Source organism: Mesorhizobium sp. M0437, assembly GCF_040321335.1.
Lineage (GTDB): Bacteria > Pseudomonadota > Alphaproteobacteria > Rhizobiales > Rhizobiaceae > Mesorhizobium.
The window spans coordinates 1-54,078 of record NZ_JAMYRK010000021.1; the positions used below are offsets into that span (position 1 = coordinate 1).

The window sequence follows — 54,078 nt, forward strand, 5'->3', positions numbered from 1 at the left end:
AGCACTGTTCGCGATGTCCTCGCACACCTGTTCGCGATGTCTCCGGTCCAAACACCCCCTTGAGGGGGAGATGGCCGGCAGGCCAGAGGGGGTCGCCGCGCGTGAAGCACCAAGTTTGGTCCCACAGGGGGGTCGCGCCAGCCGAGGCGACCCCCTCTGTCGCCTTCGGCGACATCTCCCCCTCAAGGGGGGAGATCACGATCCGGCAATAGCCAGCGGGTTGCTTTCCAGTGCTGCGCGATCCGGCGTGTCGATCGACGGCCGGTTGGTGAAGGCGGCGAACAGCCGCCGGACATAGTCTTCGGGCATGTCGAGCGTGATCAGCACCAGCCTGGTGCCGCGCTGGCTGTCCGGCCAGGCCGGCAGTTGCACCGGCGGATGCAGGATCTTCTGCACGCCATGGATAACCAGCGGCCGCGACGGGTCTTCTGCAAGCTCGATGACGCCTTTCATCCGCAAAAGGCGCTCGCCATGCGCCGAGCGCAACAGATCGAGAAACATCTCGATTGCCGAAAACGGCACCGGCCCGTCATGAACCAGCGAATACGAACGCACGCGGGAATCGTGCCTGTGGTCATGGTGATCATGGTCGGCATGGTCATGCCCGTCGTGATCATGCCCGCCGTGGTCATGCCCGCCGTGGTCATGGTCGTGGCCGGCTTGTTCGCCGAGCCAACGCTGCACATCGACGGATTTGGTGGCCGGATTGTAGAGGCCGCTATCGAACAGGGTCGCGGTGCTTGCCTCGCCCACGTCGAGCACCACGGCGCCCGGGTTGAGCTGCCTGAGCCGCGCCCGCAACGCCTCGACATCGCCTGCATCCGTGGTCAGGTCGGCCTTGCTGAGCACCATGCGATCGGCGACGGCCACCTGCTTCACCGCCTCGACATGCGCATCGAGCGTCGCATTGCCGTTGACGGCATCGATCAGGGTGATGACGCCGTCGAGCCGGAAGGCCTGGACCAGGGCCGGGTGTGCCATGATCGACTGCAGTACGGGGGCGGGATCGGCGAGCCCGGTGGTTTCGACGATGACGCGGGCAAGCCGGTCGATGCGGCCGGTCTGCAGCCGGTCGACGAGGTCGGCCAGCGTGTCGACCAGCTCGCCGCGCACCGTGCAGCAGAGGCAGCCGTCGGAGAGCTGGATGATGCCGTCGGAGGCCTGCTCGACCAGGAGATGGTCGATCGCCACCTCGCCGAACTCGTTGATGATGACGGCGGTGTCGGCGAGCGCCGGATCCCGGAGCAGCCGGTTGAGCAGCGTCGTCTTGCCGGCACCGAGAAAGCCGGTGAGCACCGAAACGGGGATCGGGAAGCCGGCCATGCGGCTAGTTCAGCGCCTTGGCCGGCTGCTGGACCTGCGCGGCGGTGGCGGATCCGGCCACAACTGGCTCGGCGCCGGCCGGCGGCGCCCGGTCCGGCCGCCATGTCGGCAGCGGCACGTCGGCATATTCCTGCCCGGAGGCGTCGAGCATCGCCTTCGGCTTCGGTCCCGTGGCGCCGCCGAGGCCGACGGCGATCAGCGTCGGTACATGGTCGAGCTTTTCCTGATAGGGCGATTTCGGCACGTCCTTGCCCTTGTCGCCGACGGCGGGTGCGGTTTCCGATTGCTCCTCGACCGGCTTCTTCTTGCAGATTTCGTCGTTCATGTCGTTGGCCGACATGGTGTCGCCATAGGCGGGCAGCGCCGCGACCGTCAGCCAGCTCGGCGCCGGGGTTGCAAAACCCTGGTCGAGCAGTTTCGCCGCCGCCTCGGCGCGGGTGACTGCCGATCGTTCGCCGAGCACCACGGCGACCAGGGTGCGGCCGTTGCGGGTCGCCGAGCCGATCATGTTGAAACCGGACGAGCAGACGAAACCCGTCTTCATGCCGTCGGCACCCGGATAGCGGCCGATCAGCAGGTTGTAGTTGGAGATCGCCTTCTTGCCGACGGCAAGGCCTTCGATCGAGAACCAGGGGGCATATTGCGGAAATTCCTTGCGAATCGCCATCACCAGCAAAGCGAGATCGCGCGCTGTCGTATACTGGTCCGGCGAATAGAGCCCGTTCGGATTGACGAAATGGGACCCGCTCATGCCGAGCCTCTGCGCTTCGGCATTCATGCGTTCGGCGAAAGCCGCTTGCGAACCGCCGATATTCTCGCCGACCGCCATGGCGATATCGTTGGCCGATTTGACCAGCATCATCTTCAGCGCATTGTCCAACCGCATCACCGAGCCCGGCTTGAAGCCCATCTTGCTCGGCGGCTCGCCGGCAGAATGTTTCGTTACCTTGACCGGCGAATCGAGCTGGACCTCGCCCGCGGCAATCGCCCGAAACGCCACATAGGCGGTCATCAGCTTGGTCAGCGACGCCGGGTACCAGCGCCTGAACGCCTCCTGGTGCTGCAGGATCTTGCCGCTGTTCAGGTCGAACAGGATTGTCGGATTGGCCAAGGCAGGCCCGGCCAGCGACGCAAGCACCACCGTGCCCGCCACCAACAGTCTGAGGAAATGCCTGTAGCGCATCATGAAAACCGAAATAGCCTCTTGCCGCAGTCGCACCTGGCTCCGTAAGATTTCGTTACACGATCGCCAGGATAATGGTCCGGCCCTCTGTTCCCGGACCACAGTCGCGGTGCTATTTACTCTATGTGACGTCAACATGGCAAAGTGCTGCCGATCACAATGTGGAAGCAGCAGCACAATGCAAAGCAGCGTGCATGGTTGCAAGGCAGCAGGCACAATTGCAAAGCAGCAGGCCAAGACCGCCTGCTCCAACAGCGAAATGGAACCATCATGCCGATCCTGAACCGAGCCGCCGAAATGCAGGACGAGGTGGCCGGCTGGCGCCGCCATTTGCACCAGACGCCGGAGCTGAATTTCGACGTCTTCAAGACCGCCGCTTTCGTCACCGAGAAGCTGAAGGCTTTCGGCTGCGACGATATCGTGACGGGTTTGGGCAAGACCGGCGTCGTCGGCATCATCCGCGGCCGCCACGGCGAAGGCTCGACCATCGGCCTGCGCGCCGACATGGATGCCCTGCCGCTCAACGAGATCACCGGCAAATCCTATGCCTCGACCGTCCCCGGCAAGATGCACGCCTGCGGCCATGACGGCCACACCGCTATGTTGTTGGGTGCCGCCAAATACCTCGCCGAAACGCGCAATTTCGCAGGCTCCGTCGCGGTCATCTTCCAGCCGGCCGAAGAGGGCGGCGGCGGCGGCAACGAGATGGTCAAGGACGGTATGATGGAGCGCTTCGCTATCTCCAAGGTTTTCGGCATGCACAACATGCCGGGCCTGCCGGTCGGCCAGTTCGCCATCAGGCCCGGCCCGATCATGGCGGCGACCGCCGAATTCACCATCACCGTCAAGGGCCGGGGCGGCCACGCGGCGATGCCGCACGGCACCATCGATCCGATCGTCATCACCAGCCAACTCGTCGGCGCATTGCAGACGATCGCCTCGCGCAGCACAGATCCGGTCGAGGCGGTGGTCGTCTCGGTGACGAAATTCCACGCCGGCGACGCCTATAACGTCATTCCCGAGACTGCCGAGATCGCCGGCACCGTACGCACGCTGAAGAAGGAAGTCGCCAAGAAGGCCGAAGAGCGCATCCGCGCACTTTGCCAAGGCCTGGGCGCTGCCTTCGGCGCGACAATCGAGGTTGATTACAATGCCAATTACCCCGTCACCTTCAACCATCCGGAAGAGACGGTCTTTGCCAGCGACATCGCGGCCGACGTCGCCGGCGACAGCCATGTGCACCGCGCCATCCAGCCGGTGATGGGCGGCGAGGATTTCTCCTACATGCTTGAAGCGCGGCCGGGCGCCTTCATCTTCATCGGCAATGGCGATACCGCCGGCCTGCACAACCCAGCCTACGACTTCAACGACGAGGTCATCCCGCACGGCATGAGCTATTGGGTGAAGCTGGCGGAAACAGCGCTGGCGGCGTAGCCATTCGGCATCGGCGGTGCGGCAACCGCCGCACCTCTGGGCGGCAAAACTGGGCAGGACATGTTCGGCTGGTCACTTCCGGCCGGACGACTTCCGGGCAAGGCCGAAGGCAATGCCCAGAGCGATACCTATACCAATGCCCGTAACAATGTTGTCCAACACGACGCCGATAGCCACGCCGATCACGACGCCGAGTGTGAGGTGTTTGGCATCCATCATGCCCGGTCATGTAGCGTGGAAGGGAAGAGCCGCAACCGCTACGGTCCGCTCTTCGGATCCTCGACCTCCAGCGCCTCCATGACCGGCGCCAGCTCATTGTCATCGGCAGCCTGCGGCTCTTCGCCTGTCCTCGCCTTCGTCAGGGCTGCCTCGATCGCCTCCTGGATATTGCCGAGTTCGTCTTCGCGAACCTCGTGGCCATAGCCGGCAGCATCGGCATCCTGCTCGAATTGCTGCGCCAGGACAGCGACGCTCACCTCGCTCTCGGCCGGCAGATTGCCGACATTCTCCTGCAGCCAGGTCTCAAAGAACTCTTTGGTGGCGCTCATGCGGTCTCTCCTCGGGACACTAAAGCGCGTCGGCATCCCGAAAGTTCCGCTCTCTGAGCCGTCTTTGCGCCCGTTGCCGGCTGCCCCGCAACTCAGCGCGGCCCGGCGGCGGTGGCGCCGCCCGGCGCGGCTGCTTACTGGCTGGCAGCAGTCGTCGGTTCGCACGACACGTTCGGGTTCATGTCCGCGAACGCGCCGGTCGGGTTGCCCTTCCAGGCCCAGACATGCAGCTCGTAGAACGGGCCGAGGCCATAGCGGTTGGGCGCGCTGTTGAAGTTGAACAGATGCCCATCGAGCGAGGCCGGGCCTTTCGAGGTGATGTATTCGACAGCGATCAGTTTTAGCGTGCCGTCGGCCATCGGCTCGTACATCACCGCTTCCGGCTTGGCGACATCGACAGCGTCGTCCTTGAGGTAGCCCGGATTGACGTAGTGGATGCCCATGGCGCCGCCGGTGATGCCGCTGGCGCAGGGGATTGGCGCATAGCCCTCGGCGGTCGCCGCCGCCACATTCTCGAAGCGGCTGTTGGCCGCGCGTACCTTGTCGGCCAGCGGATTGGGACCGGACGCGGGCGCTGCCTGATGCGCCTGCGCCAACGCAGTGCAGGCCGACAGCAGCGCCGCGGCAGCGAGAACTCTATTGCGAAAGTTGATTGTCATAGTCATTCCATTCTTCTTGAAAAGCACAGCCCGGCCGGCCGCCGGAGGTAAGGAGGTCCGGCAGGTGGGCGCTGTGGCTGTTGTTGCTGGGAGATCCCTGTCCCGATGCGACGAATGCAGGGGAAGATCATCCCTTCGGCAGATACGGGATGGTTCCGGCCAGATCGGAGTTGTCGATCAGCTGGAAACGGCTGTCGCTGCCGCCCTGACGGGCCGAAACGAACGGCGCGTAGGCAGGATCGTCGGTGAAGGCGCGCGCCGCGGCCTCGGTCGGGAACGCCATCAAGGCAATCAGCGTGGTGTCGAGCGGCTTGCCTTCGAGCGTCTTCACATTGCCGCTGCGGGACAGATATCTGCCGCCGTGCTTGTGAACGAGGTCGTGGACCGACGCGGCATAGGCCGGCATCCACTTCGGGTCCCTCACCTTGATGTCTGCGATAACGTAAGCGGTCATGGGTCATGTCTCCTGGTCGTGCACAGGGGTATCCCGTGCAGCGGCCAAGGGGTCGCATGGCAGGGCCGGCGCCAGCCAGTCCGCGATCTGTACTGGTGTGGCGAATCCGAAATTCGCATTCACTTTGGAGCAACGCAGCGAGCGAATTTCGGATTCAAAAGCCACACCAGCAAGTGCTTGGATTTCCAGTGTGGTTTTGGATTTGAAGTTCCTAATGCTGATGCCACCCAGAAAGCAGGAACTTCGAATCCACCGCACTGGGCCGGTACAGTTTCTGTACTCGCCGCGTCGCCGGGAAAGGCCTATGGTTCCGGCGGAGTTTGAGGGAAGGCAACATCGTGACCCAGTCCGGATACAAACAGTTCTGCCCGTTATCGATGGCCGCCGAGGTGCTGTGCACCCGCTGGACCATGGTTCTGCTTCGCGAATTGGTGGCGGGATCGACCCGTTTCAACGATTTGCGCCGCGGCGTCCCCAAAATGTCGCCGACCCTTCTGTCGCAACGCCTCAAGGAGCTCGAGCTGGCCGGGATCGTCGAGCGCAAGGAGGTGCGCGGCGAGAAAGGCATCTTCGAATACCGGATGACCGAGGCAGGCAGGGATCTGCGTTCCGTCGTCGAGGCGATGGGTTTTTGGGGCCAGAAATGGGTCGAGTCCCGGTTGTCGCTGAAGAACCTCGATCCATCGCTGCTGATGTGGGACATGCGGCGCAATCTCAACGCGTCGCCGCTGCCCGACGGGCGCACAGTAATACAATTTCTGTATCAGGAGCTCCCCGCCTCCAAGCGGTCATGGTGGCTGATCGTCGAGAAGCACGGCGAGGTCGACCTCTGCTGGTACGATCCGGGCTTCGATGTCGATCTCTACGTCTCGACCGACCTGCACACCATGACCGAAATCTGGATGGGGCTGATCACCGTCGAGAAGGCCGGGCCGAAAGTCATCTTGACGGGCGACCAGGACATCGCGCGCAAAATGCAGACCTGGCTCGGCCTGAGCCCGTTCGCGGTCGAACCCAAGCGAGCGGCCTAGCTGCCTCTTGGCGAAACGTCCCGAAGCGGTTATGTGTCGGGCCGCGTGGTCCCGTAGCTCAGTAGGATAGAGCGGCAGATTCCTAATCTGTAGGTCACAGGTTCGATTCCTGTCGGGATCACCACGCTTTCAACTGGTTACCTGACGGTCGCGTCGGTGCTCGGCTGTGAACGCGTGCGAGGAAGTCGCGCACCAACGCAAGCGCCTCATCGAAATGGGTTTCCAGTAGCCAGTGGCCGGCGCCATTGAGGAGATGGAGCTCTGCTTGCGGCAAGTCGCGCTTGTAGGCGCGGGCCGATGCGGCCGGCATATAGCCATCCTCGGGACCCCAGACGATCAGTGTCGGTGGTTGCCGTTCGCGCAGATAAGCCTGGTATTTCGGGAACCAGTTGAGGTTCGCCTCCAGCTTCTCCATCAGGCCGACCGCAAGCCGCCGACGGGGCGGCGTGTCCATCAGAGGCCAATGGAGTTTCCACAGATCCGGTGGCACGCGCTCGGCCACGGCCTCGCCAACCTCACCGATGAACTCGTGCCGGAAGCCCTCCTCGCTCACCGCTTCTTCCAGCGGGCGATGCTTGTCGGGCGTCTTGTCGTTCCAATACGCCTTGATGGCTGCGTATTTCGGGCCGAGCACGTCTTCGTAGATGTCGCCGTTTTGGATGATAAGCGCGGCAACGCGCTCCGGATAGGCGATGGCGTGGCGCAATCCGATCTGCGAGCCGTAATCGTGCAGCCAGAGCGCATAGTGAGATAGGCCGAGCGCGTCCGCGAAAGCCGCCAAAAACCCGGCATAGGTCTCGAAATCGTAGCCGAATGCAGCCATGTCGGGCGTAGCGCTGTAGCCGAAGCCAGGAAAATCCGGGGCGAACGTGTGCCAGCGATCAGCCAGTCCGGGCATCAGCCTTCGAAACTGATAGGACGAACAGGGATAGCCGTGCGGCAGCAGAAGCACGGGAGCGTCGGCCGGGCCTTCCTCGCGAAAGAAGACAGTAGTTCCGTCAACTCTGATTTGGCGGTGTCGCAACTTTGCCTCCTCGATCGAAAGGCTCCGAAAATGACTGGTAACCCCCGCATCCCGTTGTGAGCGCCTGGATCCGAAACTCATGATCAGGTCGAGGGTTCCCGGTCGCGCCGGTGACAGCGGCCAAGGAACCTGCCGCCGATCAGATCGTTTCGCGGTATCTGGCTAAGGCCAATCGGAGCGGAGGCAGACATGCCGCATGCTCACAATCGCGGGACACCGAACACGGGCCGGCTCTGCCAGTTCGGGGCTTGGCGCGATGCTGCGTGACGATGCTGCGTGACGTCGACTATGTCCTGCAAAAACTCGACTGGATGCGCGCCGAAGGCATCTGGCCCAACGGCTGGCGTTATCTCTGGACCGATGCCTTTGGGGTCGTGCTCTACGTCTCGCTTTATGCGGAAACTGGCGAAGAGCGCTGGCTGGGCGAAGCCGCGCGGCTGGTGGCCGATGTCGAGCGTGTGCTCGGCCGCCGGCGCGGACTGAGGATCGGCGAAGCGGCCGATCGCGACGGCCAGTATTTCCACTATCTGGCGATGTGGCTGTTCGCCCTGGCGCGTCTCGGCGATCTGAAGCCGGAATACCGCAAGCGCGGCATTGCGCTGGCGCGGGACATTCACCCGGCATTTGTGGTCCCTGGCCGCGGCGTGATCTGGAAGATGCAGGAGGATCTGAGCAGCCCATATCCCGGCTACCGTCTCGGCAGCATGGATGCCTATGACGGCGACGTGGCGAAGCGGTTTGACGAACTGGAAAAATGGGCGAGAAAGAACCTTCCGGTCGGCGACGTCGTGGGGCGCTGGTGCAATGAGGATTATGATACGGCCGACAGGATTCCATATGCCGGCGAGCCCGATCCAAAAATGGGCTCGAGCGCGACCCGGCGATCGTAATCATTGCCGCGATCATGCGCGGCGCCGACCCTCCCGCCACGAAGCCAGCAGCCGCATGACAAATTGGGGGGCAGATCACAAGGAGAAATCCCATGCATGCAAAACTCGTGACCGGAGCAATGCTGATCGCGATGTCGGCGCTGCTCCAACCGGCATCGGCGGCACCCGATTGGCAAACAATCGCTAAGGCGCTCGGCAAATCCGGAACCGAGACGCCTGATGGCGTCTACCGGGTCGGGCTGCCGCGAACGGACCTGAAGGTTTCGCTCGACGGCGTGGCCCTGAAACCCGGATTTGCGCTTGGAGGCTGGATTGCGTTCGAACCCATGGGAGATCAGGCAATGGTTATGGGCGACATCGTTCTGACGCAGGACGAGGTGAACCCGGTCATGAAGAAGCTTGAAGAAAGCGGGATCGAGATCACTGCGGTACACAACCACTTGCTGCGCGCGGAGCCAATGACACTCTACATGCACGTCTTCGGCCAGGGCGACCCGGTTACGCTCGCCACAGCGCTTCATGCCGGATTGGCGCTGAGCAAAACACCGATGGGAGGCGGCGCCCAGCCGCAAGCCGCACCACAGATCGAGTTCGACACGGCCGGTGTCGACCAAACCATCGGTTATAAGGGTAAGGCCAATGGCGCGGTCTACCAGTTCACGATCTCGCGCGCTGAGCCGGTCGAGGAAAATGGAATGGAAGTGCCGGCGGCCATGGGCTCGGCAATAGCGATTAACTTCCAATCGACAGGTGGCGGCAAGGCGGCGATCACGGGTGATTTTGTGCTGACAGCAAAGGAGGTCAATCCGGTTATCAAAGCCATGCTGGATAACGGCATCGAGATCACCGCGTTGCATAGCCACATGCTCGATGAGCAACCGCGGCTCTTCTTCATGCATTTCTGGGCGTACGACGATGCGCAGAAGCTGGCGAAAGGACTGCGCGCAGCCCTCGACAAGGTCGCCGTCAAAAAGAGCTAGATTGGGCGTCCGCGCGCGCGTCCAACGGCGGAGTTCGGCCGACTCGGAGCGATCGTCGGCCTTCTTCCCGCCGCCTCGGGAATGGTTCTCTGGCACGGCGTCTCTCCGCCACCAGCATTGCGCCTGAGATCACCTTTCCATCGCACACGAGACTCAAGGGGCGGGCCGGGCTTTTGCGAACTAACGCGTTCGGAACGATCAAAGGTCCGCTTCGTTCTGATCGGATGGACTGGATTAGACTAGGCCTCCTGGCGTTGGCGGGGTTCCTCACCTGGACACTGAACACCCTCTCGGCCGGAGGCGGAGGTCTATTGCTGATCCCCGCCGTGACTTTCATCACAGGGAGCGCGGCTGTTGCGCCGGTCATCACCTTGACCGAGCTCATCGGCAATCCCATCCGCGCCCTGGCCTTCCGGCGCGACATCGATTGGAGCCTGGTCCGTTGGTACCTGCCCGGCGCCATCGCCGGTGCCGCTGCGGGCTCCTGGCTCTTCGCCAACAGTCGGGCGGAATGGCTCCAGATACTCATAGGGATCTATCTGATCAGTGCAGTCTGGGAATTTCGCGGCGGCGCGCGCGAGCGGAGCTACCGAGCCCGCCGCTGGTGGTTCCTCCCGGCCGGCCTGATCGTCGCGCTGTTGTCGGCGCTGATGGGCACGGTGGGACCCGTCTTGAATTCGCTCTATCTGAACTACGGTTCGGAGAAGGAGACGTTGGTCGCCACGAAATCGGTGAACTCGTTTGTGACCGATGTCGTCAAGATCGCGGTATTCACCGGACTCGGCGCGCTCGGTGGTCAGGCGGTCATGTACGGCGCAGCCGCGGGTTTGGGCGCTGCGCTTGCCAATCTGCTGGCCAAGCGCTGGCTCGAACGCCTAAGTGGACGACAGTTCCGCGGCCTTGTGGTCGCGCTCATGGCTGTGAGTGGAGCGCTGATGATCTGGAACCAGCACAGCTTCGTTGTGCAGGCCTGGCGCGCGGCCACAGGAATGTCTTAACAATGTCGATGTTGGCTGGAGCGCTGCGCCGTAGCTTGGTTGACCGGTCGCGCGATACGCAGAAGCTGGCAAAAGGCCTGCGCGCAGCCCTCGACAAGGTCGCCGTCAAAAAGAGCTAGCGCTTCCCGTCCGCGCGCATCATACAGGGCTCTTCGAACCAGCCGACCTAACCAGCTCAGCTTCGAGAAGCTTCGTGAGATTAGATCACGCTCAGGGTCACGGCGGCAAGAACCAGATAGCGGCCGACCTTGGCGGCAGTGACCAGCAAAAGGAAAACCCGAAAAGGCTCGCGCAGGACGCCCGCGACGACGGTTAGCGGATCACCGACAACGGCAGCCAACTCTGCAGGAGCGACCACTTTCCATAGCGGCGATACCACACTTGCGCGCGGTCCAGTTGCGCTTGGTTCATCGGAAACCACCGTTGGCCCCGAAAGCGCTCGATGCCTCGCCCGAGCCGCCAGTTGATCACCGATCCAAGCACGTTGCCGACGCTCGCGACTCCGATGAACAGCCAGGGCGAGTAATCCGCAAGCACGAGTTCGACCAGCACTGCTTCCGATTGCATCGGCAGGATCGTAGCGGCGAGCAAGGCCGCCAGGTACAGACCAGCACAGGCCGCGAGATCGGTCATTGAACCGCATATCCGCCAGTCGACCTAATGATGGTGACCTTCGGGTTCGACCATCTTGAACGGCAGCACCTGTTCGCGATCTTTCGCGGTCAGCACCAGACCTGCCTGGAACTCATGCGGTTCGGCAGGGGCGACGGTGCTCTCAAGGCGGTGATGGTTGTCGCCGACAGGTTTCGAGGCGAAGCGTCTCCGGCCCGCCGGGCCGGTCGATGATCACCGTCGCTGCCAGATCGTCGGCCTGGCGATCGATGGTCAGCCGCGTCCGCTCGCCGGCCGGTGTGTCGACGATTTCCAACGTCCCCGCAGCCAGGCGACCTTAAAGGGCTCCGGCGCAGCGTCAGTTGCGATACCGGTCCGTGGCCAGCGCAGCGCATCATAATTCTGCTGTTCCTTCAGCCTGCAAAGTCTCCGCGAGAATCGTGAGGGTCGCGCCGGTGAAAGCGGCCAAGGAACCTGCCGCCGATCAGATCGTTTCGGGTATCTGGCTAAGGCCAACCGGAGCGGAGGCAGATATGCCGTATGCCCGCAATCGCATGGAACCGAACATCGGCAAAGTCTGCCGTGGATTCGGGCCTTGGCGCGATGCTGCGTGACGTCGATTATGTCCTGCAAAAACTCGACTGGATGCGCGCCGAAGGCATCTGGCCCAACGGCTTGCGGTATCTGTGGACCGACGCATTCGGGGTCGTGCTCTACGTCTCGCTTTGCACAGAAACTGGCGAACAGCGCTGGCTGGACGCGGCCGAGCGGCTGGTCGTGGATGTCGAGCGTGTGCTCGGCCGCCGGCGCGGACTGAGGATCGGCGAAGCGGCCGATCGCGACGGCCAGTACTTCCACTATCTGGCGATGTGGCTGTTTGCTTTGGCGCGTCTCGGCGATCTGAGGCCGGAATACCGCGAGCGCGGCATTGCGCTGGCGCGGGACATTCACCCGGCGTTTGTGGTCCCTGGCCGCGGCGTGATCTGGAAGATGCAGGAGGATTTGAGCGGTCCTTACCCCGGCTACGGCCTCGGCAGCATGGATGCCTATGACGGCTACGTCTCTTACCGAATGCTCGACGACGAGGAACTGGCGCCCGAGATCGCGCAGATGCGTGCCCTGATGGAGCGCGACTGGCGCAGGCTCGACATCGAGCAGGACCTCGGCCTCGGCATGATGCTGTGGCTCGCCCATTTCTTTCCCGACGAGCCGTGGGCCGAGGCCCAGACGAGGCGTTCGCAGCGAACCCTGGAAACGATGTGGGTCGACCCGCCCGGTTATTTCAGCCGCGCGCCATGGCTGCGCGATACCAAGTTCGCCTTCACCAATTACGGCGTTTCGCTCGGCCTGCAGGCCGCCGGTATCTGGCCGGGGCGTGTCGATAGGCTGAACGCCTTCTTCGAGGACTGGCGCTCCGGCGACGAATACGACCGCGAGGCGATCACCTGGGTGATGGCCTGCACCTCGCACCTTCCCGGCGCTTTTCTGACCCGGGGTGGCGAGACAATGATTGAAAGCGACCAAGCTCGGGAACGTTCCTCCGCCGGCGCGGTTGTCGATGGAAGTGCATGGAGACGCAAGGGGCGCGGTTGAAATGGCCATTCTCTTGGGAAAACCGGGAAGCTGTTGGGTGGCGGCAGCCGCCTCCACGAACTATCCCCAGCTCGAAGGGTCGATCCGTGCGGACGCCGTTGTCGTGGGTGCTGGAATTGTCGGGCTGACGACGGCGCTTCGGCTTTGCGAGGCGGGCCGGTCGGTGGTCGTCCTCGAAGGCCTGCGCACAGGCGGCCAGGTGACCGGCCGCTCGACGGCCAAGATCACCACGCAGCATGCGCTGATCTATCGTCATCTCATCGACAGCGTTGGCCGGGACCTGGCGCAGACCTATGCCGATGCGAATTCCGCCGGCGCGCGCCAAATCCGCGATTGGGTTAACAACTGCGCCATCGCCTGCGATTTCGAGAGCAAGGACGCCTATACCTACACCTGCAGTGAAAGCCGCTGCGCGGAGATTGCGGCCGAGGCGGAGGCCGCGCGCCAGGTCGGGCTGGAGGCCGAGATCCTCGACCGCGCGCCGCTGCCTTTCGTAACGGCCGCCGCGCTACGGTTCCCCGACCAGGCGCAGTTCAATCCGGCGATGTATCTGGTTGGCCTGGCGGAAGCGGTGACGGCCCGTGGCGGTCGGATCTTCGAAAACAGCCGCGCCACCTCGATCGACGAGGCAAGCCGCTGGCGCGTCGTCACCGATGGCGGCGCCGTTGATGCCGGGCACGTCGTCGTCGCCACCAACATGACGGTGAAGAGCCCCGTCGGCATGGCGAACCGGACGCAACCGCGCTGCCACACCGCCATGGCCTTTCGGATCGACGATCCCCTCCCTGTCGACGGCATGTTCATCGGCATCGACGACCCGACGCATTCCATCCGCACGGGCCGTGATGCCGAAGGGCCACTGCTGGTCACGCTCGGCCCCAAGTTCAACACCGGCTGGGACGGCGACGTGGCCAAGCGGTTTGTCGAACTGGAAAACTGGGCAAGAAAGAACCTTCCGGTCGGCGACGTCGCCTGGCGCTGGTGCAATGAGGACTATGATACGGCCGACAGGATCCCATATGCCGGCGAACCCGATCCCGCCAAGGCCGCCGGCTTCCACATTGCCACGGGCTTCAACGCCTGGGGCATCACCAACGGGACGGCCGTGGGCGCGATGATCGCCGACCTGATCTGCGGCCGCCCGAGCCCATGGCAACAACTCTACGATCCGGCCCGGCCCTATCCTGAGGACTTCCACAAGAACGGCCGCAGTCAATCGATCGTCTCGAGCACCCACGACATTGCGCCTGGTATGGGCGGCGTGATCGTCAGGGGAGACGAAAAGATTGCGGCGTGGAGAGACACCGAAGGCGCACTCCAGGCGGTTTCGGCGATTTGCACCCACAAGGGCTGCACCGTAACCTGGAACAATGCGGACCACACCTGGGATTGTCCCTGCCACGGCTCGATCTTCGCCGCCGACGGTTCGGTCATCCACGGCCCTGCCCGAAAACCGCTTGCCCAGATTACATTGTGAAGGCGGCGACCGACACGGCCCGCGTCACGCCGGCCGTTCGTAGGTTCCGACCAGCTCCGTCTCCTCCAATGCGTGTTTCTGGGCTTGCTTCCAGACCTGATGCACGCCCGCCTGTCCTGGTACGCTGAGGCTCGGCACATCGAGCGCGGCCAGCAGGAAGTGGTAATGGTGGACGCCGTGCCCTGCAGGCGGCTGCGGACCATCGTAATACGCATTGCCGAAATCGTTGGTGCCTTGCCTGAGTGCCGACGGGCCGGGCTTGCCGTCTTCGGCCTCGGCTAGTCCCCCGGCATCCGGCGGGATGTTGAACACCGCCCAGTGCCCGAAAATCCCGCTTGGTGCATCGGGATCCCGCACGACAAGAACAAGGCTCTTGGTACCATCCGGGACACGGACCACTTCAGCGGCGGCGAGACGTTCTGGCCGTCACGCGCATATTTTTCGGGAATTCTTCCGCCTGCCCGGAACGCCGGGCTGATAAGGGTGAGTGGCATTGCTATTTCCCCAAGGAGGTTGCGACCGAGAAGCCCGCGCCTGCGCCGTTCACGCCGCTTGCTGAGCTTCGGCGACGCGTCTTATCTCGCCCGGCAGGGATTCCCAGACCTTGTGCATCTGTCCTTCTCCGACGTGATGGGCGAGTACCTTGGACACGACCCTGAATGCATCCTTGGAATCGACCGGGCGGGTAAATTCCAGCTCCGCCTTGATCTTGGCCAGAAACTCGTCGAGCGACCGCATCTTCTCGGGAGCTTTGGAAGGCTGATATTGGTCATAGAAGGCGCCGCGCACCAGGATCGGCAGCTGCGAGCCGAGGTGGGCTGCAAGATCCGGCTGCATACGGTCGCGCAGGGCGTGCAGCACCGCTCCGAGAACGTGCCAGGCGACCTGCCGATCCGGTCCAATCTCGTCCATGATCTCGTCGAGCCAGATGTTCGTGGTCTGCAGTGTCTTGTCGAATACGTCGAGTCCGGTGGCATTCATCGAAATCCTCCTTCCGTTCAAATCCGACTAGGTGATGTGACCAAACAGCCGTACCTGCCCGTTGTTCCCCCATGCGCATGTCCTGATGCGCATTTATTGTCGGAGGTCCCGTCTGTTGTCGGAGGTCCCGTCATGAGGGAATTCGGGCCGGCTTTTTTGCCGCTGTTTTTCGACCACCTTTCTTGGCCGGCACCGGAACATCCTCATGGGTGGACGAGTTTTGTTTGCCGTCGCCGATCACATGGCGACGAGTGATGCAGACACAAAAAACAGGAGAAGAACCATGGCACATCACGAGTTGGCGCCCCGGACGCCATCGCGCAGCCTCTACCCATCCGCGCGCGACCCGCTCACGTCATTCCACCGGCAGATTGACCGCCTGTTCGACGACTTCTTCGCGCCGATGGCCGAAGCGACTACGGCCGGCGATCTTTGGCCGAGCGTCGACGTACATGAAACAGACCAAGCCTATAAGGTCACCGCCGAATTGCCGGGGCTCGAGCAGAAGGACGTTGAGCTCAAGCTGCGCGAAAACACCCTCTTTATTACGGGCGAGAAGCGTTCGGAGCACAAGGAAGGCGAAGGCGGCCGCACCTACAGCGAACGCAGTTATGGCCGGTTTCAGCGGACCATCCCGCTGGAAGCGGAGATCGATGCCGACAAGGTGCAGGCCACTTTCAGAAACGGCATTTTGGCTGTCGAGCTTCCGAAGAACCCCGCTGCAAAGGACAAGACACGCCGCATAGAAGTGAAAGCGCGATAGTTGCCAAACTGAAGGCTGCCTGAGCAGGCGGCGTTCAGCCCAGATGGAGAAGAACGGCGAGCACGGCGGCAACCGCCCAGCGAGCGTCTAGCGCCGGGGATCGTCCGTTGCCTCGGAAACGCCTTCGAGAGCGATTTTGGCGGCTTCCTTATCGGTCCGCCCGAGGTCGGCCAGGGCAATGACGCCGACGAGGCGCTTGTCGTGATTGATCACCGGAAGACGACGCACCTGATGCTTGGCCATGATCTTCGCCGCATCGGTGATATCGGCGTCATCGAAGCACCAATAGACATGCTCGGACATGACCTCGCGAACGGTCGTGTTGCCGGCTGAGCGCTCCTCGGCGACGCCGCGCATCACGATGTCGCGGTCCGTCACCATGCCGACCAGCCTGTCATTCTCGCCGACCGGAAGGGCGCCGAGATTGTCGGCACGCATTTTCCGGGCGGCATCCCTCATTGTCGTGTTCGGGCCGACCAGTTCGGTCCGACGGCTCATGATCTCCTGAACTTGCATGGGATATTCCTTTCCCTGATTGCTGAGGCAACAAGTCGCCAGACGGCCCTGTTGCCACGCATCGCTAGATTGCCAGCTGGCCGGACGAGGCATGTACGGATCACTATCTTCGATCTTCCCGATCCGCGCTGAGGCGCGTGCCGGTGCCGGCACCTCGCGATCGAAACTATTCTTGGAACGTCCAGGCAGCGAGCGAGTTCCAAAATGGTACCGGTGCCGCAGCCATCCCACGGAATGTGGACGCAGGCTGGTGAAAAAACATCCACCGGGAAAACAGATGCACGCGGATTGAAGGTCATGGCTATCATCTTTTCAGATCGCCGCGAGGCCGGGCGGCAACTCGCCGGGGAACTCGTTCGCTTTGCCGGCCGCGACGATGTGATCGTATTGGCGCTGCCCCGAGGCGGCGTGCCGGTCGGCTACGAGGTCGCGCAGGCACTCAAGGCACCGCTCGACGTCTTCGTCGTGCGCAAGCTCGGCGTCCCCGGCCACGAGGAACTGGCCATGGGGGCGATCGCGCCCTCAGGCGTACGTGTCCTGAACGACGAAATCGTCAACGGTCTCGCGATCCCGCCACATGTCATCGACGCGGTCGCTGCAAGGGAGGAAAAAGAGCTTCTGCGCCGCGAGCACCTCTATAGGGACGGGCGACCCCCACCGCAGTTGAATGGACGAACCATTATCCTCGTGGATGACGGGCTTGCGACCGGATCGACCATGCGGGCCGGGATCAAGGCGCTGCGAAAAAACCACGCCGCCCATATTGTCGCGGCCGTTCCCGTCGGTAGCCCCGACACTTGCGACGCGATGCGGGCGGACGCCGACGAGGTCGTTTGCGCGACGACACCAGAGCCGTTGCTGGGTGTCGGGCGCTGGTACGTGGATTTCTCGCAGACGAGCGATGAAGAGGTCCGCGCGCTCCTCGCCAGGTCCGGGCCCAAGCCCGCCGCTTCCGAAGAGGAATTGGCTGGGCGCGCGGGCGCGGGTCCGGCGCCTGGCACCAGATCGACATAGCGGAGATGGATATGGACCGGGATAGCGAGCACGTCGTGCATGTTCCCGCGGGACCTGTCACGCTTGAGGGCAATCTTTCGTTGCCCTCGGATGCTCGTGGCCTTGTGCTCTTTGCCCATGGCAGCGGAAGCAGCCGCCACAGCCCGCGCAACCGCTACGTGGCAGGAAGGCTGAACGAGGCGAACCTCGCCGCCTTCCTCATCGACCTGTTAACGGCCGAAGAGGAGCGGATCGACCAGGTCACGGCCGAGTTGCGCTTCAATATCGGACTGCTCGCCGACCGGCTGGTCGGCGTCACGGATTGGCTCGGCGCCTCGCCGGAAACATCGGGGTTGCGTCTTGGCTATTTCGGCGCGAGCACGGGCGCCGGTGCCGCCCTGGTGGCGGCGGCCGAGCGGCCCGACCAGGCCGCGGCCGTGGTTTCGCGTGGTGGCCGGCCCGATCTTGCAGCGCACGCCCTGCCGCGCGTCCGGGCGCCGACCTTGCTCGTCGTCGGAGGCGCGGACAAGCAGGTGATCGCGCTCAACCGCTCGGCGCTGGCGGCGCTCCACTGCGAGAAGGAGCTCGCCATCGTCCCTGGCGCGACGCACCTGTTCGAGGAACCCGGCGCCCTGGACGAAGTCGCGGGCCTGGCGAGCCGATGGTTCTTGCGCCATCTGATTTCGGACAGATCGGCGTCGACGTCCTGACAGCTGGGGCTTGGATCACCAGTCCCGGGATCATTTGCGTCCTCAACGCGTTATGATCCTCATAAGACCGCGCGCAGCTGCAACCCGAATGGCTGTCGCAACCCGTATGAGGGAGAAAGACAATGCCGGACAAGAAAACCATCGAGAAGGCCCGAAAGGACAAGCGCGAGGGCAAATCGCCGAGCACACAGGCCGGCGAGTTCGTGCACGAGGAGATCGATAAAATCCGCCGCGGCGAGCACGGCGCGCGCTCGACGCAGCAGGCCATCGCCATCGGGCTTTCCGAGGCAAGACGCGCAGGCGTAGACCTGCCCCCGCCCAAAAAGGGCAAGGTGAAGGAGAGCACGCGCAAAAGCGCCGAATACGCCTATGAGGCCGGCCAGGGTCAACGCACGCCGAAACGCCGCCCGCGGGTGTCGAAAGCCGTCTCCAAGGTGCTCGAGCACGAGCCGAGGAGTACGGCGTCGCACGAGGCGCTGGCGCAGCAGGCCAAGCGTGCGGCCTCGCGCCGGACGGCTGAGGAGCGCTCGGCCGCTGCCAAGAAGGCCGCCGAGACGAAAGGCGCCAGCGGAAGGAAGGCGGCGGCGCAGAAGGCCGCCAGAACGCGCGCGCACCACGCATAGTTCAAAGACGGCAGTTCGCCTCCTGGAAATCCGATATGGCCCAAGCGACCGGTATCGAGATCTGCCCCGGCAGCGCGGGACAACGCCGCTGCCCAAGGCGAGCCTGCATCCGCGGGACAACATCGACTTCGAAATCACCGCTGACGAAACGGTGGCGCTGAACGAGCAATACTCGTCGCTCGCGATGCTGCCTGACGCGTGACACCGACCGGAGGTACACGGCGGCAAGGGCAGCGGGAGACCGGTCAGGAAAGCGCAGCCTGTTTCTTGAGCATGATGCGTATCGCCCATAACGCGGAGAACTCTGATCATGACCTCAGCTGCCAGCACGACAATGCCGCGAGACACCACTCAGACGAGACATATCGCTTTGCTCGGCGCGCCCTCTAATCTTGGGCTGATGCCGCAGGAGGGTGAGCCGGAGCCCGGCGTGTGGAAGGCGCCGGAGACACTTCAATCGCTTGGTCTCGCCGACCGTTTAGGCGCCGGTCCGTTGCGCTCGGTTCGGGCTCCGCCTTATCGGCCTGAGGTGGATCCTGCGACGGGCGTGCGCAATGCCCAGGCCCTGCGCCAGTATTCCAAGACGCTTGCCGAAGCGGTCGACGAGGAGCTGAACTCGGGAGGGTTCCTGCTCATGCTCGGCGGCGATTGCAGTGTGTTGCTTGGCCCTGCGCTCGCGCTACGGCGTCGTGGCCGCTACGGCCTTATCTTCTTCGATGGGCACACCGATTTCAAATTGCCGGATACCTCGCCGTCAAAGGGAGCCGCGGGCATGGATTTGGCCTTCGTGACCGGCCATGGCCCGACGCTCCTGACCGATTTCGGCGAGCACACTCCTTTGGTCCGTGAGGCCGACGTAGTCGCGTTTGGCTATCGCGATGTGCAGGACCCCGCGACTTACACGTCCAAGGCCGTCTTCGACACCGATGTTCACCGGATGGATTTGGCTGAAGTGCGGCGGCGCGGCTTCGCCGATGCGGCACGCATAGCGCTTGACGCGATCGCAGGGCAGGACATCGAGGGTGTATTCGTTCACTTCGATGTCAACGTGCTGGACAGCGAGATCATGTCGGCTGTCGATACGCCGGAGGCCGGCGGTGTCTTGCCCGACGAAGCTGTCGAAGCCCTTCGCACATGGTGCAACGATCCACGCGTGATTGGGATGGAGGTGACGATCTATGATCCCGACCGCGATCCGGATCGTCGCTGTGGCGAGCTGCTGATCGACATTCTGGTCGCTTCCCTTCGCGGCCGGTAGACCAATGGGAGTCCTGCACTTGTGCACAAATGCAATCCGCCGGCACGAATGGCCGTCGGTCTGACGGATCGCCGCGCGCACCCATTCTGTGGTGCTACCTCATCGGGAACCGTTCTCAACGAACATGGTTCGGAGTGTGCGACCGAAGCATTCGGCTTCTTCTACCCGGCTATCGCCAAGGAGATTCGCCATGACCGGCAAAACCCGTCCCACCGTCCTGATCACAGGCAGCAGCGGGTTTCTGGGCCAGGCCATCGCTCGCGGCTTGATGGAGCGCTACGACATCATCGGCCTTGATGTTGCCCGACGATCTTTGCCCGGCGTCGAGACGATCGAGATCGACCTTACCTCGGACGCGAGCGTGGCGAAGGCACTGGCCGAGGTACGCGAGCGGAGCGGCGGCCGCGTTGCCTCGGTGATCCATCTCGCGGCTTATTACGACACGACCGGCGAGGATAATCCGAAATACGGCGCGGTGACCGTCGAGGGAACGCGCCGGCTGCTGAACGCGCTGAGGGGGTTCGAGACGGAGCAGTTCGTGTTGTCGAGCACGCTGCTGGTGCATGCGCCGAGCCCGGCAAAGGGCGCCAGGATCGACGAGCGATCGCCGATCGATCCGGCCTGGGCCTATCCGAGATCGAAGGCCGAGACCGAGACGCTGATCCAGAAGGAGCACGGCGACATCAAGGTTGCGATCCTGCGACTGGCGGGTGTCTATGACGAGGATTGTCACGCGGCCTTCATCGCCCAGCAGATCGCCCGCATTTTCGAGCGCATGCCGACCGCCTATCTTTTCACCGGCGACATCACCACCGGCCGGCCCTACCTGCATCTGGACGATCTCGTCGACGCCGTGGTGCGCACCGTCGACCGGCGTAGCGCGCTTCCCAACGAGACCGTACTGCTGATCGGCGAAGAAGAGACGCCGTCCTACGACGAGATGCAGAAGCAGATCGGGCAGCTCCTGCATGGCGAAACCTGGCGGACCCTGTCCCTGCCAAAAGAGGTGACGAAGCTCGGCGCCTGGATGCAGGAGAAGGTTCTCGACCAGGAGTCCGACATCAAACCATGGATGATCGAGAACGCCGACGATCACTACGAGATCGACATCTCCCGCGCCAGGCGCCTGCTTGGCTGGAACCCGCGGCACAGCCTGACCGCTACCTTGCCGGAAATGATCCGGCGGCTGAAGGCGGATCCTACCGACTGGTATAAGAAGAACAAGCTTGAACCGTCGGCGGCCGCCGCTTCCGCGCCCGAGCTCGACCAGGCCGCCGAACGGCTGCAGCGCCCGCTCGAGCGCTCGGACGACGAGGTCGAGGCGGAAACCGAACGCCGCCGGGCCGCAACGCTCTGGGCGCCGCTGACCAACGTTGCGATCGGGCTGTGGCTCGTGGCGTCGCCCTTCACGCTCGGCCTGTTCGATCCCGCTTCAGCACCGATTCCGCCGGCGCTCGGACATGAGATCGCCTCGCCGGAGACGCGCGACGGCAGGCTCGGCATCAGTGAGATTGTATCCGGCCTCGCCATCCTGTCGCTGGCGCTCGTCGGCATGCGCCGGCGCTGGCACGGGCTGCAATGGATCACCGCCTCGATCGGGGTTTGGGTGATGTTCGCGCCGCTGCTGTTCTGGACCACCAGCGCCGGAGCCTACGCGACCGACACGTTGGCCGGCATGCTGATCGTCGCGTTCGCGGTGATGATCCCGCCGACGCCGGGTATCAGCCGGCGTGCCCTTGCCGCCGATGACGACCGCCCGCTCGGCTGGAGCTATTCGCCCTCCCTCTTCACCCAGCGCATTCCCATAATCGGCCTCGCCTTTGTCGGCCTGTTCGTCTCGCGCTATCTCGCTGCCTATCAGCTAGGGCACATCGACAGTCTTTGGGATCCGTTCTTCGGCCCGGGCGAAACGCCGGCCGGCAATGGCAGCGAGGCGGTGGTCACCTCCTGGGTCTCCAAGGGTTTTCCGATCGCCGATGCCGGGCTGGGCGCCTTCGCCTATGCGCTGGATATCCTCGCGGGCGCGATCGGCGACCGCCGCCGCTGGCGCACCATGCCATGGATGGTGCTGCTGTTCGGCTTGCTGGTCATCCCGCTCGGCGTGGTCAGCGTCGGCTTCATCATCATCCAGCCGCCGCTCATCGGGGCGCTGTGCACGCTCTGCATCGTCCAGGCTGCCGTCACGGTCGTGCTCATCCCCTATTCGGTCGACGAGGTGCTGGCGAGCTGCCAGTATCTTTGGCGTGCGAAACAGGCGGGAGAGCCGTTCTGGCGCACATTCTGGTGCGGCGGCCCGGCGCTTTCGGAGGACCAGACGCCGACGCCGGATCTCGACCGGCCGCTATCGGCAGTGGCGCGGGACTTCGTCACTGGCGGTGTGAATTTCCCCCGGACCCTTGTCGCCAGCACACTCGCCGGCGCCCTGCTGATGATCACGCCGCTTGTCTTCGGCACCAGCCCGCCGCTCTACTTCAGTGACCATGTCACCGGCTGCCTGGTCATCATGATCGCCGTTACGGCGATGGCCGAGGTGGCGCGCGCCGTCCGCTTTGTGAACATAGCGCTTGGAGCCTGGATCGCCCTCTCTCCGTTCATGCTCCCCGGCGGCGCGGCGGCGAGCCTCGCCAATCTGGCGATCGGAGCGCTGCTGGTCGGGCTCAGCCTGCCGCGCGGCACGCGCAGCGCTGCGCATTATGGCGGCTGGGACCGGGCCATCGTCTGAGAATGTTCGGCGGCGCAGGACGGTCGGCCAGGTGGCTGCAAAGATTGATCCGCATCAACCTGTCGAACACATCGAGCGGGAAGTCGGCGAAAGGCGCAAAGGCGGCCGTACCCTTCCAACTTGAATTTTCCGCGTATCTGCATTTCATAAGTCGGCAAATAAATTAGGGAGGAATTTCAACATGATAAAAGGGCAATTCTCTGCGCCGGCATCCTCGCCGCCGGTATGTGGGCCGCGTCGTCATCGGCGTCCGCCGAAAGCCTGACCATGTCTTGCGGCGTTGACGAGGTCTGGTGCCAGCAGACGGCGCGGGCGTTCGAGGAGAAGACCGGCATCACCGTCAATATGACCCGCAAGAGCGCTGGCGAATTCTATGCGCAATTGCGCGCCGAGGCCGCCAACCCAAAGGGAGACATCTGGTGGGGCGGAGCCGGCGATCCGCATCTGCAGGCAGCCGAGGAGGGCCTGACAGTGGAATACAAATCGCCGCTGCTCATGCGGGCCGGTTCTGATCAAAGCTTGAAGGATTGCACGCAGAGCTGGCGGACCTGGGCGAACACGCCGCTGCCGGCGCAAATCACCAGCGCGCCGTTTGCCAGCACCGTCTTTGGGTCGGGCTTGACTATAGTGCCGCCGGCTTCTTCCACCAGCAGCATGCCTGCCAGGCAATCCCAGGCGTTCATATGCTCTTCGACATAGCCGAGCAGCCTGCCGGCGGCCGCATAGGCGAGCATCAACGCGCCGGATGCGTTACGGAAAAACACGCCGCCCTGTGAAAACAGCAAACCGATGAGCGTTGCGACGTTCTGCATTTCGGCGCGGTTGGAAAAGCCGGTGCCCAACGAGCCGTCGGTCAGGCTGGTGGCCGCGCTTGCCCTGATCGGCTTGCCGTTGAGAAAAGCGCCGCCGCCCTTACGGCAATGGAACGTTTCGCCGGTAGAGGGCTCGTGGATGACACCCACGACAGTGTCGCCGTCCTTGGCGCAGGCGATGACCACACACCAGGCCGGAATGCCCCGCACGAAATTCGCGGTGCCGTCGATCGGATCTATCACCCAGACATGCCCGCTAGATCCGGTGACCGAGGCATGCTCCTCGCCGACAATTCCATCGGTCGGGTAAGCGGCTTTCATTGCCGCACGGATGAACAGCTCGACCTCGCGGTCAGCCTGCGAGACCATGTCCTGATGACCTTTGTTCTCGATGGCGAGGCTGTCGAGGTCGCGAAAATACTTCAGGCCGAGCGCGCCGGCGCGCCGCGCGAGATCGATGGCGAACTGTTCGCGCGTTGCTGTGTCGGGTGTCATGAGATCCTTGGGATGGCGAATGTGATCTGAGGAAAATACCCCAGCCAAAGAAGCTTAGCGGTGAAGATAAGAGCGTGCAAATGACGAGCCCTGCCTTTTGCAGGGCGGCCCCGAGGCCGACCGGTCTTCCATGCGCCCGACAGCGACAGTCGCGCTCATACGGGTCCGGGTCATGTCGCCTTCGATATAGATGATCTGGCCGGTCATGAAGCTCGACGCGTCGGAAACCAGGAAGATCGCAGCACCGCCCAGTTCATCGACCTCGCCCACCTTGCCAGCGGCCGACCAATGCCACGGCTTGCCGGCGATAAACGCCTATCCCCGCCAGACATCTTCGCGGCGCAGATCGTCCATCGCGCGCGAAATGCCTTCGCGCAGGATCGACACCATATCGTCGATCTACTGGCGCTTGATGATTAATGGCGGCGACATCACGCACATGTTGATCAGTAGCCGGACCAACAGGCCGAGCTCGTGGCAATGCGCGTCGATGCCGGTCGGCACCTCGATCCGCCTCGCTTATGACCCTGAGGCTCTGCTGGCGATAACCTGAATAATTTTTTGCGCAGCAGTGCGACCGGCGACGATCGCGCCCTCGACATAGCCCGGAAATGACGGCGACAGCTCCGACGAGGCAAAATGCACCGGCGGGGCGCCCGCCCGGATAATGCATTCGGCATCCGTTGCCGCCGCATCGACGATCGAATCGCTGTAACCGCCGCCGCTCCAGTGATCCCCGGTCCAGTCGCGATGGCTGAGATCGGTGACGCCGGCCGCCTCGATACCGAGCGCATCTTGCAGCTTTGATGTCACCGTTGCGCGTAGCGCCGCGCTGTCCATATCCCGCCAGCGCTGCGCCAGCGGCCCGCCGATGAAGACGACAAGTGCTGCATGATCCTCGTCCTTGCTGGCATCGCAGGCAAAAAGTCCGTGCGGCTCCCGCCACATCACCATGCCGCTCAAGCCCCTGTCGCGCCAGAAAGCCTTGGGATAGCGCACCAGCATTTTGATCACCGCGCCGCTTTGCCAGACGCCGAGGGCTCTCTCCAGCGCAGCCGGCAGCGGCGGCACGAAATCCACTCTCGAGGCCATCATCGGCGGTAGCGCGACCAGTACCGCTCGTGCCTCGGTCACGCCGGCAGGCGAAACGACGCGAACCCCTCCCGGCCCGTGCTCAATGGCCTTGACAGCTATATTCAGCCGCAGTCGATCGCCGAGATCCCGCGCAAGATCATCCGCCAGCGAATGCATGGTTTCGCCCACGAAATACTGCAATTCCGACACCTCATTGGTGATGCGGCGATCATTGTCGATCAAGTACCAAAGCGGCAGCGTTTCCATTGCCAGGCACCACAGGCCCTCGATCATCGACCGAAAGGCGGCCTTGGCATCGTCGGGATCGTTCTGGCGATCGAGCCATGCCGCGACTGTCAAGCCGGCGATGGCCGGGTCGGTCGGTGCGATCGCGTTCATCCGCTCGCGCATTCGCATCGCGGTGCCGTAAGTGCGCCCGGCTTGCGCCTCGCTCATTCGCGGCTGTGTGACGAATTCGCCTGCGACATGGGTCTCGACCAATGTCTTGCCGCGCGCTCGCACCAGCGCCATTAATTCCGGCATGTCTTCGCACAAGAACTGGCCGCCGCTGTCGATCCGCTCGCCGAGCCCGTTCTGCACGGCTTCGACGCGGCCGCCGACACGGTCGCGGGCTTCGAGCAGCACGACATCGATGCCGGCGTGGTTCAATTCACGCGCGGCCGACAGGCCGGTGAAGCCGGCGCCGACGATGGCCACATCGGCTCGTTCGATCTTGAACTTCATTGGCCGGCCTTGATCTTCTCGAATGTCAGGCGCCGGATCATTGTCTTCATTGCTGGTCCACCCTCTTTTTGATGGTTCATGCCGGCCTGGCACCGCGGGCTGCTGAGTTCGGATAGTGCTTGGGGAATGCCGCAGACAGGAACTCGTTCGCGGCCTGCAGCGCCGTCTCGCGTGTGGCGTCCTCGGTGCCCATCATCAAATGCAGCCACAGACCATCCAGCATGGCGCTGAGCGCCAGCGCCATGACTTGCGGCTCATAGGCATAGAAGCCGCTCTGCTTGAGCGCCGCGCAAAGATCGACGAATATGTTCTGGTAGACGGCATCACGTGCGCTGCTCAGCGCCTGATATTTCGGTCGCGATTTGGCCTCGCCCCAGAAGGCACACCAAGCAGCCAGCTTGCGCTTGTTGCAGATCGAGCGGTTGAAATCGGCTGCCACCAATGCCTGCAGCTGGCGGGCGGGATCATCGCCGGCCCTTTGCAAGGCGCTGCGCCAATGCGCCGAATACTCGTCATGCATGTATTGCAAAGTGGCGACGAGCAGCTTCTCCTTGCTCTCGAAATGGAAATTGACGATGCCGCGCGACAGGCCGGCGCCGTCGGCGACGTCGGCCATAGTCGTTTCCGAATAACCGCGCTTGGCCAATGAATCGATAGTCGCTTCGATCAGTTGAACCTGCCTTGTCTCTTTCGACGCTTTGCGGCCGCGCTTTTCGGAATCGCTTTTTCGCGCCGGTTCGAGGAGGGCTTCGCGCGCCTCTGTTGTCTTCATCGGGGTGATGGTCTCCAGCATCGCCGGCTAGCCGACCGGCATCGGCCGCGAAGATCAGTGGGACGGTGTTTGCCACTGTCAAGCACCTTCTGCATGGCTGCCCATATTCGAATGTTCTCGTCGAGATTGCATCCTTGGATAAAACGTCGTCGAAGGCATCCGTCGGCGAAAGGCAGCGATCCCGGCGATGGAGACCAGATCAGCGCCGCCGAGCCCGCCTGCAGCGGACCTTGGGTCGAGATCTACGCCGGGCGCGAGCTGCAATATCAAAAGCTGCTGAAGCGTGCCAAACTGGTGCCGCGGCTGGTCGTCAGGCTCGGCCGCCGCACTGCCAATCCGCCTGCGGATTTCTAAATATGGCCGACGACACCGACAGTCCCAAACTCGCCGCCGAAGCCGCCGAACAGTGGCAGCTGATCAACACACCGCTCGGCGAAAAATGGTCGGGCCGCACCCGCTATGCTGCGGCCATGTTCTTCTACAAACGCGGTGAGATGAGCGCTGAAACGCTGGAGGCCTACCGTATTTGTGCCAGGCTGGATTCGACCGATCCGCTGCCGATCATCCGCGACCGCGGCATTGGCCAGGACTGGCTTAAACGCATGGGTTTCGAATAGTCGGCCTCCAAATCGCATTCCGGTCAAGCCGGCATCACCCGCTTAGCCGATGGTCTTTTCCAGCATGCCGAGCCAGTTGCGATAGGCGATCTTCTCGATCAGCGCGCGCCCGAAGCCGCGAGCCGCGAAAGCGTCGAGCAATCTTGGCAGGCCGGCAACGTCGCCTATCACGGCCGGGATCATGGCGCCGTCGAAATCCGAGCCCAGGCCGACGCCGTCTTCGCCCAGCGCCTGCAGCAGCGAATCGACATGGCGCACCATGATGTCGAGACTGGTGTCGGCGTTCATCCTGCCGTCCTCACGCAGGAACCCGGTGGCGAAATTCAGCCCGACCATGCCGCCGGAGTCGCGGATCGCGCCGAGCTGCCATTCGGTGAGGTTGCGCGAATGGCCGCAGATCGCGTGCACGTTGGAATGGGTCGCGACCAGCGGTGCGTCGCTGATCTCGACGACGTCGCGGAAACCTTTTTCGTTGAGATGCGAAAGATCGATCATGATCTTCAGCTGGTTGCAGGCTTTCACCAGCGCCTTGCCGGCATCGGTCAGCCCCGGCCCTGTATCGGGCGACGACGGGAAACGGAACGGCACGCCGTGGCCGAAGGCATTGGGACGGCTCCAGACGATACCGAGCGAGCGCAGGCCGGCTGCGTGGAGGACATCGAGCAGGGTGAGCTCAGGGTCGATCGCCTCGACCCCTTCGATGTGGAAGACCGCCGCGATCGAGCCTTGCGCCATCGCCTTCCTCACATCGCCGGCGGTGCGGCAGACAGTGAGCGCCGAAGCCCGCTCCAGCCTGAACAGGATCGAGGCCATCGCTATGGTGGAGTTGAGCGCATCGGCGCGCGGAACCTCGGGCGGCATGGGCTCGCTGTCGCTCGGCGCCAGCGGCACCGCGCCGCGCTTGGATTTCTCGACAGGCGGCGGGAAGATCGCGAACATGCCGCCGGCAAATCCGCCTTTCTTCGCGCGCGGCAGGTCGATGTGGCCACTCGGCGTCCCCTCGACGAACAGCTTTTCGACGTCCGCATCCTTCGACTGGTAGAGCCTGAGCAGCGTGTCGTTGTGGCCGTCGAAGACGGGAATGAGATCGGATTCGGTCATGGAGGGCCATTCGGTTGAAGTGGTCGGGCCGCGGAGGGCGAGCCGGTTGTTGCCAATACTTAGGCAAGGCGAGCGCTCTGCGCAAATCCCGCATGTTTGCCTTATGTTTGTACGCCGCCAATGGTCGAAGCGGCACGCGGTAAAGCCGCGCACCCTTTGTCCTGTCATTCATCGAGGGGCAGTCTCTTACCGCTTCAGCACGTCCGCCCATTCCGGATGGCGGCGGAACTGAGCATTGGCGAACGGGCAAAGCGGGATGATCGTCTTGCCCGCCGCACGTGCATCCTCGACGGCACGGGTGACGAGGCGAAGTCCCGCGCCCTGGCCGCGAAATGCATCCGGCACTTCGGTATGGTCGATGATGATCTGGTGCTCGCCGACCTTGGTGAAGGTCATCTCCGCCTCGGCGCCGCTCGGCCCACGCAGGAAGTAGCGGCCCTTCGAGCCGCGGTCCTCCAGCTCGATCTCCGGCAATAGGTCAGACATGGCTTGCGGTCCTTTCATCCGGCGCTACGGCGAACAACTGCCGCGCCGCCTCGATCTCGCTCGGCCGCACCTCATGGCCGCCGTCATGCCACTCGACTGTGACATCGGCACCATCGGCGCGCAAATAGGCTTCAAGCCGCGCCGTCAAATCAGGCGGACAGATCGGGTCTCGCCTGCCGGCGGTGACCAGGATGCGGCTGCCGTCAAGGCTGCCCTTGACCTCCGGCTCGAACGGGATCAGCGGATGCATCAGCACCGTTGAGTCGAACAGCGAGGGTTCGGCAAACAGCACCGAGGCCAGGATGTTGGCGCCGTTGGAATAACCGAGGCCTAGCACCAAAGATGGCTTTGCCGCCTCGACATGTGCCTTGACGAAGCCGGCCATCTTGTCCGTCGCTCGCGTGAGATCGCCCATGTCGTAAACGCCCTCGCCGGTACGGCGAAAGAAGCGTGCGGCGCCTTGTTCCGAGACATCGCCGCGCGGGCCGACGATCGTCGCTTGCGGCGCAAGATCGCGCCCAAGCGACAGAAGCTGATCCTCGTCACCGCCAGTGCCATGGAAGACGAAGAGCAACGGTCCGCCCAGCGAACCGGGCAGCACCTTGTGAATATACGAATCCTTGCTCATAACCCTGCCCTCAGTCTTCCAGTTTCTGCAGATGCTGCTCGAGATAGGGCCGCAAATGCTGGTGTTGCGACGGCAGTTTCAGCGCCTCGCCGAGATGGGCGGTATCCTCGTCGCGGTCGAAGCCCGGCTCGTTGGTGGCGACTTCGAACAGCACGCCCCCCGGTGTGCGGAAGTAGATCGCCCAGAAATAATCGCGGTCGATCACCGGCGTCACCTGATAACCTGTATCGAGGAGTGCCTTGCGCACTTCGATCTGCTTGACGCGGTTCTCGACGGCGAAAGCAACATGGTGGACCGAGCCGGCGCCGAGATTGGCGAAGCCGGCCCCTGGCAGCGATTCGATATGGACGACGTCGGCGCCGTTGCCGTTCTTCACCGCCAGCCGCCTGATGTTGCCGGACTTGTCGACCTCCTCATAACCCATGAATTTCAGCAGCTCTTCGGTGGCGCCGCCATCTTTCAGCCTGAGCGACACCGAGTGAAAGCCGCGGATCGCCACGTCGGTGGGAATGCCACCCTTGGCCCATGGCGCACGGTTGTCCGCTCTGTCTTCGACCAGCGCAAACCCGTCGCCGTCGGGACCGGCGAACGCAAGACGCTTCTCGCCGAACGTCTCCTCATGGGACAGCCCGGTGACGCCTTGGTCGGCAAACCGTTTCTCCCAATAGCCGAGCGTGCCCTCAGGCACCGAGTAAGCGGTGGTGCCGACCTCGCCAACGCCATGGCGGCCCTTGCCGATGTTTGGAAACGGGAAATAGGTCATCACCGAGCCGGGTGTGCCGACCTCGTCGCCGTAATAGAGGTGGTAGACATCGGGTGCGTCGAAATTGACGGTTTTCTTGACCCGCCGCAGACCGAGCGTCCCGGTGAAGAATTCATTGTTCTGGCGCGCATCGCTGGCCATCGAGGTGACGTGATGCAGGCCCTTGACCTGGTCGAGCATGTTTCTGCTCCTTTCCTTGTGCCGGTGCGGCCCTTGCCGCTGTCCACGCAAATATGAGCATCCGCCTCCTGGCCGCAAAGGCGGCAAACACAGAATGGACTGTGCTGTTAAAGTGAACGACGAAGCAGGTTTTGTTCACCATTCGGCAAACTGGACCGGCTTGCATACTCGCCGAAATTGCGCTCCATGAGCGACGCATGTAGCCAGCATGAGGATACAGCGGTTGAGTGGAAAACGCCCCAATATTCTCCTGATCACCTGCGACCAGTGGCGGGGCGACTGCCTGTCAGCTGCTGGCCACAAGGTGGTAAGGACACCGAATGCCGACGCGCTGGCTGCCGAGGGCGTTTTGTTCCAGAAGCACTATGGCGGCGCCGCACCTTGCTCGCCGGCGCGCGCCTGCCTCTACACCGGCCTCTACCAGATGAACAATCGTGTCTGCCGCAACGGCACACCGCTCGACGCCCGCCACGGCAACATAGCCCTCTGGGCACGCGCCCTCGGCTATGATCCGACGCTGTTCGGTTATACCGACATGGCGCGCGACCCGCGCACGCTGGCGCCTGGCGACCCGCAGCTGAAAAGCTATGAAGGCGTGCTGCCCGGCTTCACCGTGCGCCAGCTTCTGCCCGAGCACCAGAAGCCCTGGCTGTCATGGCTCAAGGCGCGCGGCGTCGATGCCGGCGCCGGCTCCCCCGCCATTCACCGCCCGGCGGGCGAAATCCTGGAAAACGACGGCGCGATCAGCAACGGTCCGCCAATCTATTCGAAGGACGAGACGCCGTCGGCCTTCCTGGCCGGCGAATTCATCCGCTGGCTCGGCGAGCAGGAGCGCGATGCCCCGTGGTTCGCGCATCTTTCCTTCATCAGCCCCCACCCGCCCTTCATCGTGCCGGCGCCTTACAACGCCATGTACAATCCGGCCATCGGTCCAGCTTTTGACCGCGCGGAAAGCTGGCAGGCCGAAGCAGCAAGCCACCCTTATCTCGCCTATGAACTTAGCCGGCAGGAACGGTCGAAATTCCGTCCCGGCTCGGAGGGCAAGGTGCGCGACTGGGGCGACGACAATTTTCGCCGCATCCGGGCGCTCTATTACGGCATGATCTCGGAGGTCGACGCGCAGCTTGGCCGTGTCTGGCAAGCGGTCAAGGCGGCCGATGCATGGGACGACACCGTCATCGTGCTGACCTCCGATCACGCCGAGATGATGGGCGATCATTTCATGCTGGGCAAGGGCGGCTTCTTCGACGGCAGCTTCCATATTCCGCTGGTCATTCGCGATCCGCGCCGCCACAAGGCGGCCGGCAGCAGTGTCGACCGCTTCACCGAGGCGGTCGATTTGGCACCCACCTTGGTCGAGCTCACTGGGCTCGAGCTCACTGGCGGCGAAGTCCTGCCGCATCTCGACGGCCGCTCGCTGGCGCCTTTCCTGGACGCAACGGAGCCGGACAATTGGCGCGATGCGGCGCATTGGGAGTTCGATTTCCGCTCGATTGCGGATGGTGATGCAGAACGCTATTTCGGCATCGGTCCGCGTCAGTGCAATCTCGCCGTCATCCGCACCCAAAAGTTCAAATATGTGAATTTCGGCGGCGGCCTGCCGCCCTTGCTCTTCGACCTGGAAAAAGATGCCGGCGAGCTGACCAACGTCGCTGACGACCCAGCCTATCTGCCGGTGCGGTTGGAATTTGCCGAGAAGTTGCTCGCCTGGCGGGCCGAGCATCTCGACCAATCTCTGGCGCTCGCCGAATTGACGGACAATGGCGTTGCCGGCCATGTCGCGGGCTTTCCCTCGACATAAACAAAGCCCGCGCCGTGGCCGGCGCGGGCTTCTCTGTCGGCCTGTGTGCTGCTTAGCGCATGATCATGCGCTGTTTGTCGCGATTTTGCGCATAGCTGGCCTTGTCATAGGGAGCCTGCGCCTCAAGCTGCTCCTTGGTGAAGTTCGTGTAGAGATAGCGCTTGCCGTTCTTGTCGGTCATGAATTTCAGGTTGTCCATGCCGACCGCCACCTCCTTCTCGCCGACGCCAAGGAAGCCGCCAACGTCGATGATGACTGCGTCGACCTTCTTGTCGCTGCCCAGCACGATATCGCCGATCTCGCCGACGTTGACATCGTTGGCGCCATAAACGGTGGTTCCAACCAGATCCTCGGCCCGGATTTCGCCCATCGGCATTTCGGTTAGCGTCGACTTGTCGATCGACCCGGTCTTGGTCTGGTCGGCCGTGGAATTAGCCGGAGGCGCCGCTGCCGGAGCGTTTTGAGCCGTCTTGCCGGCCTGGTCAGCGTTGTTAGTCGTTGCGGTGTTGTCGTTCGGCGCAGTGTTGCTGGCCATCACGGTGGGCGTGACGGTAGCAGGCGCATTGGCATCGTTCGACGCAGTGGTTGCCGGCGCCGGATCATAGGCCTTGCGGTTGAAGTCTGGCTGCGCCTGCAGCTCTTCCTTGGTCGTTTGCGCGACCAGCCAGCGATCGCCGTTCCTCTCGGCCCACTGCGCCTTGTCGAAGTCATAGGCGACGTTCTTTTCGCCGATGCCGAGGAAGCCGCCGACACCGATGATCAGCGATTGCGCCTTGGCTTCCTTGTTGATGACGATGTCGTTCACGTCACCGATGTTTTGGGCGTCGTCGCCGGTGCCGTTATAGACGGTCTCGCCGATGATATTGGTGGCGAGATTGCCTTCGGCGCGCTTCACTGGCTCAGCCGGCGCGGCAGGCGCCGGGGTTGTATTTTGCGCGCTGGTGGAAGGGGCGGCAGGCGCCGCATTATCCGCCGAAGCTGGTGGCGGAGTCGGATCGTAAGGCCTCCGGTCGAAATCCGGCTGAGCCGTCAACTCATCCTTCGTCGTTTGCGCTATCAGCCAACGGTCGCCATTTCTTTCGGCCCATTGCATCTTCTTGTAGTCGAAAACGACGTTCTTGGTTCCTATGCCAAGAAAACCGCCAACGCCGATGACGACGGATTTTACCTCGCCGCGCTCGTCGAAGACGACATCGGTGATCTTGCCGATATTCTCTGCATTGTCGCCGGTGCCGTTATAGACCGACTCGCCGATGATATTGGTGACAAGGCTGCCCTCGGCGCGTTGCACCGGAGCGGCTGGAGCGGAATTCTCTACGGCGGGTGGTTGCGCCGGCGCCGGGGTCGTCGCCGACTGCGCAAATGCACCCGTCGCAATCAATGTTGCGACTGCTGTCGTGGTTAAAAGGGTGCGGATCATCTTAGTGTCTCCTCGTCGGTGATTTCGTGCACGCCGTACCCGCCTGGCGTCACTGCGGGCGCAGCGTCTTCTGCATGTTCACAACGTTGTGACCACACTGTTGTTCCGAAAAAAGCCGTGGTGCACCCGGTGCGATGTCAATGGTTCTCGGATTCGCCGCGTTGGTCGAAAGGAACATTTTCTCGGCCGCCCCGTTCCACCCGGCTGGGGCTCCGTCCCGGCCCGATAGGTGCTGGAAAATGGAACGGCCATGCGGTTTGCAGCGGTGCTGAACAAGGACGGGGGCACCCTGCGCACCATCGATCTTGAGGCCTTCGCCAGTCGGATGCGCAGCACCCTTGAGAGTGCCGGCCACTCGATTGATATCGAAATCGTCGCCGGCAAGGATATCGTCGCCACGCTGGACGGCGTAGCTTCCAGGCGCGGCATCGACGTCCTGCTGGCTGGCGGCGGCGACGGCACCATTTCGGCCGCGGCAGCCCGTTTGATGAATGGGGAGAAGGCGCTGGCAATTCTGCCGGCTGGCACAATGAACCTTTTTGCGCGCGGCCTCGGTATCCCGCAGACCCTCGATGCGGCACTGAAATCGTTTGCCGACGGCGAGGTGATGGCAATTGACATTGCAACAGCCAACGGCCGGCCTTTCGTACATCAATTCTCGATCGGCATGCACGCCAAGATGGTGCAACTGCGCCAGAAGATGGAATTCGGCTCGCGGCTGGGGAAGATGCGTGCCTCGGTGCGGGCCGCTTGGGCAACGATCAACAACCCGCCGGCCATGAACGTAACGCTGACGGTCGGTGAGGCCGAGATCAGAACGCGGATCACCGGCATCGGCATCACCAACAATCTGTTCGGCGAGGGCCACCTGCCCTATGCCGATAATCCGGCAGGCGGCGTGCTGGGCATCTATGTCACCGTGGCAAGGCGGCGCGGCGAATTGATCAGGTTCCTCTTTGACGTCGCCCGTGGGAAATGGCGCGGCAACGAGCATGTCGAAATCCATCAGGCAAACCGCGCCGTTTTGAAAATCCATTCGACTAACAGGAAAGTTCAGGCCGTCATGGACGGCGAACTGGTAAAGCTCGATCGCGAGACGACCGTCGAAATCCATCCGCGCGCGTTGAATGTTCTCGTCCCGGCGCGCGCTGTCGAGGCAAAGGTTGCCTGACGTGGGATGCGTGATGTGGGGTTGCGTGATGCAAACTGGCGCGAGCGATGGAGAGAACCTAGCCGCTGGGCGTGTTGCCCTGTTCGGTCTTCGGCGTCTCGATCATCCAGCCGTAGATTTCGGCGACGCCCCAGGCGATAAAAGCCAGCAACAGCGCGGCGATCAGGATACGAAGGACATGCCGACCCCGCCGCCCTTGACGGGCTTTGTTTTCAGGAATGGTTTTTGGCATTGTCTGGCTCCATATTTGGCGCCGGCAGGCGTAACTGGCGGGGCGTTGGCTGGTAACGGTCCCCCGCCGCGAAAGTTCCGGCACTGCAAGGCGGCAGACGGGCCGGTTGGCCTGACCAATCAGCGGAGCCGGCCACCGGGGGCATAGTGGACGACAATAGCCAGAACACGCCGGGCCTGCCGGCCGATATTCGCCGTGTGGTGGGCGCCGCGGACCGTCTTGCCGTGCTGCACGGCCTCGACACGCTGGACGGGGCTGCCGACCCTGATTTCGATCGTATCGGCGGTCTTGCCGCTTCGGCGATGCAAACGTCTGTCGCACTGATCACGCTGGTCGATGCCGAGCGGCAGTGGTTCAAGTCCTGTATCGGCCTCGACGAGACCGAAATCGCAACCGAGACATCGTTCTGCGCCTATACCATCGCAGCCGGCGACGTGCCGATGGTGGTGGCCGACGCGGCGGCGGATCCGCGGTTCAAAGCCATCCGCTGGTCACCGGCGAGCATCATATCCGCTTTTACGCAGGCGTGCCCATCGTAGTCGACGGCGCGCTGATCGGCACGCTGTGCGTGCTCGACCGGAAGCCGCACGCACGTCCCTCCTCTGTCCAGCTCGACCAGCTGTCGGCGCTGGCCGGCCTCGCCGCCAGCCTGTTCACGCTGAAGGATGCAACCCGCAGTGCGGCGATTGCCAAGGCAGCACTGGTTCGAGAGGAAAAGCGGCGCGCTATCGCGCTCGACGCGGCTTCGCTTGCCAGCTGGGCATGGGATATCCGCAGCGATATGATCGACTGCGATGTCCTGCTGTCCGAATTGTTCAACCTGCCGAAGTCGAACAGGCTGAGGGCGCGCGACATCCTGACCGCCATCGACCCGCGCGACGTTCACCAGACCGAAACACGCTTTCGCGACGCGCTGACCGGCAGCGACGATTATTTTGGCGAATACCGTGTCAAAGGCCTCGATCCGCCGCGATGGATCGCAACACGCGGCCGCGTCATAGAACGCGACGGCGATGGCAAGCCGACGCTGATCTTCGGCGTCAACTACGACATTACCGAACGCAAGCTTGGCGACGAACGTCAACGACTGTTGCTGCGCGAGCTCAATCACCGCGTCAAGAACACTTTGGCAACCGTACAGGCGCTGGCGACGCAGACCGTTCGCCATGCCCGCCAGCCAAGCGAATTCCTCGAAGCCTTCAGCGCCAGGCTGCAGGCACTGGGCGTTGCGCACAGCCTGCTGTCGGACCGCGAGTGGCGCGGCATCGGCATCCGCGAGCTGGTGGAGATCGAGCTAAAGCCGTTCCAAGCCGCCGGACAATCGCGCATGGCGATCTCCGGCGCCGATGTCCTGCTCTCACCCGACCAGGCAGTCGGGCTCGGGCTGATCCTGCATGAACTGGCAAGCAATGCACTGCAATACGGGTCGCTCTCGGTTTCCTCCGGAAAGGTCGATCTCGATTGGAGGGTACAAGGCAGGAAGGGCGCACGCCGTCTGTTGCTGGCCTGGCGCGAAAGCGGCGGCCCGCGGGTTGCGCCGCCCGAACGCCATGGCTTCGGCTCGATCCTGATCCGCCGCAGCCTGGCCAAGGTCATTTCCAGCGAGGTGATCCATGAATTCCGGCCGGACGGCGTGGTCGCGGAAATATCGATTCCGCTCGAAGATTTGTGATTTTGCGACCGGCGCCAGAATCGTTTGCCCCGAACTATCCCCTCCGAACTATTCACGTTTGCCGGTATCCGGATCATCGGAGCCGCGCTTCACGTTCTCGCGGTAGATGGCGTAGGCAGCGAGTGCTATCGCCGGGCCGAGAATCGCGCTCAGTCTGGCCTTTCCCGGGCCATCTTTGCCCTTGAGCAGCGCCGGCAGCACGGCGAGTGCCGCAGTGATGCCGATAGCCTTCATGTCAGCGTTGCGTCGCTTCGCCCGGCGCCTGGCGCGCGAGCCGGCCGACATCCGGTAGACGAGCAGGATGAGACCGGCGATTGCGAGAAAGCCGATCCCGAAGCTCAGGGAAGCTGCCATCGGCCCATAGCGGGCCGCCGTCCAGATATAGGCCGCCCCGACCAGGAAGCCGAGGCCGCACAGCGCTACGACCGCTGCGACCGAATAGACAATTGCAGCCACACGCGCGCGTTGCACCGCCGCAATGGTTTCGCCCGAGGCGAGGCCCGAGATCAGCGATGCAAGCATTCCCATGCGTGCAGAACTAGCGGCGCGCGAGAAGCGCGAAGAGGAACCCGACGCCGGCGGCGATCGCCAGCGACGTCACCGGCTTCTCGCGCATATGCGCTATCATCTGCGCCTCGATGTCCCTGGCGTTGCTGCGCAGGCTGTCGAAGGCTGCCTCGCCCTGGGTTCGCAACTGCTCGACGCTTTCGGCGGCGGCTCGCCGCGCTGCCCCGTAGCCATGTTCGCCAGTTTTGGCCAACAGCTTGGTAAGTTGGTCGATGTCGGCCTTCAGTTGTGCGATGTCGGCCTCAATATCGGAATTCGTGCGGGCTTCGTTCGCGGCCTTTCCTGCGGCAGTCGCCATTGCTTCACTCTCCATGCTTTTGCTCGGTCGAAACGCCCGACAGACCCCAAGGTTCCGGCACGAACCTCTTCTAACCCTATCTCCGGCAGCGCGCGTTGCAAATGCCTTGCATGGGCCGAGGCCGACGCATCCGCGCCAGCGCGTCTTTTTTAAATGACAGCATGCCAAATAACGATCATGACTTCCCCCGTTTCACGATCGAGACGAATTTAAGGAGATATTGCTGCGTGCGCGCATCACTCGACGGTTTGCGGATTCTTATCCTGGAAGATGAGTTCCTGATTGCCATGGATATCGAGCAGCTTTGCCGCGACTACGGCGCGCTCAATGTGGTCATCGCCCGTGATCTGACTGAGATCGAACAGCAAGACGTTGCCGCGCAGTTCGATGTGGCCATCGTCGACCTCATGCTGAGCGGCGTTTCGACGCTCCAATTTGCTTCGCGGCTGCGTGAAGCGGGCATCCCGTTCGTCTTTGCCTCGGGCTATTCGGATACGGACGAGATCAAGAAATCCTTTCCCGGCGTCAGACTGGTCACCAAGCCCTATTCGGGAGACGATCTCGTCGAGGCAGTGGCGGCGGCCTGCAGGCGAACGCCTCTCCGCTGAGGCGCGGAGCGGTTCGAACACGCCGCGCTTCACGCAGCCGTCGACCCGGTTACCTGAGCCGAAATTGCGTCCGGGCCATACTCGTCTTCACCGGAGATCTTCAGAATTTCCTGCAGCCGTGTGCGGGCGCGGCTGACGCGGCTCTTGATCGTTCCGACGGCGCAGCCGCAGATCTCGGCCGCTTCCTCGTAGGAGAAGCCCGACGCGCCGATGAGGATAATGGCTTCGCGCTGGTCTTCTGGCAGCAATTCGAGCGCGCCGCGAAAGTCCTCGAGGTCAAGTTGGCCGTGCTGGGCCGGGTGAACGGCAAGCCTGGCCGTCATGACGCCATCGCTGTCCTGCACCTCGCGGCCGCGCTTGCGCATCTGCGAATAGAATTCGTTGCGCAAGATCGTGAACAGCCATGCCTTCAGATTGGTGCCGGGCTGGAAGCTTTCATGCTTGTCCCATGCCTTGACCAATGTTTCCTGCACCAGGTCGTCGGCCTTGTCGGCGTTTTGCGTCAGCGACACGGCAAAAGCCCGCAGGCTCGGGATCGAGCCGAGCAAGTCGGTCTTGAAGCCCTGGGAGACGGCCGCCATGCCTCAGTCCTTCTTTTGTACAGGTTCGGCTTTTTCCAACTGGCTGAGCAGTTGGGCGAAGCGATCCGGCACATTGTCGGAGACCAGCTCGTCGTAGTATTGTTTGAGTTTGCGGCCGATTTCCGAGTTCGGCCCAAGCGGGTCGCGGGAAGCAGCCCGGCGCCCGTTGCCAACGCCACCCATGGTAGCTTTCGTCATGTTCTTCATTTCGCCCTTTTGTCCCAGCCTTAAGCCGCCCTTCAACACATAACGCAAGGCAAGCGGCAGCCTCGTCTGGTTGCCCAACCCGCCCCTAAACGCCAGCCCATATATTTAGTTCCGCATGATCGGAACTTTTTCGCAGAACCCGCGTTTTCAACTCTGGGCTTGCGAACCGTTTTTTAGCTGTAACATGCAATCACGTCATATGAGGGAGACGTCCAATATGAGCCTATCAGCAACCATCGCTCCGCACCTGCCGTTCCTGCGTCGCTTCTCGCGCGCAGTATCCGGATCGCAGGAGAGCGGCGACGCGCTGGTCGCCGCAATGCTCGAGGCCATCATTGCCGATGTCGACATCTTTCCGAACGCATCGAACGACCGCATCGCGCTCTACAAGGTCTTTGCCAAGCTCTTCACCTCAGTGGCCATTCGCGTTCCGCAGGAGCATGCCCAGTCGGCATGGGAACAGCGTGCCGCGGCCAATCTGAATGCAATTGCGCCTCGCCCCCGCCAAGCCTTTCTGCTGGTGGCGGTCGAAGGCTTCAGCGAAGACGAGGCGGCGGAGATTCTCGACGTCGACGAACAGGAATTCTCCGAACTCCTCGCGCAGGCGAGCAACGAGATCTCCCGTCAGGTGGCAACCGACGTGCTGATCATCGAGGATGAGCCGCTGATCGCCATGGACATCGAGGAAATGGTCGAAAGCCTCGGCCACCGCGTCGTCGGAACGGCGCGCACCCACGCCGAGGCGGTGGCGATGTTCGGCAAGGCGCGGCCAAAGATGGTGCTTGCCGATATCCAGCTTGCCGACGGAAGTTCGGGCATAGCGGCCGTGAATGAGATCCTGTCGTCGACCTCGGTACCGGTGATCTTCATCACCGCCTTTCCCGAGCGCCTGCTCACCGGCGAGCGGCCGGAACCGGCATTCCTGGTTACCAAGCCGTTCAATCCGGACATGGTCAAGGCTCTTATCAGCCAGGCCCTGTTCTTTGACCGGCACGCGAAAGCCGCGGCATGAAACAGCGGGCGGCCGAACTGCGGCCGCCGAGACAGCCGCTCCCCAGGATCAGAGGGGAGTGACGCCGGCTCAATTCACTGGCAACCAACTGGGGCAACCAACTGGACCTTTCCACACACCGCGGCAATTCGGGCCCTGAAGATTTTCAGCATCGTCTTTTTCGGAAAATGGTGGAACAAACGGAGGCGAATCACGTTTTCACCGCAGCATTGGAAGGAGATCGATCATGCTTTACTGGGCGCTCGTATTTCTCGTCGTGGCGATCATCGCCGGTGCGCTTGGTTTCGGCGGCATCGCTGGCACCTCGGCCGGCATAGCGCAGATATTGTTCTTCATCTTTCTCGCCTTCCTGATCATATCGCTTATTGCCGGCCTGATCAGACGAGCGTGAATGCCAAGCGGCCATTCAAGCGAACACTGGAAGCCGCACCCCTCAAACGGTTTCCAGCCACCGCCGGGCAGTGTCCTCCAACGGGATGCCGCTCGGCGGACCGCTTTTTAAGGTTTGATACGAACCTCCTCCTTTTGGAACCCATTTTTCCGCGAACCGTTCAGCCCGACATGGGTTGAGCAAATTGACCGATGCGTTCCAGAGTCGGAAAAATGAAAGACCGCGGCCAGAGTGATGAGATCATCGCTTTGCATCCCGCCGAAAGCGGGATGCAGCTTGGTCGGGCCCTTCTCCATGCACTGCACAATGCCGGGATTTCCGTCCTGTACCAGGATCGCGAGATGAAGACGGTGTGGGCGCGCAACATGCGCGCGCCCTGGACTTCCGATGCCTCCGACAACAACGGCATCTTGCCGCCGGCGCAGGCAGAGCGTATCGGCGCCGCCAAGCACGACGTCATCGTCTCCGGCAATCCTCAACATCTTGAGCTCAGTGTGCCGGCCGATGACGGCGCCCGCTGGTTTCAGGTGTGGATAGACGCCGACCGCAGCGAGACCGGCGCGGTGCAGGGCGTCGTGACCACCATGGTCGAAACAACCGAGCAGAAACGCCGGGAGCAGACGTTGAAGGCGCTGCTGCGCGAAGTCAGTCATCGCTCCAAGAACCTTTTGGCCATCATCCAGAGCATCGCCACCCAGACGGGCCGTTATTCCGGCAGCATTGACGATTTCCTGACGCGCTTCCGGGGCCGATTGCAGTCGCTGGCCTCCTCGCAGGATTTGGTTACGTCATCCAACTGGCGGGGAGCGGCGCTGCGCGAGCTGGTTTCCGGTCAGGTCGGCAGGTACGGCGCGGATCCCTTGCACAGCCTACGTTTCCGCGGCGCAAATCCATATCTCAACCCCAATGCCGCCTTGCACATCGGCTTGGCCATGCATGAGCTCGCCGTCAATTCGGTCAGCTATGGCGCACTGTCGCGCAGCGACGGTTTCGTCGAGGTGACGGCCGATCTGACGGCAGCTTCCGCTGGCGAGCCTGCGCTGTCGCTGACATGGGCCGAAGTGATCGGAGCCAACGACAATCAGCGCAGTGAGAAGCGTTTTGGCAGCGTCGCGCTCGAACGCGTCGTGCCCACTTCATTGAATGGAACGGCGACCCTTGAGATCACCGGGAACCGCCTCGAATACCGCCTTGTCGTTCCTCACGGTAATTTCGAGACGGATTAACGAGCGGCGGTCGCCGCGCGAAGGCTTGCTGCGCATCGCCATCTTTAACCGACTGTTCACCATAAAGTCCGATCCTGTGCGAACGTGCCGATCCGCCGGATTGAGTTTGGCACAAAGTGAAGGGATGGGCGTTGACGGCTGCAGACGTGAACAGACTGGAACAGGCCGCTCGCGTCTCGATGGGCGGTTTTCAGGATCCCGACGCGCCCGCAACGCCCGCGCCTCGTGCTTCGCCCCTGCGCTTCGCCGCCGTCGCGCTTATGGCCGCGATCGTCCTGACCGCCGCGTCCCAACTGATCTGAATCGAACTCGCCTCTGCTTGATCGCTTTGAAACCACTGCCCGAGTGCTCGGCCGTGCCCGTTCGCGGTCGCTGACCTGCAGGGCCAGGCCCAACATGTCGGCGCCAGATGCCTTGCCGTCGATCCGGCGCTCGAGAACGACCATGACAGGATCGTCTGGAACGTGCGCCCCAACGGCACGCTCGATGCGTCCTTGGAGATTTCCGGGTTCGTGGTAGCATCGAACGGCGCACGCCCCGAAAAAGACTATCTTAATCAACAATGAAATCGTGCGGGCAAAGGCCGTACTTTCATGCTAAATGGCGGCTGGAGCTTATTAAAGTGAGGACAAAAGTGAGGATGACTCCATGCGGAAGATGATTATTGCCATGGTTGCCGTGGTTGCGGTCAGCGGCTGCACCACCACGGAAGAGAACGTGGGTATCGGCACTGTGGGCGGCGCGCTCATTGGTGGCGCTGTCGGCGGCGGTAAGGGCGCTTTGATCGGCGCCGGCGCTGGTGCGATTGGCGGTCTGCTCGTTCGCCGGCTGCAAAATGGCTACTGCCAATACAGAGATCGTCACGGCCGGATTTACACAGCTCGCTGCAACTAGTTTCGAGCTCCAGGCGAACAGCAAACGCGGAGGCAGGCCACCTGTCTCCGCGTTTGCTCTTTAAAGCGCTGTTGCGATGCGGCCCACGAGACGGCGTTTCAGGCCGGCAGCGGAACCTTGATTTCCACGTTCAAGCCATCTTCGCGAAAATCGCGCCTGATTGTGCCACGCAATTCGCGCGTGACGTTGAGATCGATCAGTCTGGTGCCAAAACCACTCTTTGCCGGTCTCTCAAGCTTCTTCTGACCGGCCTCGCGCCAGTTGAGAGCCAATGTCCGGGTGCCGCTACGGGCTTCGAGCGACCAGTCGACCTTCAGCGCACCGACTGAATTGCCGGCTTCGCCATGCTTCAGCGCATTCGTCGCCAGTTCGTGAAAGACGAGGCCGAGTGCCTGCGTCGTCTTTTCATCGAGAAGAATCTGCGGTCCCGACAGCAGCCCTTCAGGAAGCTCGCTGCCGAACACCTGGCCTAGCTCGATGCGCAGCAGGTCGCCGAGATCGGCTTTCTGCCAGCGTGAGCGCGTCAGCATGTCCTGGGAAGCCGCCATCGCCTGCAGCCGGGCCGAGAAAGAAGCCGAGAATTCCTGGACGTCGGTGGTGTGCGATGCTGTCTGGCGCGCGATTGCCAGCACCCGCGTGATCGAGTTCTTGATGCGATGCTTCATCTCCTGCAGCATCAGGTCTTTTTCCAGCAGGCTCTTTTCGGTCGTTTCGTGAAGCAGCGAGACCGCCTCATAGGCCCGCTCCTGATAGCGGGCCACCAGCGCGATGGCGCCCGCAAGCAGCAGTCCGAACAATCCGAGCATCACCGGGATGGCGCGCGAGGAAGGTTGCGAGAAAGCACTTGTCGGCCTGAACAGGACGACCCACGGCCGGCCGGCGACGGTGACCTTGCGGGTGACCAGCAGCCTGTCGCCGAGGCTCGAAACAGGCGGCGTTTCCGATTGGAACAGCAGGTTGTCGCTGTCCACCGTGCCGTCATAGATCTCGGTGTTGACCGGCAGCAATGGTGCCCGGCTGAGCGCAGCCTGGAACAGATCACGGGCGCGGAAGGCCGCATAAAGGAAGCCGGCAGTCGAGGATCTCGTCGCGTTCACGGCGTCCGGCGCGGTTTCGACATTGAGCCGGACGAAGACGAGGAACCCGGTAAAGGTCTGCGCGGCACCCGTATCCTTGCCGAACTGCACGAGCCCGCTGGCGTGCTGCTGGTCGTCGGCCATCGCCTTTTCGATCGCCTCGCGCCGCGCCGGCCCGGTGAACATGTCGTAGCCGATGCTGGATTTGTTGGACGGATCCAGCGGTTCGAACAGCACGATGGGCGTACGCCACGGTAAGTTCGTGTCGGGATAGATCGGATGGCTTGCGCCGTGATCGTGCAGGATGTCGCGCTCGACCGCCGCCTCGTTGCCAGTTTTCGCCAGGCGGAGGAAACCGATGCCGCGCAGGCCGGCGAAATTATTGTCGACGTCGAGCGCGTTGAAGAAAGCCTTGAACTCGCCCTGCGAGATACCGCCATTGCGTGCGTCGAACAGCGCCCGGGTCGAACGCAGCAGCGACAGGTCCAGGTCGATGCGGCTTTCGATCCGGTTAAGCGCGTCGTCTGCCGTCGCCTCGAATTTAATGCGGGCCGCCTCCTGGGTGGCAAAATAGGCAAAACCCGCCATCGTCAGGCTGATCAGCGCGACGGCGATAAAAGCGACGGTCGGAAAAAGCTTCTTCAATTGCTGATACGTCCCGTGGACGGTTCGGCATCTTTATGGGCAAGTCCTGACGCCAACACAATGGCGAGGCCAAAGCATGGTGACGGCTGGCACATTTTGGCGGCGTGTGATTAGCCGGCTAATTCTCGTTCATGCGGCGATCTTCAGCGCGCCCGGCCCCGGAATGGCGCGGGGTGGGCACTTGCCGAGGATGATCATGCCGAGCACCTCGTCCTGGGTGACGTCGGTTGTGCGCGCCGTTCCGACAACCCGACCGTTCTTCATGACGCAGACACGGTCGGCAAGCTCGAACACGTCGTGAATATCATGGCTGATCAGGAAGATGCCGATGCCGTCGGCCTTGAGCTGCCTGACCAGTTCGCCGACCTGCGCCGTCTCTTGCGGCCCGAGTGCAGCCGTCGGCTCGTCCATGATCAGGATGCGAGCATTGAACAGGATGGCGCGGGCGATCGCCACCGACTGCCGCTGGCCGCCCGAAAGCTTTACCACCGGCTCCTTGAAGCGTTGGAAACGCGGATTGAGCCTGCCCATCACTTTGCGCGCCTCGGCCTCCATGGCGACGTCGTCGAGCGTTCCCCAGCCGGTCATCAGCTCGCGGCCGAGAAACAGGTTGGCGGCCGCATCGACATTGTCGGCCAGCGCCAGCGTCTGGTAGATCGTCTCGATGCCGTACTTCTTGGCGTCGCGGGGATTGGAGATCGAAGCCTCCTCGCCGTTGACCAAAATCTGGCCCGCATCGCGCTTGTAGGCGCCGGACAGGATTTTTATCAACGTCGATTTGCCGGCACCGTTGTGACCGAGCAAAGCCATCACCTCGCCCGGGAAAAGGTCGACAGAGGCATCGTCGACGGCGCGAATGCCGCCGAAAGCGATGGAGATGTTGCGCATGTCGATCAGCGGCGTGCCCGTGGGAGCGGTTTTGTCTGCCATGATCGTTCCTCCTCCCTACACACGTTTGCGATAGACGGTATCGAGCCACACCGCGAGCACCAGCACGGCGCCGACAACGATGCTCTGCAGCGGTGAATCGATGCCGAGCAGCACCATGCCGGACTGCAGCGACTGCATCAAAAGCGCGCCGAGCATGGCGCCGAGCACTGTGCCGGAGCCGCCGGCGAGCGACGTGCCGCCGATCACCGCCGCCGCGATGACCAGCAGCTCGTCCAACGTGCCCAGCGCATTGGTCGACGAGTTCTGCCTGGCTGACGAGATCGCCGCGGCGATCGTCGCCAGCACGCCCATGATCATGAACACCTTCATGGTCACCCAGCGCGTGTTGATACCGGCAAGGTTGGCTGCTTCCGGATTGCCGCCGATGGCGAAGACATAGCGGCCGAAACGGGTACGCTTGGCGATGAAGGTCATGATCAGCCCTACGGCTACAGCCATCAGCACGGGTATGGCGATGCCATGGGCGATGAACAGCCCGCCTTCGGGAACCGTTATATTGTTGGCCGCCGCATATCTGTTCACGATGCCGACCGGCCAAGGATAGGAATTGGCAAGCCATATGGCGCCCATGATGGCAGCGCAGGTGAGGACACCGAGGAACGTCTCGGCCCAGATCGGGCGCAACGGAAAGCGGAACCGCTTGCGCTGCACCCGCCCGTTGAGCAGCATGAACACAACCGCTAGGCACGCGACAATTCCGACGATCCAGCTCCATCGCGCGCCGATCGAACCCGCCGGCCCGCCCCCCATCAGCTGGAAAGTGGCATCAAGCGGCGCAATCGTCTGACCGCTGGCGACCCACCATGCGGCACCCCGCCAGACCAGAAGGCCGCCCAGCGTCACGATGAAGGCCGGCACCTCGAGATAAGCGATGATGTATCCCTGGAACGCTCCGATCAGAAGGCCAAGCGCCAGGCCGATGGCCAGTGCCAGGATCCAGATCCAGGGATTGCCTAATTGCAGACCGATCATTCGCACCAGGAAATGCACCTGCGCAAAGCCCATGACCACGCCGATCAGACCTTCGGCGGAACCGACCGACAGGTCGATATTGCGCATGACGATAACCAGCACCATTCCGGCGGCCATTATGGCCACGGCGGAAGTCTGCACCGACAGGTTCCAGAGATTGCGTGGCGTCAGGAAGGTCCGGCTGTCGAAGTCGAACGGATTGACGCCGAGCCGTACGCTGGAAATGACATGCAGGCCGACCCAGATGACCAGCAGCGCGCCGACCATGCCGAGCATGCGCGTGTCGAGTTCGGTTGCCTTGAGAAATCGGGCAACGATGCCGAGCTCGGATTCCCGTGCCCGGTCTGCCGTGCTGTCGACCGGCGTGTTGGACGTGGTGTCGGTCATGATGTTTCTCCCGCCGGGTTGCCGTCTGCCGCGGATGCCGGAAGCAGCCTAGAAGTTATCCGCCGGAAGCGGAAAAACAACTCTTGTTGAAAAACGCCGCGGCGAGCGGCCGCGGCGTTCGGACTTCTCGGAAACGTCGGCTCAGTTGCAGACTGCAACAGTGCCAGCCGTCACGCCGGCGCAGACCTCTTCTTTCTTGATCCAGCCGGCGTCGATGACGACGTTGAGGTTGTCCTTGGTGATGGCGACCGGGGTCAGGAACAGCGACTTGACGGTATTGCCGCCGGGCGTGGTGAAATCCTTCACGCCGGCAATGTCGGTCATCTGCTTGCCGTCGGCCAGCTGCGAGGCGATCTCGGCGGCATTCTTGCCGAGCTCGCGCGCATCCTTCCACACCGACACGGTCTGTGTGCCGAGCGCGATGCGGTTCAGCGCGGCGTGGTCGCCGTCCTGGCCCGAAACCGGAACCGATCCGGCCAGCCCTTGCGCTGTCAGCGCGGCGACGACGCCGCCGGCAGTGCCGTCATTGGCCGCGACCACGGCATCGACCTTGTTGTCGTTGGCGGTCAGGAACTGTTCCATGTTCTTCTGAGCGTTGGCCGGCAGCCAGCCGTCGGTATAGGCCTCGCCGACATTCTTGATCTTGCCGCTGTCTATTGCCGCCTTCAGCACCTCCATCGAACCGGCAAACAGGAAATCGGCATTCGGATCGGAACCCGAACCCTTGATGAAGACATAGTTGCCTTCCGGCTTCACCTTGAAGACTTCCCGGGCCTGCATGCGGCCGACTTCCTTGTTGTCGAAGGTCAGGTAAAAGACGTCCTTGTTCTCGATCAGCCGGTCGTAGCCGACAACCGGAATACCTTCGTCCAGCGCCTTTTGCACGGCCGGCCCGATGGCCGAGGCGTCCTGCGCCAGGATGATCAGTGCGTTGGCGCCCTGCGAGATCAGGCTCTCGACGTCGGTGAGCTGCTTGCCGGGGTTGGACTGTGCGTCGGCGGAAATATACTTGTCGCCTGCGGCCTCGATGGCCGCCTTCATTGCGGCCTCGTCGGTCTTCCAGCGCTCTTCCTGGAAGTTCGACCAGGAAACGCCGATGACCTTGTCTTTAGCCTGCGCCACCGACGCCAGCGCCAGCGTCATGGCGACACCCGCCAGAATGGCGGTCGTGAATTTCTTCATCATATCCTCCCTGCGCCGCGTACGGCGTGACCAATTGGCTCAAAGACCAGCTTAGAAGCTCTAATTTTTTCGAGCCTCGAAAAAATACTGGTCCGATCTCCGGCTGCTGTCAACATCGATTCTGATGGATTTTGATGACTCTGCGAGTTTTTTCGAGCGTCGGAATAAACGATGACAGCGCCACCTGCATCTGACACTATTTGCCTCATCCGACACTATTTGTCGGACATTACCGACGGCTTCCGGTTCATGAGCGGCCGCGGCAACCGGGAGGAAAGCAAAACAATGTCGGTCGGAATCCGCCATGACGATTTGCGCCGGCGCAACCGGGCGATGGTGATCTCGGCGGTGCGCCGGGCCGGCCAGCCATCGCGTACTGAGATCGCAGCTACCACCGGCCTCAGTCATTCGACCATATCGGCGATTTCTTCCGACCTGATACGGGAAGGCATCCTCGCCGAGAGCAAGCCAAGTGAGCCCGTTTCGTTGAAACGCGGTCGTCCGCAAGTCGGCCTCGCCCTCAACCCGGAAGCGGCGGCGGTGCTGACCGTGGTGTTGTCGCTGAATTTCCTTTCGGCCGCCATTATCGACTACACGGGACAGGTGGTCGCCGAGGAACAGCGCCGGCTGGACACGCTGACTATGCCGCGCGACGAGCTGATCCGTGAATGCATGGCCATCGTCCGGCGCCGGCTGCAGGATCCAGATCTTGACGTCCGCAGTGTCGCCCGCATCGCCCTGGCGATTCAGGGCATTACCGACTCCCCTGCACGCGCCATGCTGTGGTCGCCGATCACGCCGCAGACCGACATCGCCTTTGCCGACATGCTGGAGGACGAATTCGGCATCCCGGCAACGGTGGAGAACGACTGCAACATGATGGCGGTGGCTTTGCGCTGGCGCAATCCGGATCGCTATCGCGATGACTTCATCGCCATCCTGCTTTCGCATGGCATCGGCATGGGGCTGGTGCTGAAGGGCGAACTGTTCACCGGGACGCATTCCTCGGGCGGCGAATTTGGCCACATGATCCATCGTCCGGGCGGCGCGCTCTGCCGTTGCGGGCGGCGCGGCTGCATCGAGGCGTATGCCGGCAACTACGCCATCTGGCGCAACGCCAGGCAGATGAGCGAAGACAGCGAACCGGTCGCCGACGTCAGCGACGCCGACATGCGCGCACTGGCGGCCCGGGCGCGCGAGAAAGATGGGCCGGAACGCGAGGCCTACCGCAAGGCCGGCGAAGCGCTGGGTTTCGGTCTCGGCTCGCTGTTCGCGCTGATCGATCCGGCACCGGTCGCGATGGTCGGCGCCAGTGCCGCCGCCTTCGATCTGATCGAGCCGGCCTTGCGGAAGGCAATCGCCCAGACCGCCGGCGGCCAGCATTCAGGCTCGATCTCCTTCGATACAGAGCCGAACGAATTGCCTCTGATCCGCGAAGGCTGCGCGATGCGGGCGTTAAGCTTCGTCGACCAGGAGATTTTCGCGCCGGGCGCGCAAATGAGGCCCAGCGTCAGAAAGAACGTAGCCTGACCAGGCGGGTCAATCTTCCCTGATCGCATAGCCGGCGCCGCGGATGGTGCGGATGACATCCGGCATCCGGCCGTTGTTGACGGCTTTGCGCAGCCGCCCGACATGCACGTCGACGGTGCGTTCGTCGATGTAGATTGTCTCCCCCCAGACATTATCGAGTAACTGGCTGCGCGAGAAGACACGGCCCGGATGCCGCATCATGAACTCGAGCAGCCGGAATTCGGTCGGCCCGAGCCTGATTTCGCTCTTCTTGCGATAGACCCTGTGCGATTCGCGATCGAGCACGATGTCGCCGACCTTCAGCACGCTGGACAGCACTTCCGGCTTGGCGCGCCGCAGCAGCGCCTTGACCCTGGCCATGAATTCCGGTGTCGAAAACGGCTTGACCAGATAGTCGTCGGCGCCGGTCGAAAGACCGCGCACCCGGTCGCTCTCCTCGCCGCGCGCGGTCAGCATGATGATCGGCAGCCGCTCGGTTTCGGGGCGCACCCGCAACCGACGACAGAGCTCGATGCCGGAAACCGCTGGTATCATCCAGTCGAGCACCAAAAGGTCGGGCACATTCTCCTGCAAACGGATCTCGGCTTCGTCGCCGCGTGTCACCACCTCGACCTGGTAGCCTTCGGATTCGAGATTGTAGCGGAGCAGCACACCCAACGGCTCCTCGTCCTCCACCACCATTATGCGTGGTGCGATCATCGGCTGGGCACCCCCATCATGTCACCGGTGCGGACATTGTCGTTTCGTCCTGCTTCGGACGATTGACCGGCAATTGCTCGCCGGTCAGCACATAATACGCATTTTCGGCGATGTTGGTGACATGGTCGCCGATCCGCTCCAGATTCTTGGCGCAGAACAGCAGGTGCGTGCAAGCGGTGATGTTGCGCGGATCTTCCATCATGTAGGTCAACAGCTCGCGGAACACGGACGTGTATTTAACGTCGATGCGCTCGTCGGCGGCACGAAGCTTGGCCAACGCGGCCGCATCGCCTGCAGCATATTCCTCGATGACACCCTGCACCTGGATGAGAACCAGCTGCGCCATCGCGTCGATGGAATGCGACAGGTCCCGCGGCGTGGCGCTGAGGCCGACCGCACTCACGCGCTTGGCGATATTCTTGGCAAGGTCGCCGATGCGTTCGAGGTCGCCCGCCATGCGGATCGCTCCGACCACATGGCGAAGATCGTGGGCCATCGGCTGGCGTTTGGCGATCAGGGTGATGGCGCGGTCGTCCAGTTCGCGTTGACGCGCATCCATGATGGCGTCGTCGGAAACGACGCGTTGCGCCAGCACGTTGTCGGAATTCAACAGCGCCTTGGTTGCCCCGCCGACCATCGAACCGGCGAGGTCGGCCATGTCGCGGATCAGCTTGCTGATCTGCTCGAGATCCTCGTCGAAAGAAGCGACTGTGTGTTCGCCCATGGTCCTGTCCTCATATGCATGATCGGAACGGCTCAGCCGAAGCGGCCAGTGATGTAGTCCTGCGTGCGCTTCTCGCGGGGCGACGTGAATATCTTCTCGGTCCGGTCGAACTCGACCAGTTCACCCAGATACATGAACGCCGTCTGGCGCGACACGCGCGCCGCCTGCTGCATGTTGTGGGTGACGATGACGATCGTGTAGTCGGCTTGCAATTCGTCGATCAGTTCCTCGATCTTGGCAGTCGACAGCGGGTCGAGCGCCGAAGCCGGTTCGTCGAGCAGAATGACTTCCGGCTTCACCGCCACGGTGCGGGCGATACAGAGCCGCTGCTGCTGGCCGCCGGACAGGCTCAAGCCGCTGGCGTTGAGCTTGTCCTTGACCTCGCTCCACAGCGCGGCGCGCTTCAACGCCTGTTCGACGCGGCCGTCCATCTCGGACTTGCCGAGGTTCTCGTAGAGCCTGACGCCGAAGGCGATGTTCTCGTAGATCGACATCGGGAACGGCGTCGGCTTCTGGAACACCATGCCGATCTTGGTCCTGAGGAGGTTGAGATCCTGCGACCGGTCGAGAATGTTCTTGCCGTCGAGCAGCACCTGGCCCTCGGCCGTCTGTTTTGGGTAGAGCTCATAGATGCGGTTGAACACACGCAGCAGCGTCGATTTCCCGCAGCCCGAAGGGCCGATGAAGGCCGTGACGCTGCGCTCGGGCAGCGACAGGCTGATGTCCTTCAGCGCCTTGCTCTGGCCGTAGTAGAAGTTGAGGTTCTTGACCTCGATCTTCGTCTTCTCGGCGACCGTTTCGGCCATCGTCATGTCTGGGGACAACATCTGTGTCATCTGTCCTCTCTGCGTCCGGTAAGGCTGCGGGCGAGGATGCTCAAGCCCAGAACCGTCAGGGTGATTATGAGTGCGCCGGTCCACGCCAGTTGCTGCCATTCCTCGTAAGGGCTGAGAGCGAACTGGAAGATGGTCACCGGCAGGCTGGCCATCGGCGCGTTGATATTGCTGCTCCAGAACTGGTTGTTGAGCGCGGTGAAGAGCAGCGGCGCCGTCTCGCCGGAAATGCGTGCTATCGCCAGCAATATGCCGGTGACGATGCCGGACAATGCGGCGCGGTAGGCGACCGAACGGATCACCACCCAGCGTGGCGCGCCGATCGCGGCACCGGCTTCACGCAACGCGTTCGGCACCAGGTTGAGCATGTCTTCAGTGGTGCGCACGACCACCGGAATGACCAGGATGGCAAGCGCAACGGCGCCGGCAATGGCCGAGAAATGTCCCATTGGCCGCACCATCAGCTCATAGACAAACAAGCCTATGATGATCGACGGCGCCGACAACAGGATGTCGTTGATGAAGCGGACGACGGTGGTGATGCGCGAAAAGCGTCCATACTCGGCCATGTAGGTTCCCGCCAGCACGCCGATCGGCGTGCCGACGACAACGGCGATGATCGTCATCAGCAGGCTGCCCGTGATGGCATTGAGCAAGCCGCCGGCCTCGCCCGGTGGTGGCGTCATCTCGGTGAAGACCGCGAGCGAAAGCCCGGCTGTGCCCTTATAGACCAACGCGCCGAGAATGAGCGCCAGCCAGGCAAGCCCGATGCCGGCGGCGACGACGCAAAGCGCCATCATCACCGAATTCCTGGCTTTGCGGCGGCTGTGGAGCGATGAGGATGTCGACATCGGTCAGGCTCCCGTACGGGCGTCGATCCGCATCAGCATATAGCGGGCGGCGGCGAGGATCAGGAAGGTGATGACGAAGAGGATCAGGCCGAGCGAAACCAGCGAGGAGGTGTAGAGGTCGCCGTCGGCCTCGGTGAATTCATTGGCGATGGTCGCCGAGATCGTCGTGCCCGGCGCGAACAGGGAGGCACTGATGCGATGTGCGTTGCCGATGACGAAAGTCACCGCCATGGTTTCGCCGAGTGCCCGGCCGAGGCCAAGCATGACGCCGCCCATGATACCGATGCGGGTATAGGGAATGACCACGCGCCGGGTCACTTCCCAGGTCGTGCAACCGATGCCATAGGCCGATTCCTTCAGCACCGCCGGCACCGTATCGAAGACGTCCTTGGTGATCGAGGTGATGAAGGGCAGCACCATGATGGCGAGGATCAGCGCCGAGGTCAGAAGGCCGATGCCGTAAGGAGGGCCGGCGAAAAGGCTGGATAGTCCCGGCACGCCGTGGAAGATGTTGATGATGAAGGGCTGTATCGTCGTCTGCAGGAACGGCGCGAACACGAACAGGCCCCAGATGCCGTAGATGATCGAAGGAATGCCGGCCAACAGCTCGACCGCTATGCCGATAGGACGCCTGAGCGGGCGCGGGCAGAGCTCGGTGAGAAAGATTGCAATGCCGATGCCGATCGGAACCGCGATCAGGATGGCAATGGCCGCCGTCACCAGCGTGCCGTAGATCGGCGCCAGTGCGCCAAATTTTTCCGTAACGGGATTCCAGCTCTCAGTCGTCAGGAAAGAAAAACCGAACGACGACAGCGCCTGCCATGAGCCGGCAAACAGCGAGATGGCGACACCGCCGAGGATGACCAGCACAAGAATTGCGGAAGCGCGGGTGAGTCCGCGGAATATGGCATCTGTGAGCGCGAAGCGCCGCACCGTAGCTTCCCTGGCCCGGGCTGCTGCAGATGATGGCACGGCATCGGAAGCGATGGTCATTGGGTCCTCGCGATTAAAGGCAACAGGGAGGGCGCCATCGACGCCCTCCCTGGAGGAGATTACATAGCCGAGTAGAGCGGCTTGCCGTCGTCGCCGACGACTTCCTTGGCCCACATGGCCTTGACGCTCTCAACCACCTTGTCGGGCATCGGAACGTAGTCCAGCTCGCCGGCCATCTCGTCGCCCTTGTCGTATGCCCAGGCGAAGAATTTGAGCGCTTCGCCGGTGGTCGCGGCATCATCCGGCTTCTTGTAGAGCAGGATCCACGTTGCCGCCGTCATCGGCCAGGACTCGGCGCCCGGCTCGTTGGCGAGGATGACGCCATAGCCCGGCTGCGAGCTCCAGTCGGCATTGGCCGCTGCCGCCGAGAACCCCGCCGCGGTGGGCTCGACCTTCTTGCCGTCCTTGTTGATCATATCGGTGTGGGTGAGCTTGTTCTGCTTGGCGTAGGCATATTCGACATAACCGATCGCGCCGCCGGTCTGGGAGACGTTGTTGGCAACGCCCTCATTGCCCTTGGCGCCGATGCCGACCGGCCATTCCACGGCCTTGTCGACGCCGACCTTTTCTTTCCAGACCGCGCTGACGTCGCCGAGGTAATAGGTGAAGTTGAACGTCGTGCCCGAACCATCGGAACGGTGAACGACCGCGATCGCCTGCGAAGGCAGCTTGACGTCGGGATTGAGCTTCTTGATCGCTTCGTCATCCCAG

The 54,078-nt window shown here is 62.8% G+C and carries 58 protein-coding genes, 1 tRNA gene and 5 pseudogenes (1 of these 64 only partly in view); 27 read left to right on the top strand and 37 right to left on the bottom strand.

The genetic code is table 11. From position 1 onward, the window contains the following. Positions 1 to 195: 195 nt before the first annotated feature. Together NKI72_RS15395 and NKI72_RS15400 are read right to left on the bottom strand one after the other, a co-directional pair. Positions 196 to 1,323 carry a CobW family GTP-binding protein gene (locus tag NKI72_RS15395; protein WP_352831453.1) on the bottom strand — a complete coding sequence of 376 codons (1,128 nt, stop codon included), beginning with the start codon at positions 1,321 to 1,323 and terminating at the stop codon, positions 196 to 198. A 4-nt stretch (positions 1,324 to 1,327) separates the two neighbouring features. Continuing rightward, positions 1,328 to 2,506, bottom strand: coding sequence for a D-alanyl-D-alanine carboxypeptidase family protein (locus tag NKI72_RS15400; RefSeq protein ID WP_352831457.1), 1,179 nt, complete (start codon positions 2,504 to 2,506; stop codon positions 1,328 to 1,330). A 270-nt stretch (positions 2,507 to 2,776) separates the two neighbouring features. Between NKI72_RS15400 and NKI72_RS15405 the strand changes: the two genes are divergently transcribed. Next, positions 2,777 to 3,940 (top strand): M20 aminoacylase family protein, encoded by a 1,164-nt coding sequence (locus tag NKI72_RS15405; RefSeq protein ID WP_352616115.1) that lies wholly within the window; start codon positions 2,777 to 2,779, stop codon positions 3,938 to 3,940. A 72-nt stretch (positions 3,941 to 4,012) separates the two neighbouring features. On the opposite strand, the gene NKI72_RS15410 is transcribed toward NKI72_RS15405, so the two are convergent. The 4 genes from NKI72_RS15410 to NKI72_RS15425 form a co-directional block, all read right to left on the bottom strand. Then, entirely contained in the window at positions 4,013 to 4,159 is a 147-nt protein-coding gene (locus NKI72_RS15410) for a glycine zipper domain-containing protein (RefSeq protein ID WP_352831451.1), read from the bottom strand. Between the two features lie 38 nt (positions 4,160 to 4,197). Continuing rightward, entirely contained in the window at positions 4,198 to 4,488 is a 291-nt protein-coding gene (locus tag NKI72_RS15415) for a hypothetical protein (protein ID WP_352451191.1), read from the bottom strand. A gap of 134 nt (positions 4,489 to 4,622) precedes the next feature. After that, complete coding sequence (locus NKI72_RS15420) at positions 4,623 to 5,153, bottom strand: hypothetical protein (protein ID WP_352570595.1); 531 nt, start codon at positions 5,151 to 5,153, stop codon at positions 4,623 to 4,625. Positions 5,154 to 5,274: 121 nt separating this feature from the next. Further along, positions 5,275 to 5,601, bottom strand: a complete 327-nt coding sequence (locus NKI72_RS15425; RefSeq protein ID WP_023677873.1) for a DUF1330 domain-containing protein — start codon at positions 5,599 to 5,601, stop codon at positions 5,275 to 5,277. Between the two features lie 338 nt (positions 5,602 to 5,939). On the opposite strand from NKI72_RS15425, the gene NKI72_RS15430 reads away from it, so the two are divergent. Both NKI72_RS15430 and NKI72_RS15435 read left to right on the top strand, forming a co-directional pair. Further along, entirely contained in the window at positions 5,940 to 6,632 is a 693-nt protein-coding gene (locus NKI72_RS15430) for a winged helix-turn-helix transcriptional regulator (protein WP_352457625.1), read from the top strand. A 47-nt stretch (positions 6,633 to 6,679) separates the two neighbouring features. Continuing rightward, positions 6,680 to 6,756, top strand: a tRNA-Arg gene (locus NKI72_RS15435). On the opposite strand, the gene NKI72_RS15440 is transcribed toward NKI72_RS15435, so the two are convergent. Beyond that, the gene (locus NKI72_RS15440) at positions 6,751 to 7,656 is read right to left on the bottom strand and encodes an alpha/beta fold hydrolase (RefSeq protein ID WP_352831450.1); all 906 of its coding nucleotides are present in this window, start codon (positions 7,654 to 7,656) and stop codon (positions 6,751 to 6,753) included. The genes NKI72_RS15435 and NKI72_RS15440 overlap by 6 nt on opposite strands. 263 nt (positions 7,657 to 7,919) lie before the next feature. On the opposite strand from NKI72_RS15440, the gene NKI72_RS15445 reads away from it, so the two are divergent. The 3 genes from NKI72_RS15445 (at position 7,920) to NKI72_RS15455 (ending at position 10,524) form a co-directional block, all read left to right on the top strand. Next, positions 7,920 to 8,546 (top strand): hypothetical protein, encoded by a 627-nt coding sequence (locus NKI72_RS15445; protein WP_352831448.1) that lies wholly within the window; start codon positions 7,920 to 7,922, stop codon positions 8,544 to 8,546. 92 nt (positions 8,547 to 8,638) lie between these two features. Further along, positions 8,639 to 9,526 carry a DUF1259 domain-containing protein gene (locus NKI72_RS15450; protein ID WP_352471465.1) on the top strand — a complete coding sequence of 296 codons (888 nt, stop codon included), beginning with the start codon at positions 8,639 to 8,641 and terminating at the stop codon, positions 9,524 to 9,526. Positions 9,527 to 9,750: 224 nt separating this feature from the next. Further along, positions 9,751 to 10,524 (top strand): sulfite exporter TauE/SafE family protein, encoded by a 774-nt coding sequence (locus NKI72_RS15455; protein WP_352471466.1) that lies wholly within the window; start codon positions 9,751 to 9,753, stop codon positions 10,522 to 10,524. 199 nt (positions 10,525 to 10,723) lie between these two features. On the opposite strand, the pseudogene NKI72_RS15460 reads toward NKI72_RS15455, so the two are convergent. Together NKI72_RS15460 and NKI72_RS15465 are read right to left on the bottom strand one after the other, a co-directional pair. Then, a pseudogene (locus tag NKI72_RS15460) lies at positions 10,724 to 11,157 on the bottom strand (YqaA family protein). Positions 11,158 to 11,299: 142 nt separating this feature from the next. Beyond that, positions 11,300 to 11,452: a hypothetical protein gene (locus NKI72_RS15465; protein ID WP_352564561.1), complete on the bottom strand. Its 153-nt coding sequence runs from the start codon at positions 11,450 to 11,452 to the stop codon at positions 11,300 to 11,302. A gap of 266 nt (positions 11,453 to 11,718) precedes the next feature. Between NKI72_RS15465 and NKI72_RS15470 the strand changes: the two genes are divergently transcribed. Continuing rightward, the gene (locus NKI72_RS15470) at positions 11,719 to 12,729 is read left to right on the top strand and encodes a hypothetical protein (RefSeq protein ID WP_352564563.1); all 1,011 of its coding nucleotides are present in this window, start codon (positions 11,719 to 11,721) and stop codon (positions 12,727 to 12,729) included. Position 12,730: 1 nt separating this feature from the next. Beyond that, complete coding sequence (locus NKI72_RS15475) at positions 12,731 to 14,206, top strand: FAD-dependent oxidoreductase (protein WP_352831444.1); 1,476 nt, start codon at positions 12,731 to 12,733, stop codon at positions 14,204 to 14,206. Positions 14,207 to 14,230: 24 nt separating this feature from the next. Here NKI72_RS15475 and NKI72_RS15480 read toward each other — a convergent pair. Both NKI72_RS15480 and NKI72_RS15485 read right to left on the bottom strand, forming a co-directional pair. Next, positions 14,231 to 14,700: pseudogene (locus NKI72_RS15480) on the bottom strand (YbhB/YbcL family Raf kinase inhibitor-like protein). Between the two features lie 49 nt (positions 14,701 to 14,749). After that, positions 14,750 to 15,187 (bottom strand): DUF2267 domain-containing protein, encoded by a 438-nt coding sequence (locus NKI72_RS15485; RefSeq protein ID WP_023677864.1) that lies wholly within the window; start codon positions 15,185 to 15,187, stop codon positions 14,750 to 14,752. A gap of 283 nt (positions 15,188 to 15,470) precedes the next feature. On the opposite strand from NKI72_RS15485, the gene NKI72_RS15490 reads away from it, so the two are divergent. Continuing rightward, positions 15,471 to 15,950: an Hsp20/alpha crystallin family protein gene (locus NKI72_RS15490; protein WP_352831442.1), complete on the top strand. Its 480-nt coding sequence runs from the start codon at positions 15,471 to 15,473 to the stop codon at positions 15,948 to 15,950. An 87-nt stretch (positions 15,951 to 16,037) separates the two neighbouring features. Here NKI72_RS15490 and NKI72_RS15495 read toward each other — a convergent pair whose 3' ends face one another. Continuing rightward, a complete protein-coding gene (locus NKI72_RS15495; protein WP_352850289.1) occupies positions 16,038 to 16,448 on the bottom strand; it encodes a CBS domain-containing protein in 411 nt (136 codons plus the stop codon). Positions 16,449 to 16,763: 315 nt separating this feature from the next. Here NKI72_RS15495 and NKI72_RS15500 point away from each other — a divergent pair, with 315 nt between their 5' ends. From NKI72_RS15500 to NKI72_RS15525, 6 genes and pseudogenes are all read left to right on the top strand, one after another. Continuing rightward, positions 16,764 to 17,480 (top strand): phosphoribosyltransferase, encoded by a 717-nt coding sequence (locus NKI72_RS15500; protein ID WP_352471473.1) that lies wholly within the window; start codon positions 16,764 to 16,766, stop codon positions 17,478 to 17,480. Positions 17,481 to 17,491: 11 nt separating this feature from the next. Next, positions 17,492 to 18,169, top strand: coding sequence for a dienelactone hydrolase family protein (locus NKI72_RS15505; protein WP_352471474.1), 678 nt, complete (start codon positions 17,492 to 17,494; stop codon positions 18,167 to 18,169). A gap of 122 nt (positions 18,170 to 18,291) precedes the next feature. Beyond that, positions 18,292 to 18,792: a DUF6496 domain-containing protein gene (locus tag NKI72_RS15510; RefSeq protein ID WP_352850290.1), complete on the top strand. Its 501-nt coding sequence runs from the start codon at positions 18,292 to 18,294 to the stop codon at positions 18,790 to 18,792. Between the two features lie 370 nt (positions 18,793 to 19,162). Beyond that, entirely contained in the window at positions 19,163 to 20,050 is an 888-nt protein-coding gene (locus NKI72_RS15515; RefSeq protein WP_352831440.1) for an arginase family protein, read from the top strand. A 190-nt stretch (positions 20,051 to 20,240) separates the two neighbouring features. Next, positions 20,241 to 22,772 (top strand): NAD-dependent epimerase/dehydratase family protein, encoded by a 2,532-nt coding sequence (locus NKI72_RS15520; protein WP_352850291.1) that lies wholly within the window; start codon positions 20,241 to 20,243, stop codon positions 22,770 to 22,772. A gap of 225 nt (positions 22,773 to 22,997) precedes the next feature. Beyond that, positions 22,998 to 23,264, top strand: a pseudogene (locus NKI72_RS15525) (substrate-binding domain-containing protein); the annotation flags it as partial. 20 nt (positions 23,265 to 23,284) lie between these two features. On the opposite strand, the gene NKI72_RS15530 reads toward NKI72_RS15525, so the two are convergent. The 5 genes and pseudogenes from NKI72_RS15530 to betI form a co-directional block, all read right to left on the bottom strand. After that, on the bottom strand, positions 23,285 to 24,079 hold the full coding sequence (locus tag NKI72_RS15530; protein ID WP_352540227.1) for an inositol monophosphatase family protein: 795 nt from the start codon (positions 24,077 to 24,079) through the stop codon (positions 23,285 to 23,287). A gap of 54 nt (positions 24,080 to 24,133) precedes the next feature. Next, entirely contained in the window at positions 24,134 to 24,349 is a 216-nt protein-coding gene (locus tag NKI72_RS15535; protein WP_352831437.1) for a hypothetical protein, read from the bottom strand. Between the two features lie 45 nt (positions 24,350 to 24,394). Continuing rightward, positions 24,395 to 24,586 (bottom strand): annotated as a pseudogene (locus NKI72_RS15540) (aspartate aminotransferase family protein); the annotation flags it as partial. 12 nt (positions 24,587 to 24,598) lie between these two features. Next, on the bottom strand, positions 24,599 to 25,897 hold the full coding sequence (locus tag NKI72_RS15545) for a flavin monoamine oxidase family protein (RefSeq protein WP_352831435.1): 1,299 nt from the start codon (positions 25,895 to 25,897) through the stop codon (positions 24,599 to 24,601). Positions 25,898 to 25,973: 76 nt separating this feature from the next. Then, complete coding sequence (betI, locus tag NKI72_RS15550) at positions 25,974 to 26,690, bottom strand: transcriptional regulator BetI (RefSeq protein WP_502898552.1); 717 nt, start codon at positions 26,688 to 26,690, stop codon at positions 25,974 to 25,976. A gap of 72 nt (positions 26,691 to 26,762) precedes the next feature. Here betI and NKI72_RS15555 point away from each other — a divergent pair, with 72 nt between their 5' ends. Then, positions 26,763 to 27,023 (top strand): hypothetical protein, encoded by a 261-nt coding sequence (locus NKI72_RS15555; RefSeq protein ID WP_352831459.1) that lies wholly within the window; start codon positions 26,763 to 26,765, stop codon positions 27,021 to 27,023. A gap of 2 nt (positions 27,024 to 27,025) precedes the next feature. Beyond that, a complete protein-coding gene (locus tag NKI72_RS15560) occupies positions 27,026 to 27,286 on the top strand; it encodes a hypothetical protein (protein ID WP_352814978.1) in 261 nt (86 codons plus the stop codon). A gap of 42 nt (positions 27,287 to 27,328) precedes the next feature. Here NKI72_RS15560 and NKI72_RS15565 read toward each other — a convergent pair whose 3' ends face one another. From NKI72_RS15565 to NKI72_RS15580, 4 genes are all read right to left on the bottom strand, one after another. Beyond that, positions 27,329 to 28,387, bottom strand: coding sequence for a dipeptidase (locus tag NKI72_RS15565; protein ID WP_352500772.1), 1,059 nt, complete (start codon positions 28,385 to 28,387; stop codon positions 27,329 to 27,331). A 186-nt stretch (positions 28,388 to 28,573) separates the two neighbouring features. After that, a complete protein-coding gene (locus tag NKI72_RS15570; protein ID WP_352451160.1) occupies positions 28,574 to 28,873 on the bottom strand; it encodes a GNAT family N-acetyltransferase in 300 nt (99 codons plus the stop codon). Next, entirely contained in the window at positions 28,866 to 29,501 is a 636-nt protein-coding gene (locus NKI72_RS15575) for an alpha/beta hydrolase (protein WP_352821307.1), read from the bottom strand. Before NKI72_RS15575 ends, NKI72_RS15570 begins: the two co-directional genes overlap by 8 nt. Positions 29,502 to 29,511: 10 nt before the next feature. Further along, positions 29,512 to 30,444, bottom strand: coding sequence for a VOC family protein (locus tag NKI72_RS15580; protein WP_352831431.1), 933 nt, complete (start codon positions 30,442 to 30,444; stop codon positions 29,512 to 29,514). A 208-nt stretch (positions 30,445 to 30,652) separates the two neighbouring features. Here NKI72_RS15580 and NKI72_RS15585 point away from each other — a divergent pair, with 208 nt between their 5' ends. Continuing rightward, positions 30,653 to 32,245 (top strand): alkaline phosphatase family protein, encoded by a 1,593-nt coding sequence (locus tag NKI72_RS15585; RefSeq protein ID WP_352831429.1) that lies wholly within the window; start codon positions 30,653 to 30,655, stop codon positions 32,243 to 32,245. A gap of 52 nt (positions 32,246 to 32,297) precedes the next feature. Here NKI72_RS15585 and NKI72_RS15590 read toward each other — a convergent pair whose 3' ends face one another. Continuing rightward, a complete protein-coding gene (locus tag NKI72_RS15590; protein WP_352540232.1) occupies positions 32,298 to 33,665 on the bottom strand; it encodes a PRC-barrel domain-containing protein in 1,368 nt (455 codons plus the stop codon). A gap of 250 nt (positions 33,666 to 33,915) precedes the next feature. On the opposite strand from NKI72_RS15590, the gene NKI72_RS15595 reads away from it, so the two are divergent. Then, on the top strand, positions 33,916 to 34,836 hold the full coding sequence (locus tag NKI72_RS15595) for a diacylglycerol/lipid kinase family protein (RefSeq protein ID WP_352821302.1): 921 nt from the start codon (positions 33,916 to 33,918) through the stop codon (positions 34,834 to 34,836). A 58-nt stretch (positions 34,837 to 34,894) separates the two neighbouring features. On the opposite strand, the gene NKI72_RS15600 is transcribed toward NKI72_RS15595, so the two are convergent. After that, the gene (locus NKI72_RS15600) at positions 34,895 to 35,068 is read right to left on the bottom strand and encodes a hypothetical protein (protein ID WP_292659198.1); all 174 of its coding nucleotides are present in this window, start codon (positions 35,066 to 35,068) and stop codon (positions 34,895 to 34,897) included. Positions 35,069 to 35,214: 146 nt separating this feature from the next. Between NKI72_RS15600 and NKI72_RS15605 the strand changes: the two are divergent. Next, positions 35,215 to 36,740: pseudogene (locus tag NKI72_RS15605) on the top strand (sensor histidine kinase). Positions 36,741 to 36,788: 48 nt separating this feature from the next. On the opposite strand, the gene NKI72_RS15610 reads toward NKI72_RS15605, so the two are convergent. Next, positions 36,789 to 37,268 (bottom strand): hypothetical protein, encoded by a 480-nt coding sequence (locus NKI72_RS15610; protein ID WP_352540234.1) that lies wholly within the window; start codon positions 37,266 to 37,268, stop codon positions 36,789 to 36,791. 10 nt (positions 37,269 to 37,278) lie between these two features. Then, on the bottom strand, positions 37,279 to 37,605 hold the full coding sequence (locus NKI72_RS15615; RefSeq protein WP_023678546.1) for an ElaB/YgaM/YqjD family protein: 327 nt from the start codon (positions 37,603 to 37,605) through the stop codon (positions 37,279 to 37,281). A gap of 110 nt (positions 37,606 to 37,715) precedes the next feature. On the opposite strand from NKI72_RS15615, the gene NKI72_RS15620 reads away from it, so the two are divergent. After that, entirely contained in the window at positions 37,716 to 38,213 is a 498-nt protein-coding gene (locus NKI72_RS15620) for a response regulator (protein ID WP_352821300.1), read from the top strand. A gap of 29 nt (positions 38,214 to 38,242) precedes the next feature. Here NKI72_RS15620 and NKI72_RS15625 read toward each other — a convergent pair whose 3' ends face one another. Continuing rightward, positions 38,243 to 38,794: a sigma-70 family RNA polymerase sigma factor gene (locus tag NKI72_RS15625; RefSeq protein ID WP_023678544.1), complete on the bottom strand. Its 552-nt coding sequence runs from the start codon at positions 38,792 to 38,794 to the stop codon at positions 38,243 to 38,245. 3 nt (positions 38,795 to 38,797) lie between these two features. Next, complete coding sequence (locus NKI72_RS15630; RefSeq protein ID WP_023678543.1) at positions 38,798 to 39,001, bottom strand: NepR family anti-sigma factor; 204 nt, start codon at positions 38,999 to 39,001, stop codon at positions 38,798 to 38,800. Positions 39,002 to 39,218: 217 nt separating this feature from the next. On the opposite strand from NKI72_RS15630, the gene NKI72_RS15635 reads away from it, so the two are divergent. The 5 genes from NKI72_RS15635 (at position 39,219) to NKI72_RS15655 (ending at position 42,524) form a co-directional block, all read left to right on the top strand. Beyond that, a complete protein-coding gene (locus NKI72_RS15635) occupies positions 39,219 to 40,013 on the top strand; it encodes a response regulator (RefSeq protein WP_352471123.1) in 795 nt (264 codons plus the stop codon). A 226-nt stretch (positions 40,014 to 40,239) separates the two neighbouring features. Further along, entirely contained in the window at positions 40,240 to 40,404 is a 165-nt protein-coding gene (locus NKI72_RS15640; protein ID WP_023678541.1) for a DUF1328 domain-containing protein, read from the top strand. A 191-nt stretch (positions 40,405 to 40,595) separates the two neighbouring features. Beyond that, positions 40,596 to 41,630 carry a sensor histidine kinase gene (locus tag NKI72_RS15645; protein WP_352451150.1) on the top strand — a complete coding sequence of 345 codons (1,035 nt, stop codon included), beginning with the start codon at positions 40,596 to 40,598 and terminating at the stop codon, positions 41,628 to 41,630. A 131-nt stretch (positions 41,631 to 41,761) separates the two neighbouring features. Then, positions 41,762 to 41,932, top strand: a complete 171-nt coding sequence (locus tag NKI72_RS15650; protein WP_352685923.1) for a hypothetical protein — start codon at positions 41,762 to 41,764, stop codon at positions 41,930 to 41,932. A 346-nt stretch (positions 41,933 to 42,278) separates the two neighbouring features. Beyond that, a complete protein-coding gene (locus tag NKI72_RS15655; RefSeq protein ID WP_006328050.1) occupies positions 42,279 to 42,524 on the top strand; it encodes a YMGG-like glycine zipper-containing protein in 246 nt (81 codons plus the stop codon). A gap of 98 nt (positions 42,525 to 42,622) precedes the next feature. Here the strand turns inward: NKI72_RS15655 and NKI72_RS15660 are convergent, their stop codons facing one another. From NKI72_RS15660 to xylF, 4 genes are all read right to left on the bottom strand, one after another. Next, positions 42,623 to 44,245 carry a CHASE domain-containing protein gene (locus NKI72_RS15660; RefSeq protein WP_352821298.1) on the bottom strand — a complete coding sequence of 541 codons (1,623 nt, stop codon included), beginning with the start codon at positions 44,243 to 44,245 and terminating at the stop codon, positions 42,623 to 42,625. 129 nt (positions 44,246 to 44,374) lie between these two features. Beyond that, entirely contained in the window at positions 44,375 to 45,175 is an 801-nt protein-coding gene (locus NKI72_RS15665) for an ATP-binding cassette domain-containing protein (protein WP_352831427.1), read from the bottom strand. A 15-nt stretch (positions 45,176 to 45,190) separates the two neighbouring features. Next, positions 45,191 to 46,555: a sugar ABC transporter permease gene (locus tag NKI72_RS15670; RefSeq protein ID WP_352821295.1), complete on the bottom strand. Its 1,365-nt coding sequence runs from the start codon at positions 46,553 to 46,555 to the stop codon at positions 45,191 to 45,193. A gap of 141 nt (positions 46,556 to 46,696) precedes the next feature. Further along, on the bottom strand, positions 46,697 to 47,737 hold the full coding sequence (gene xylF, locus NKI72_RS15675; RefSeq protein ID WP_352685929.1) for a D-xylose ABC transporter substrate-binding protein: 1,041 nt from the start codon (positions 47,735 to 47,737) through the stop codon (positions 46,697 to 46,699). A 285-nt stretch (positions 47,738 to 48,022) separates the two neighbouring features. On the opposite strand from xylF, the gene NKI72_RS15680 reads away from it, so the two are divergent. Beyond that, the gene (locus tag NKI72_RS15680) at positions 48,023 to 49,267 is read left to right on the top strand and encodes an ROK family protein (RefSeq protein WP_352685931.1); all 1,245 of its coding nucleotides are present in this window, start codon (positions 48,023 to 48,025) and stop codon (positions 49,265 to 49,267) included. Positions 49,268 to 49,276: 9 nt separating this feature from the next. Here the strand turns inward: NKI72_RS15680 and phoB are convergent, their stop codons facing one another. The 6 genes in view from phoB to pstS are tightly spaced (at most 59 nt apart) and all read right to left on the bottom strand, a layout consistent with a single transcriptional unit that may run on beyond the window. Beyond that, positions 49,277 to 49,966 (bottom strand): phosphate regulon transcriptional regulator PhoB, encoded by a 690-nt coding sequence (gene phoB, locus NKI72_RS15685; RefSeq protein WP_031212149.1) that lies wholly within the window; start codon positions 49,964 to 49,966, stop codon positions 49,277 to 49,279. A gap of 16 nt (positions 49,967 to 49,982) precedes the next feature. Beyond that, on the bottom strand, positions 49,983 to 50,690 hold the full coding sequence (phoU, locus tag NKI72_RS15690; RefSeq protein ID WP_023678534.1) for a phosphate signaling complex protein PhoU: 708 nt from the start codon (positions 50,688 to 50,690) through the stop codon (positions 49,983 to 49,985). Positions 50,691 to 50,722: 32 nt separating this feature from the next. Next, positions 50,723 to 51,526 (bottom strand): phosphate ABC transporter ATP-binding protein PstB, encoded by an 804-nt coding sequence (gene pstB / locus NKI72_RS15695; RefSeq protein WP_352451144.1) that lies wholly within the window; start codon positions 51,524 to 51,526, stop codon positions 50,723 to 50,725. Next, complete coding sequence (gene pstA, locus NKI72_RS15700) at positions 51,523 to 52,374, bottom strand: phosphate ABC transporter permease PstA (protein ID WP_352613520.1); 852 nt, start codon at positions 52,372 to 52,374, stop codon at positions 51,523 to 51,525. Before pstA ends, pstB begins: the two co-directional genes overlap by 4 nt. A 3-nt stretch (positions 52,375 to 52,377) precedes the next feature. Then, positions 52,378 to 53,367 carry a phosphate ABC transporter permease subunit PstC gene (gene pstC, locus NKI72_RS15705; RefSeq protein ID WP_352831423.1) on the bottom strand — a complete coding sequence of 330 codons (990 nt, stop codon included), beginning with the start codon at positions 53,365 to 53,367 and terminating at the stop codon, positions 52,378 to 52,380. A gap of 59 nt (positions 53,368 to 53,426) precedes the next feature. Then, a protein-coding gene (gene pstS, locus NKI72_RS15710; protein WP_352685935.1) for a phosphate ABC transporter substrate-binding protein PstS crosses the window boundary here: on the bottom strand, positions 53,427 to 54,078 show its 3' portion. 410 nt of this gene lie beyond the right edge of the window; only the last 652 of its 1,062 coding nucleotides appear in the window; the start codon falls outside the window, past its right edge; its stop codon occupies positions 53,427 to 53,429.

Excerpts from the sequence above, each read along its gene's own strand:
- NKI72_RS15395 (WP_352831453.1), bottom strand. The coding sequence starts at position 1,323 with ATGGCCGGCTTCCCGATCCCCGTTTCGGTGCTCACCGGCTTTCTCGGT.
- NKI72_RS15400 (WP_352831457.1), bottom strand. The coding sequence starts at position 2,506 with ATGCGCTACAGGCATTTCCTCAGACTGTTGGTGGCGGGCACGGTGGTG.
- NKI72_RS15405 (WP_352616115.1), top strand. The coding sequence starts at position 2,777 with ATGCCGATCCTGAACCGAGCCGCCGAAATGCAGGACGAGGTGGCCGGC.
- NKI72_RS15410 (WP_352831451.1), bottom strand. The coding sequence starts at position 4,159 with ATGATGGATGCCAAACACCTCACACTCGGCGTCGTGATCGGCGTGGCT.
- NKI72_RS15415 (WP_352451191.1), bottom strand. The coding sequence starts at position 4,488 with ATGAGCGCCACCAAAGAGTTCTTTGAGACCTGGCTGCAGGAGAATGTC.
- NKI72_RS15420 (WP_352570595.1), bottom strand. The coding sequence starts at position 5,153 with ATGACTATGACAATCAACTTTCGCAATAGAGTTCTCGCTGCCGCGGCG.
- NKI72_RS15425 (WP_023677873.1), bottom strand. The coding sequence starts at position 5,601 with ATGACCGCTTACGTTATCGCAGACATCAAGGTGAGGGACCCGAAGTGG.
- NKI72_RS15450 (WP_352471465.1), top strand. The coding sequence starts at position 8,639 with ATGCATGCAAAACTCGTGACCGGAGCAATGCTGATCGCGATGTCGGCG.
- NKI72_RS15455 (WP_352471466.1), top strand. The coding sequence starts at position 9,751 with ATGGACTGGATTAGACTAGGCCTCCTGGCGTTGGCGGGGTTCCTCACC.
- NKI72_RS15475 (WP_352831444.1), top strand. The coding sequence starts at position 12,731 with ATGGCCATTCTCTTGGGAAAACCGGGAAGCTGTTGGGTGGCGGCAGCC.
- NKI72_RS15485 (WP_023677864.1), bottom strand. The coding sequence starts at position 15,187 with ATGAATGCCACCGGACTCGACGTATTCGACAAGACACTGCAGACCACG.
- NKI72_RS15490 (WP_352831442.1), top strand. The coding sequence starts at position 15,471 with ATGGCACATCACGAGTTGGCGCCCCGGACGCCATCGCGCAGCCTCTAC.
- NKI72_RS15495 (WP_352850289.1), bottom strand. The coding sequence starts at position 16,448 with ATGAGCCGTCGGACCGAACTGGTCGGCCCGAACACGACAATGAGGGAT.
- NKI72_RS15500 (WP_352471473.1), top strand. The coding sequence starts at position 16,764 with ATGGCTATCATCTTTTCAGATCGCCGCGAGGCCGGGCGGCAACTCGCC.
- NKI72_RS15505 (WP_352471474.1), top strand. The coding sequence starts at position 17,492 with ATGGACCGGGATAGCGAGCACGTCGTGCATGTTCCCGCGGGACCTGTC.
- NKI72_RS15510 (WP_352850290.1), top strand. The coding sequence starts at position 18,292 with ATGCCGGACAAGAAAACCATCGAGAAGGCCCGAAAGGACAAGCGCGAG.
- NKI72_RS15520 (WP_352850291.1), top strand. The coding sequence starts at position 20,241 with ATGACCGGCAAAACCCGTCCCACCGTCCTGATCACAGGCAGCAGCGGG.
- NKI72_RS15530 (WP_352540227.1), bottom strand. The coding sequence starts at position 24,079 with ATGACACCCGACACAGCAACGCGCGAACAGTTCGCCATCGATCTCGCG.
- NKI72_RS15545 (WP_352831435.1), bottom strand. The coding sequence starts at position 25,897 with ATGAAGTTCAAGATCGAACGAGCCGATGTGGCCATCGTCGGCGCCGGC.
- betI (WP_502898552.1), bottom strand. The coding sequence starts at position 26,690 with ATGCTGGAGACCATCACCCCGATGAAGACAACAGAGGCGCGCGAAGCC.
- NKI72_RS15555 (WP_352831459.1), top strand. The coding sequence starts at position 26,763 with ATGGCTGCCCATATTCGAATGTTCTCGTCGAGATTGCATCCTTGGATA.
- NKI72_RS15560 (WP_352814978.1), top strand. The coding sequence starts at position 27,026 with ATGGCCGACGACACCGACAGTCCCAAACTCGCCGCCGAAGCCGCCGAA.
- NKI72_RS15565 (WP_352500772.1), bottom strand. The coding sequence starts at position 28,387 with ATGACCGAATCCGATCTCATTCCCGTCTTCGACGGCCACAACGACACG.
- NKI72_RS15570 (WP_352451160.1), bottom strand. The coding sequence starts at position 28,873 with ATGTCTGACCTATTGCCGGAGATCGAGCTGGAGGACCGCGGCTCGAAG.
- NKI72_RS15575 (WP_352821307.1), bottom strand. The coding sequence starts at position 29,501 with ATGAGCAAGGATTCGTATATTCACAAGGTGCTGCCCGGTTCGCTGGGC.
- NKI72_RS15580 (WP_352831431.1), bottom strand. The coding sequence starts at position 30,444 with ATGCTCGACCAGGTCAAGGGCCTGCATCACGTCACCTCGATGGCCAGC.
- NKI72_RS15585 (WP_352831429.1), top strand. The coding sequence starts at position 30,653 with ATGAGGATACAGCGGTTGAGTGGAAAACGCCCCAATATTCTCCTGATC.
- NKI72_RS15590 (WP_352540232.1), bottom strand. The coding sequence starts at position 33,665 with ATGATCCGCACCCTTTTAACCACGACAGCAGTCGCAACATTGATTGCG.
- NKI72_RS15595 (WP_352821302.1), top strand. The coding sequence starts at position 33,916 with ATGCGGTTTGCAGCGGTGCTGAACAAGGACGGGGGCACCCTGCGCACC.
- NKI72_RS15600 (WP_292659198.1), bottom strand. The coding sequence starts at position 35,068 with ATGCCAAAAACCATTCCTGAAAACAAAGCCCGTCAAGGGCGGCGGGGT.
- NKI72_RS15610 (WP_352540234.1), bottom strand. The coding sequence starts at position 37,268 with ATGGGAATGCTTGCATCGCTGATCTCGGGCCTCGCCTCGGGCGAAACC.
- NKI72_RS15615 (WP_023678546.1), bottom strand. The coding sequence starts at position 37,605 with ATGGCGACTGCCGCAGGAAAGGCCGCGAACGAAGCCCGCACGAATTCC.
- NKI72_RS15620 (WP_352821300.1), top strand. The coding sequence starts at position 37,716 with ATGGGCCGAGGCCGACGCATCCGCGCCAGCGCGTCTTTTTTAAATGAC.
- NKI72_RS15625 (WP_023678544.1), bottom strand. The coding sequence starts at position 38,794 with ATGGCGGCCGTCTCCCAGGGCTTCAAGACCGACTTGCTCGGCTCGATC.
- NKI72_RS15630 (WP_023678543.1), bottom strand. The coding sequence starts at position 39,001 with ATGAAGAACATGACGAAAGCTACCATGGGTGGCGTTGGCAACGGGCGC.
- NKI72_RS15635 (WP_352471123.1), top strand. The coding sequence starts at position 39,219 with ATGAGCCTATCAGCAACCATCGCTCCGCACCTGCCGTTCCTGCGTCGC.
- NKI72_RS15640 (WP_023678541.1), top strand. The coding sequence starts at position 40,240 with ATGCTTTACTGGGCGCTCGTATTTCTCGTCGTGGCGATCATCGCCGGT.
- NKI72_RS15645 (WP_352451150.1), top strand. The coding sequence starts at position 40,596 with ATGCGTTCCAGAGTCGGAAAAATGAAAGACCGCGGCCAGAGTGATGAG.
- NKI72_RS15655 (WP_006328050.1), top strand. The coding sequence starts at position 42,279 with ATGCGGAAGATGATTATTGCCATGGTTGCCGTGGTTGCGGTCAGCGGC.
- NKI72_RS15665 (WP_352831427.1), bottom strand. The coding sequence starts at position 45,175 with ATGGCAGACAAAACCGCTCCCACGGGCACGCCGCTGATCGACATGCGC.
- NKI72_RS15670 (WP_352821295.1), bottom strand. The coding sequence starts at position 46,555 with ATGACCGACACCACGTCCAACACGCCGGTCGACAGCACGGCAGACCGG.
- xylF (WP_352685929.1), bottom strand. The coding sequence starts at position 47,737 with ATGAAGAAATTCACGACCGCCATTCTGGCGGGTGTCGCCATGACGCTG.
- NKI72_RS15680 (WP_352685931.1), top strand. The coding sequence starts at position 48,023 with ATGTCGGTCGGAATCCGCCATGACGATTTGCGCCGGCGCAACCGGGCG.
- phoB (WP_031212149.1), bottom strand. The coding sequence starts at position 49,966 with ATGATCGCACCACGCATAATGGTGGTGGAGGACGAGGAGCCGTTGGGT.
- phoU (WP_023678534.1), bottom strand. The coding sequence starts at position 50,690 with ATGGGCGAACACACAGTCGCTTCTTTCGACGAGGATCTCGAGCAGATC.
- pstB (WP_352451144.1), bottom strand. The coding sequence starts at position 51,526 with ATGACACAGATGTTGTCCCCAGACATGACGATGGCCGAAACGGTCGCC.
- pstA (WP_352613520.1), bottom strand. The coding sequence starts at position 52,374 with ATGTCGACATCCTCATCGCTCCACAGCCGCCGCAAAGCCAGGAATTCG.
- pstC (WP_352831423.1), bottom strand. The coding sequence starts at position 53,367 with ATGACCATCGCTTCCGATGCCGTGCCATCATCTGCAGCAGCCCGGGCC.